Below are 57,671 nucleotides of genomic sequence, written 5' to 3' on the forward strand. Positions count from 1 at the left end.
GGCCGGTAATCAGCGTTAGCCGGTCTGTGGCCTTGCCGGTGGCTCCGAATTCTATGCCTTTGTGGTTTTGACGGCCATTCTGGCGATACGTGCTGATACCGTCGGCCACATCAATGTATTGGTAAGCCTTTTCGATTTCAAAAATAGCGGATGTCAGCAAGACCTTGCCCACACTGGCTTTCAGGCCGAACTCCTGCTGGCGGCTGACCATAGTCGGCATGATGGCATTGGCATTAGACACGCTAGTCGGCGCCCGTCCGCCTGCCTCCAGCCCTTCGATGTAGCTCAGGTAAGAGGTCAGCCATGGCATGGGTTTGTAAATCAGGGAAACCGCAGGTGAGGTACGGCTCTTGTCATAGGACGAGGTCTTGCTATTTGCCTCGTTGTAACTGAGGGACAGGATACGGCTACGGTTTACCCCGGCCAGCATGGACCATTGCTCGTTGAAGGTGATCAGATCGCCCAGCATTAGGTTTTCATTGAAATCGCGGCCCTGGGTGTAAAGCGATTTGGTATTGGCAGCAAACGTTGGCTGTGCAACATAGCTCGGGTTGCTGATGGAGAATGGACCAAGATAGGTGGAGGTGCTGTTGTAATCTGATCCGCGGTAGAGATCGGAATTCATGTAATAGCCGGTGGTGACCTTGTGCGAAATGCTGCCAGTATCAAAGCGAATGTCGGCAAATGCTTGGCCTGCATTGAATATATCCTCGGTGTCAGCGCTGGCCAGGGCGAGTTGTCGGTAGGTTGTTGACGATAGCGGATAGTTGTAGGTACCGGCCGTGCCTTCGCGGTTGATGTAGTCGCGCATATAGGCGCCGCGCAGGGTGACATGGTCATTCAGCTGGTAGGTGAGCTTGCCCATCAGCTTGGTGTTGTGGAACTCATCGCCACTCCATTTCTGGCCCCAGTATTTGCTGGTGTCGGGTGCGGATGGGCGCTGGACTCCACTTGCAGCATCCACATACCAGTAGGCCGAGGTGCCGTCGATTCGGTAGTGGTTGTAAGCCGCATTCAGCTCCAGCAAAAGCTTGTCGGTAATCTGCCAGTCAATGGCGCCGCTGATCAGCTCGCGCTGTATGCTTTGGTGATCAACCGCGGTGTCACCTTCCTGCTTGACCACATTCAGCCGGTAGCCAGCGCGGCCTTCGTCATCGATGCGGCCACCAAAATCGCCGTGGGCGTAATACTGGCTGCCGCCGTAATTCCCCAGCGTGACGCTGTTCAGGCGTTCCATGGTCGGGCGTTTGTAGACGAAATTGATCATGCCGCCGGGGCTGGCAGCGCCATATAAAAAGCCGGAAAGCCCGTTCAACACTTCCACCCGTTCTTTGTCTTCCATGGTGGCGGCGTGGTTGTAGGCGCGGCGCATGCCATCTTCCGCCGTGTTGTAACCGCCGAAGCCGCGAATATTCACATTGGGGCTGAAGCCAGTGATCTGCGGGGTGGTGGTGCGGGTCGATGGATTGAGCTTGTAAACATCATCTGGCGATTGCGCCTGGATATTCTGGATCAGCTCCTGCGGAATCACGCTCATGGCATAGGGCGTATCCTGCAGGCGCATGCTGCCGAGCGCTCCCACGGACGAGATGGTTTTTACCCGATAGCCATCCGCAGCCTTGCCTTCTTCCTGCAAGGCGCCATTGGATTCGTTGGCGGCCGACACGCTGACTTCAGGCAGGGTAGTGGGTTCGGCATGGCTTTGCGGTTTTTCCACATTGGCTGGATTGGGCTTGAGTGTGTAGCTGCCATTGCTGCCTTTCACCGCCTGCAACCCGCTCCCGGCCAGTAGCGCGGTCAAGGCGTCTTCTGGCTGGTATTGCCCATTGATCGGCTTGGCCTGCTTGTTGCGAACCAGATCGGCATTCACCCCGATCAGCATGCCGGTTTTGGCGGCCAGCTCGGTGAGGGCTTGCCCCAGTGGCTGGGCGGCGATCTGCAAATGGCTGCTTGGGCTGGCATCGGCGGCGTGGGCCTGTGTCATCTGGCACAGGCACGCCACAATGGCGAGATGTAAAAGTGAGGCACGGCCCCACGCTGGAGATGTTGTCATGGTTGACTCCCTGAGTTTGGTCATTGGAATTGAGAAGCTCTCAACTCCAATGACCGCGCCGAGGAAAAATCGGGCAGGTTGTATTGGCGGTTTTTTCTAAAAGTCAGTTATATAAAGCGCAAATCACCTTACTGATCAGGCGCGGGCTGGCGTGCGTCTGCGCCTGCCGTGTCCACCAGCACCACGAAGTTTGAATAGCGCTGAATGCGGATAGGCAATGCCTGTTGCAAGATGCTGAGTGCCTTGTCGCCGTCATCGGTGGGCAATACGCCGGTAAACCGCAGTGGCCGGGTATCGGTTCTCAGTTTGAGCAAGCCGGGGCGGTATTCCGCCAGCCGCGCAATCACGGCACTGAGCGGCGCATCTTCAAATACCAGCCGCTGCATGTGCCAGCTATCGGCGAGTGCTGGGGCGGGCATCAGGGTGTATGCCTGCTGGGCGTCAAAGCGCAGCTGTTCGCCTGCATATACCTTGCTGATGGTAGCTGAGTGTAGCGGCTTCACAGCTACCGTGGATTCCAGCACGGTGACGGTGCTGCTATCGACATCTTGTCGCACCAGGTAGCGCGTGCCGAGGGCGGTTGCCGTGCCATCGCGATTTTCCACTATAAAGGGGCGCTGCTGCGGATCGTGCGCCACTTCGGCCAGCACTTCGCCCTCGGTCAGGCGTATGGTGCGCGTGTGGGCATCAAAGCGGATATCCACGGCGCTGTGCGTGTTGAGGGTGATGCGGCTGCCGTCACTCAGGCTGATCTGGCGGATTTCGCCAGTTGATGTACGTTCATCCGCCAGCCAGTAGCGGGTGGTCGGCAGTTGCAGGCCGCCCAGCAGCAGCAAGGCGCTCAAGGCGCTGCCGATTAGCACCTTGCGTCCACCCTTGCCGCGTTTTGGTTTTGCTGTGCCGGCATGGTCTGCCAGGCTTTGCCACAGGGTTTCCATCTGGCGAAAAATCTCGGCATGGCGCGGGTGGCGCTGTTGCCATGCCTGGCAGGCCGCCTGCAATTGAATGCGCTGCGCTTCGGTATCTGCTTCCGTCAGCTGGATCAGCCATTCGGCGGCTTGCTGTCGTACCTCGGGCATTGTCGGCTCCGGCACGGCCGAGGTTGCTGAAGCAGATTGCGATGTGGGGGGCATGTCGTCGGGCATGGTCAGGGCGCGCCGGGGTAGAGCCGGGCATGGCAATGCACCAGTGCCCGTGATAGGTATTGCTTCACGCTGCTTTCCGAGACTTGCATGGTGGCGGCGATTTCGCGGTACCCCAGCCCATCGACACGGGCGAGCAGCAGGGCGCGCCGCGCTTTTTCATCCAGCTCTTCACTCAGCATCAGCAATACCTGCGCCAGCAATTGCCGCGCCGAGCAGATGGCTTCGGGGCTATGGCTGCTGTCATCGGCATTGAGCAGCGCGACTGCTTGCAGGGTTTCCTGCTCCACCTGGCGCTTGCGGAATTCATTGATCATCAGCCGGTTGGCGGTCACCAGCAGATAGGCCCTGGGTTCGCGTATTTCGGGGATAGTATCCAGCGCCAACAAGCGACTGAAGGTGTCGTGCGAAATATCCGCCGCATGGTGCGGGCAGCCCAGCTTCTTGCGCAGCCAGCCCATGAGCCAGCCCTGATGGTGGCGGTAGAGCAGGCTCAGCCATTGATTGCGCAGATGAATCTGGGGGCTCAGCATGGTTGGTGAGGCTGATTAATTCGCTGGGCTGGGCTTGGAGCCATCGCGCTGAGCCAGATGGCGCTTGCCGATGGCGTCTGCGGACGCGGCACGCTGACTTTGAAGCAGGCGTGACTTGCGCTTGCGTGCCCAGATAATGATGCCGGTGACGGAAAGCATGGTGACGATGACTCCCATCAGCGAGATCAGGATGCGCCCCGGCAAGCCGAGAATGCGGCCTGAATGTAGCGGAAACTGCGCCTGCATGAAGATATCGCCGGCACTGCCAGTGCCCGGCACAATGGCGCCCGCATATTCGCCCGTCTTGCCATCAAAATACAGCCAGGGATTGCCGAGCCCGCCATCGCCATGGTCGTTGTCCGCTTCAAAGAATCCCACGCCGTATACGCCATACTGCGGCGACCAGAAAATGGCACCGGGTGGCGCTTCCCAGCCGCGCATCCGCGCTTCGCTGGAGGCACGATCCAGCACGGCCTGACGCGAGATGACGGGCGTTAGCGGTTTATCCAGAGGGCTGGGGGTGATGGTGTCAAACGGGCTGGCAGTCAGCGGCGATATGCGATTCACCAGCGGGCGCATGACTTCCGTACCCAGGTTCATTGAGATGGAGGTCACCGCCATGATCAGCAGCAGCCCCCATACCCAGACGCCCCCTGAGCGGTGCAAATCAAAGTTGAGCGCATAGCCGCCTTTTTGCCAGCGAAACGCAAACGATTTGCGCCAGCTCGCGAAGTTGGGGAAGGAAATCCACAAGGCGATCAGGCTGTCGATCGTCCAGACGATGGCAATAATTCCCATGAACAGCACGCCCAATTCAAGATTGAAACCATCGGGGATATGCAGGCTGTAATGCAGCTTGTACAAAAACGGCAGCAGGTTTTCAGGAGCCAGCGAAATCTCGCCCCACATGCGCTTGCCCTGCACCTCGCCGGTGTAGGGGTTCACCGCCATCTGGTTGAAGTCCGGCGCATAGGGCTTGCCTGTGGCCGGGTTGAGCCGCGGCTGCACGAATAGCTGCAAGGCATGTCCGGCTTCTGTCGCCAGCGGCAGGTAAGTCACCATGATGGAAGGATTGGCTGCCTCGATCTCGTTAGCCAGCTGCAAGGAAGGCTGTGGGATGCCATGCGCCGGGGCTTGCAGCTCGAAGAGTTGCGGATTCAGCGCCGCATCCAGCTCATGATCCCAGGAAATGATGGCGCCGGTAAGACCGGCAATAAACAGAAAAATCGCGGTGGCAAGGCCAAACCAGCGATGTAACAGGGTAAGTGGTTTACGCATGACGCATCCAGCAGTAACGATAATTTAGGGGATATTATACATATCAAATACAAATCATTCTCATTTTGTACTCAGCCGTGATTCTGCATGAAAGTAGCGCTTGATCATGTGCTTGCACACTGGGACCTTATCCTGACTTTACGATTGAGCGGTTGTGGGATGCTGGCTTGTTTCATATAATGATAATTATTCTCAACTGTATGTGTAGGCCATGTCCCTGATTCTTTGTCCCCGTCGTCGCGATGTGGCAGAAATGCTTTATACCCAGCATCACAGCTGGCTACAGGGCTGGCTGCGCAAAAAGCTGGGCTGCGCGCATGGGGCGGCGGATATCGCGCAGGACACCTTCTTGCGCTTGATGGCTTCGCGCGATCTGCTGATGCTGCAGGAGCCGCGAGCATTTTTAACGCGCACGGCGACCCGCTTGCTGATCGATGATGCGCGACACAAGAAAATTGAAGCCCTGTATCTGGAAGAACTGGCGGCGCAGCTGGAGCATGCGCATGCGCCCGACCCGGCCAAGATGCTGGAGGCAGTGCGTGCGCTGGCGTATCTGGTCTCCGTGTTGGAAACCCTGCCTGAGAAGCCGCGTCAGGCCTTCCTGATGGCGCAGCTGGAGGAGTTGGGGCATGACGAAATCGCCAGCCGCCTGTCGGTTTCCAGCCGCATGGTGCGCAAGTATCTGGTGCAGGCGCTGGTGCATTGCCACGATGCGCTGGAACAGGTGCAGCCATGAGCGAGCTGGCACATCAACCTGCTCATGAGGCTGAAGCGCGGGCTGCGACAGTGCGGGCTACGATAGTCAGGCAGGCTGCGGAGTGGCTGGTGCTGCTGGCCAGCCGGGAGGCCAGTGCCGCGGATGAAGCGGCGTTCAATGCCTGGATGGCGGCGGACCCGGCACATGCACGCGCCGTGGGTGCCATGCGCGGCTTTGTCGGCAAGCTGAATTCAGCGGCGGGAGATGCCTCTCAGCGCGCCGTGCTCCGACAAGCCCTGCACAAGCCCTCCAACAGTCGTGGCTGGCGTGGCGCGGCCGCCGCGATGTTGCTGCTGGGTGCCATGATAGGCGGCTGGCAGTTGTTCAATCCGTGGTCGGCCATATTTGCCGATCTGCGCACCGATACCGCCGAGTGGAAAAACGAAGTGTTGCCAGATCAATCGCATCTGGCATTGGCCAGTGCCACGGCGGTGGATATCAAGTTCAGCGCGCACGAGCGCAAGGTGGCGCTGCTCAAGGGCGAGATTCTGGTGGATGTCGCGCCTGATCCGCAGCGCCCATTCGTTGTGCAAACCCCACATGGCACCATGCGTGCACTCGGCACCCGCTTTGTGGTTACGCTGACCGATAACGGGACCACGTTGACCATGCTGCACTCCAAGGTGGAAGCGCGCGCAGATGGGCAAGAGGATGCGCGCGTGGTGATGGCTGGCGAGCAGGTAGTGCTGTCCCCCGCGCATGTCAGCACCCCGGTGGCGATTGATGCTGAAGGCGTGGCCGCAGCGTGGAGTGCACATCAGCTGATGGTGCAGGATCAGCCTCTGAATCAGGTGCTGGATAGCCTGTGGCGCTATCGTCGTGGCATCGTCATGTATCGCAATACCGATATGGATGCCATGCACGTATCAGCCTTGCTGCCACTGGAGGATACGGACCGGGCGCTGCAATTGCTGGCGAGTAGCTTCCCACTGCGCATCCGCCATTTGACGCCATGGCTGACCTGGGTGGAGAAGGTGGAAAAGCCTGCCCCGGCCGACCAGGTTAGCAATGGGCCTGCGCAGGGTTCATAGCAAATAGCAGGCAAAAAAACTGGCAAGAAATGCAGCACATGCAGTTCCGCTTTTGCGGGTGACTACGTCATAGCTTGTGTAGACACCATCACAAAAGGGGAGCACATGAAGCAGTATCAGAAAAGTGGGAAGGGGCAGGCGCGATTGCTTGCGACAACGGCAGCGTGGACAAGATTGAAGCCCACCTGCCTGGCGGTACATCTGGCCCTGGGCACTATGCTTGCCATGTCGGCAAGCACGCAGGCAGCAGAGGTCGTGCAGAAGAGTTACCAGATTCCAGCGGGCAGTCTCGCCCAGGTATTGAACCGCTATGCGCAGCAGGCCGGTGTGCTGATTTCGTATGATGCCGGGCTGGTGAAAAACCTGAGTTCGCCTGGCCTGCAAGGGCAGTATGACGTGGACGCAGGCTTTGCCCGCTTGCTGGATGGCAGTGGCCTGCAGGTAAAACGCAATGCCGCCGGCTACGTGCTGGAAACTGCGCCAAAAACGGCAACGCCCGAGTCGACTGTAGTGCGTGATCAGACCCTGCCCGAGGTCGCCGTGGTTGCAAACGAGGAAAGAATGGCCGTCACCGAAAATACCGGTTCGTACACCACGGGCGAGACCAGCACCGCCACCCGGCTGGGTTTGTCCCTGCGCGAAACGCCGCAGTCGGTGAGCGTGATTACGCGCCAGCAAATGGACGACCGCGCCTTGCTGGGCTTGTCGGATGTGTTGCGCCAGACCACGGGCATCAGCGTCAACCAGAATGGCTCGGACGTCACCGATGGCGTGCAGTATTACTCGCGCGGCTTTGCGGTGGAAAACTACATGATAGACGGCATTCCGCTGTCGACCAGCGAAAGCTGGCAGTATCAGGTTTCCGACCTGGCATTTTATGATCGGGTTGAGGTGGTACGGGGCGCGACTGGCCTGATGAGTGGCGTGGGCACGCCTTCGGCTGCCATCAATCTGGTGCGTAAGCGCCCGACCAAGGAGTTTCAGGCCTCGGTCACCGGCATGGCGGGCTCTTGGGATAATTTCCGCGGTGAAGCGGATATCTCGGGATCTTTGAACGAAGATGGCAGCGTACGTGGCCGCATGGTGGGCGTGCGCCAGAGCAGCAACTCGTTTATCGATCGCATGAGCTCGGACAAGGAGATGTTCTACGGCATTCTGGAGGTTGACCTCACCCCCAGCCTGCTGTTTACCGCCGGCTTGGAATACCAGAAATACACCTCCAATAGCGCCAGCCGTGCCGGCCTGCCCTTGTTTTTCAGCAATGGCAGCCGTACCAACTGGTCGCGTTCGGCCAATTCATCGGCTTCGTGGGCCGACTTCAATCATGAGCAGCGCTCGTATTTTGCCTCGCTGGAAAAGCGGTTTGACAACGACTGGCTGGCCAAGGTCGTGGTCAACCAGCGGCGCAGCGATTACGACGCCCTGCTGGGCTATGCCATCTGGAAGACACCGAATACCGACGGCACCGGCATGGGCATGTACAAGGGCAGCTGGCTGGCCAAGCCCAAGCAGAACAGCATCGATGTTTATGCCACTGGGCCATTTAGCCTGTTCGGGCGCGAGCATGAGCTGGTGGTAGGTGTCACCGCCTCCAAAACCAGTTATCAGCGCACAACAAGCACTGGCTGGGCGCGTAGCGATATCGACAATATCTTTACGTGGAATGGCGCTACGCCTGGCTACGACGATATCCCGGTGACTGGCTCCGGTGCATTTGACAGCCACGAATCCGGTGCCTATACCACGGTGCGTCTCAAGCCCGTGGATGATCTTTCCATCATGATCGGCAGCCGTATCAGCAACTGGAGCACGCGCAACTTCTCCTGGACCACCAGTGGTACGCAGAATGCAACCGATGCCCGCAGTGAAAGCGGCGTGGTAACGCCGTATGCCGGTGTAGTGTATGACCTCAACCGTACCTGGTCCGTGTATGCAAGTTATACCGATATTTTCAAGCCGCAAACCAACCGTGGCTCTGACGGTACCTTTCTGGACCCCTTGACTGGCAACAGCAAGGAAGCGGGTGTCAAAAGCGAATTCTTCAATCGCAAACTCAACTTCAGCGCCGCTGTATTTGAGATTCAGCAGGACAATCTGGCACAGATCATTCCTGGCGTCACCATCGACGGCAATTCGGTGTATCGCGCCGTGTCCGGCACCAAGAGCCGTGGCTTCGAGGCCGAAGTCAGTGGCGAACTGCGCCCCGGCTGGCAAGTCGTGGCAGGTCTTTCGCATAGCCGCGCTAAGGATAAAGATGGCGAGCTACTGAATACCTATGTTCCGCAGAACACCATCAAGCTGTTCACCACCTATCGCATGAGCGGTGTGCTGAACAAGCTGACGGTGGGCGGTGGCACCAATTGGCAGAGCAAGACCTACACCGATGGGCTGGGGCCGAATGGCGACCAGCGCTTCACCCAGGATGCCTATGCCGTGGTGGACCTGATGGCGCGCTATCAGTTTGATAGCCATCTGTCGGCTGCGCTCAACATCAACAATGTGTTCGAAAAATCGTATTACAGCACGACCAGTTCGAGCTATTTCGGTACGCCGCGCAATGCCATGCTGACACTCAAGTATCAGTTCTGACGCGCGTCGTTTTGTGGCTTAACCGTGTCCGGTGCCTGAATTTTCAGGTACCGGCCTGTTTTTTTGTAAAGGATGGATGGATGCAGGTTTATGACGAAGGCAATGAGGTGAGCGACACCGAACTGGCGCAGCGCAACCCCAAGTCCGGCACATCCGGATCCAGCATGCGCTGGGCGGTGTTCTCACGCGTGATGGCGGCGATTGTTGGCGCCTATGTGCTGACGCTGCTGAGCATCGCCGTGCTGGCACTGGTATTGCCGATGTCGCGCGCGGAGTCGGTGTTGCTGTCCATGCTGTTGTCCTTCCTGATCTATGCCTGTGCCGTCCTTTGGGTGTTTGCCACGCGCAGTGCATGGCGGGCATGGTGTGGCATGTTGCTGCCTTCGCTGCTGATGGCAGCGGGGCTTGGTTTGTGGTGGAGTTTGAAATGAAAGACGCATTTAGAGCCTCCATGGCGTGGGTGCACACCTGGGCAGGCTTGCTGGTGTGCTGGGTGTTGCTGCTGATCTTTGCCGCAGGCACGGCCAGCTATTATCGCAACGAGATTACCTTGTGGATGCAGCCAGAGCTGCATGCCATTGCTCCCAGTCAGGATAGCCAGGCCCACATGGCCGAACGTGCGGTGATCGCCCTGCAACAGCGCGCGCCCGATGCCAAGCAATGGTTTATCGGTTTTCCCAATGAGCGCAGCCAGGGCCTGCAGATTTTCTGGGAAGACAAACTGCCGCCGGGGGTAGAGCCCACGCGCGAACGCTTTCACGATGTGATGCTGAATCCCGATACCGGCCTGCCGCTGGAGGTGCGCGAAACCAAGGGCGGCAATTTCTTCTACCGGCTGCATTTTGATCTGCATTATCTGCCGGTCACGCTGGCGCGCTGGATTGTCGGCTTTTGCGCCATGTTCATGCTGGTGGCGCTGGTCACGGGCGTGATCATTCATCGCCGCATTTTCAAGGATTTTTTTACCTTTAGGCCCGGCAAGGGGCAGCGCTCGTGGCTGGATGCCCATAACATCACCGGCGTGCTGGCTTTGCCTTATCACCTGATGATTACCTACACCGGCCTCATGCTGCTGATGTACCTCTATATGCCCACGCCGATCGTGGTTGCCTACCAAGGCAACAACCAGGCATTTTTCGGCGAGCTGTTCCGCGAAGAACCAGCGCCCGAGCCTAGCGGCCGTCCGGCCACGCTGACCTCCATCGCTGGTCTGGTGACCGAGGCGCAACGCATCTGGCAAGGGGCGGCGGGCGAAGTGAGCGTTGATCACATGCATATCAATAATCCCAACGATGCCGCCGCCAGCGTCAGCCTGGATAAAGCCGGGGATAACGGCCTGATTGAGAGCGGCATGTCGCTCACCTTTGATGGTGTCAGCGGCAAGCTGCTGCATGAGGTGGATGCCGAGCAGCGCGCCGTGGTGCAGACCGCCACCGCCATGCGCAGCCTGCACGAGGCGAATTTTGCCCAGCCCTTGCTGCGTGCCCTGTTTTTTATCAGCGGCCTGGGCGGCTGCCTGATGATTGCCAGTGGGGCGGTGCTGTGGACCGTGAAAAAGCGCCAGGCGCAGGCCAAGCGGCTGGCAAGCGGACTGCCGCCAACATGGGGATTGCGGCTGGTTGAAGCCCTGAATCTGGGGGCGATTGCGGGCCTGCCCATCGCCTTCGCCACGTTTTTCTGGGCGAACCGCATATTGCCGGTGGGGCTGGCAGCCCGTGATGAGTGGGAGATCCATAGCGTGTTTATTGCTTGGGCCGCTGTACTACTGCTGGCGCAGTGGCGCCCGGGGCGGCATATGTGGCAGCTGATGCTGTGGCTGGGCGGCCTGATGTGGCTGGCGCTGCCCGTGCTGAATGCCATGCTGACACCGCAATCGGCTTTGTTTACGACCGTGCTGCATGGCCCGGTTGCCGTGGCCGGGTTTGATATCACCGCCATGCTGCTGGGTGCGGCCATCTGTTTCGCGGCCTGGCGTACCGGTAAGGTGCGTAGCCCTAAGCTTTCTGCCCAGCCTAAACATCGCCGCGAACTGGCTGAAACGGAGGTGGCATGATGAAAAGCGCATGGCTTTATCTGGCGGCGTTTGCCTTGGCATATCTCGGCCTTGCCAGCCTGGCCTATGGCATGGAGCGCCATCACAAGCAGCTCACTCGCGCACATGCCTCTGCAGTCCTGAAGGCGCTAAAGCGCGTGACACCGCTGGCGGCATGGGGCTGGCTGTTGGCCGCCCTGTATCTGGCGATCAGCCTGGAAGGTGCTGGCCCCGGCAGTGTGCTGTGGTTGGGCAACCTCACGGCAGGGGCGATGTTGCTGGCCTTGATGCTGACCTATGCACCGGGCCTGGCGCGTGGCCTCGCCATGTTGAGTCTGCCGCTGATACTCCTCAGCATGGTGGGAGCGTATTGGGCTTAGGGCATGCTTGTCCTTAATATTCGGCCGCCGGACGTTGCATCTTGGCTGGCAGGTTTGATTTTTGAAATTTCATACGGAAGGTAATCCATCTTGACGCACTCTATTTTTTCGTGTTTTTTCGCTGTTGCCCGTGCGGGCGGTTTGCTGCTGGCGACCCTGCTGTTCAGCCTGTCGGCGCATGCCGATTATGTCTGGCTGGAGCGGGATGGCGCCACGGCCCATGCCTACCTGGGTGAGCTGCAGCCGGATCGTCCCGCTGCCAGCGTCGAATTGCTGGGCGATGCCCGCGCTTTCATGGCGGATAGCAAATCGCTGGCGACCACCATGCGTGACAGCCATTACACCGTTGCCAACCTGCGCGAAGGTGGCGACTTGCGCTTTACTGCCAAGCGCCAGTCATCCAACGGCGGCCTGCTGTTTTACCAGGCCAAGGCTGGCCGGGAAGACACCAAGCCAGTGAATGACCTGGAGCTGGTGCCGGACCAGGCGGGTGGCAATACGTTCCGCCTGTATTGGAAAAGCAAGCAGGTGCCTGCTGACCAGGTCAACGTGTACACCTCTGAAGGCTGGACGCGCAGCTTCAAGGCGGCAGCCGATGGTAGCGTGACTATCACCACGCCATTCCCCGGCCGCTATGTGCTGGAAGTGACGGCCAAGGTTAATGGCACGGTGGAATTGGAAGGCAAAAAATACGATGACGTACGCCATGTGGCGACTGTCAGTTTTGTCGTAGCAAAATAAACCCCTAAACGCAGTACCCATTTTGCCTGCTCAACCGTCATAGAAAGTAAGAGCCGAAAAAATCGGCAAAAAGGTGGATGACATGAAGAAGCAAACATATGGATGGGGACTGCTGGCCCTGGGCATCGTACTGACCGGCGCGCTGGTCTGGACCATGCGCGACACGGTGGAACGCGATACGCAAGCTGTGAGCAAAGGTGACATCGAGATCAATGTCAGCGCGCTGGGCACCTTGCAGCCACGCAGTTATGTCGATGTCGGCGCCCAGGTCTCGGGGCAGATACGGCGCATACACGTGGCCCCCGGCAGCCATGTGGAAAAAGGCGAGCTGCTGATCGAGATAGATCCCAGCATTCAGCAGGCGGTGGTCGATAGCGACCGAGCCACGCTGGCCGCACTCAAGGCGCAATTGATGGAAAGCCAGGCGCAAAGCGAGCTGGCCGGGCAGCAGCATCGCCGTCAGCAGCAGCTGGCAAAAGACGACGCCACGCGTGAAGAAGACGTGCAGACCGCTCTGGCCAGCTGGCGCGCCGCCGAGGCACGGGTGGACAATCTGCGTGCACAGATTGAGGGTGCTCAGTCCACGCTCAAGGGCCATGAAGCCCAGCTGGGCTACACCCGCATTTATGCGCCTATGGCAGGCACCGTGGTGTCGCTTGAGGCGCGTGAAGGGCAAACCCTGAATGCCACTTACCAGACCCCCATGATCCTGCGTATTGCCGACCTCAGCAGCATGACGGTATGGGCAGAAGTCTCCGAAGTCGATGTCACGCGCGTCAAGCCCGGCATGCCGGTGTATTTCACCCGCCTGGGTACCGAGCAGCGCCGCTGGCAGGGCAAGGTGCGGCAAGTGTTGCCAGCGCCACCTACGCCCGCCGGGCAGGGGCAGAGCAGTGAGACCAAGCCCGCCGCCTCATCCGTGGGCAAAGTGGTGACTTACACCGTGCTGTTTGATGTGACGAATGCCGATGGCGACCTGATGCCACAAATGACGGCGCAGGTGTTTTTTGTGGTGTCGCAGGCACTGGATGTGGTGATGGCGCCCATGCAGGCCCTGCATGTCAAGACGCCCGGCGAGTATGAAGCGCGCGTGCTGAACAAGGCGGGCAAGATCGAGGTGCGCGAGGTGCGCATCGGCCTGCAGGACCGCATTCACGGCGAAGTCTTGCAAGGCTTGCAGCCCGGCGATCAAGTCGTGACGGGGGAGCGCAATATCAGCCACTGGGCTGAGAGGTTTCAGTGGTGAGTGAGGCTATTCCGCTGATTGAGCTGCGTGCCATCCGCAAGTGCTATGGCGGTGGCGATACGCCCGAAGTGGAAGTGTTGCGCGGCATCTCACTCAGCATCCATGCGGGCGAATTCGTGGCCATCGTCGGCGCCTCTGGTTCCGGCAAATCCACCCTGATGAATCTGCTGGGTTGCCTGGACCGGCCGACCAGCGGTGAATACCTGTTCGCCGGGCTGGATGTTGCCGGGCTGGGGGCCGATGCCCTGGCCTGGTTGCGCCGCGAAGCCTTTGGCTTTGTGTTTCAGGGCTATCACCTGATCCCTACCGAATCCGCCCGCGAAAATGTGGAAATGCCCGCCATTTATGCGGGCCTGCCCGATGCCGAGCGCGCGGCGCGTGCCATCAGCCTGCTGCAGCGGCTGGGGCTGGGCGACCGTCTGGACCACAGGCCCAGCCAGCTTTCCGGCGGCCAGCAGCAGCGAGTGTCGATTGCGCGCGCGCTGATGAATGGCGGCCGCATCATTCTGGCGGATGAGCCCACTGGCGCGCTGGATAGCCGCAGCGGCGAAGAAGTCATGGCCTTGCTCAATGCCCTGGCCGATGCCGGGCATACCATCCTGCTGATCACCCATGATCGTGAAGTCGCCGCGCAGGCCAGACGCATCATCGAAGTGCGCGATGGGCAGGTGGTGGCGGATTCCCAAGCTTCTGGCCGTGACGAGAAATCTGTATCTCCTTCCATTGTGAACGCCACACCCGCTGCGGCTTCCTTGCTGGGCTCACCCCAGCAACTGGTGGCGGCCATGCAAGAGGGCAGCACCGCCCGCCCGGTATTCTGGAGCGATCTGCGCGAAGCGTGCCGCGCCGCCTGGCGCGTGATGACCATCAACCGGTTTCGCACTGCGCTCACCTTGCTCGGCATTGTGATAGGCGTGGCGGCAGTGATCGTCATGCTGGCGGTGGGCAATGGCGCCAAGCGCAATATCCTGTCGCAGATTTCGATGTTTGGTTCCAAGAATCTTTATCTGGAGCCGCAAGGCGAAAGTGCGCTGCAAAACGGCGGGCGCATCTCGCTGGATGACGTGGCTGCCGTGCGCGAGATTCCCAACGTGCTGGCCGCCATGCCATATCTGGAAGGCTTTTATACCGCGCGCTATGACAACCGGGATTTTCGGACCGAGATTGGCGGCGTCACAGTGGATTTTTCGCTCACTATCAACTGGAACGTGGCGCGTGGCACTTTTTTCAATACCACCGATGAAAACAGCATGGCAAAAGTCGTGCTGCTGGGCACCAGTGTGAAAAAAGCCTTGTTCCCCGATGAGGTGGACCCGCTCGGCAAATATGTGCTGTTGAACAATATTCCGTTTCAGGTGATCGGCCTGTTGGCTGAAAAGGGCGCGGGCCGCGGGCAACAGGACGAAGACAATCGCGTGGTGATTCCATACTCCACCGCCAGCAGCCAGATTTTCGGCAGTCCTTACCCTAACTGGGTCGCCATTACGCTGGACGATCCGGCTCTGATGCACGAAACCGAGCAAGCGGTGGATGCGCTTATGCTGGCGCGGCACCATATCAAGGATTACCGCCTGTTCAATGCCGCCTCGTTCATCAAGGGCCAGGCCAAAGCCAGCGATACCATGTCCCTGCTACTGGGGCTGATCGCGGTGGTTTCGCTGCTGGTGGGCGGCATAGGCATCATGAATATCATGCTGATGACGGTGCGTGAGCGCACCCGTGAAATCGGCATCCGCATGGCAACCGGCGCGCGTCAGCGAGACATCATGCGGCAGTTTCTCACCGAGGCCATGCTGGTTTCGCTGGTGGGCGGTGCAGTGGGCGTGGTGCTGGGCCTGTTGATCGGTGCGGTGCTGGTGGTGGCTGGTGTGCCTATCATATTTTCAATAAGTGCCATTCTGGGGGCCTTTGGCTCCGCCATGCTGGCGGGCCTGATCTTTGGCTACACGCCCGCCAAAAAGGCGGCGCAGCTGGACCCCGTAGTGGCATTGGCGAGCGAATGATGCAATTTCCTGATCTGGATGTACGTATGAATGCTGTTGGTGCGAAGGCAGTCCGCTTGGTTGGTGTCTTTAATCTGCTCGCAATCTCAAAGAAATGGCGCCTGCTTGGCGGCATGATGAGCATCGTGGCGGCCAGCTTGAGTGCATGTTCAAGCACGCCGCCGCAAGCCTTGCCTGCCACCTCGGTGCCCGGTCGCTGGCAATATGCCACGGCGAGTGTTGCCGCAGATGCCGTCTCGCAGCAATGGTGGCGGGGTTTTGGCAGTGATGAGCTGGATCAGCTGCTGACGCGTGCCCAGCGCGACAGTTTTGATGTGCAAGCGGCTGCCGCACGGGTGGAGCAGGCCGTGGCCCAGGCGCGGATTGCCGGTGCCCCCTTGTTGCCCGAGCTTAATCTCGGCGTCAACGCCAGTCGGCAGGATTATCTGGATAGCCATCGTAACGCAGATGGTTCCAGCCACACGGTGGCGTTGGCCGCGAGTTATGAAGTGGATTTCTGGGGCCGCAACCGGGCGCTGCGCGATCGTGCCCGCTATCTGCTGCAATCCAGCCGCCATGATCTGGATACCGTGCAACTGACACTGACAAGTGGCGTGGCGCGTCTTTACCTGCAGGTGCTGGGCTTGGCCGAGCGCTTGTCGATTGCCGAACTGAATGTGGCGAATGCCAGCCGGGTGCTGGATGTGGTGGAGGCGCGGTATCGTGCCGGAGCGGCGACTGCGCTGGAAGTGGCCCAGCAGCGCGGCTTGCTCGCCAGCCAGCAGCGGACGCTGGAAACCCTGCGCCAGCAGCTGGCCGATGGCAAAACCGCGCTGGCGGTGCTGATCGGACTGCCACCGGCGGAGCTGGTGATCGGCGGGCAGGGCTTGCAGGGCGTGCAAACCCCGCAGATTACGCCGGGCCTGCCTGCGCAACTGCTGGTGCGGCGACCGGATATTGCCCGCGCCGAAGCAGCATTGGCGGCGGCCGATGCCAATACCCTGGCCGCTCGCGCTGCCATGTTGCCGCGTGTGCAGCTCACCGGCAGCCTGGGGCTAGGCGGCGAGCAATGGAGTGACATGCTGGCGCACCCGATCTACAGCGTGGCTGCTGCGCTGACCGCGCCGGTGTTCAACGCCGGGCGGCTGGCGGCCGGGCGTGATCTGGCGCTGGCGCAGCGCACCGAGCTATTGCAAAACTACCGCGCGGCGATTGTGGCGGCATTTGGTGATGTCGAAACCGCGCTCAATGCCGTGCAGGCGATTGAGCAGCAGCGGCGCTGGCAAAGCGAAGAGCTGGCCCAGGCCGAGCGCGCGTTTCGCTTGGCTGAAACGCGCTACCGTGCGGGTGCCGATACCCTGCTGACCATGCTGGATGCCCAGCGCACTTGGTATAGCGCGCAGGATCAGGCCGTTCAACTTACCCTGGCCAACCTGCAAGGGCGCGTTGCCTTGTTCAAAGCCCTGGGCGGCGGCTGGCAACTCACACCGGCATCTGCCTCCTGATCCAGCTTGAATAAGGGCAGTATTCACGGCAAAGCCTTGGGATGACGGGCTGCCTGTGTCACAATTCCATCTGAAACAATTACCCTGCCTGTGTGGCAGATGATGGAGATGATGATGGTGGACGCATTGACGGATGCGGCGATCCAGCAGCTCAATCTGGGCTACAACGCCGAGGAAGACCGACTGCTGCTGAAGATAGGATTGGCGGACGATGTGGAGGTGCCAGTATGGCTGACCCGGCGCATCGTACGCTCCTTATGGAAACTGCTGCATCGCGATCTAGCGCCAACCGCCGCGGCCGCGGCTTCCGACATGGCCGCTACCCCGATTTACCCCACCGCCGCGGCGCAGGTCATGCAGGCCTTTGCCGAAGAAATGCGTGAGCTGACGCTGGCACAGCAAGTCAGCGAAAGCCTGGACATGACCGGAGCTTATGAAGAGCGCAGCCATCAGCTGGGCGACGAACCCTTGCTCGTCAGCGTATGCCGCATGATTACCGAGCAGCCGGATAAGCCGACACTGGAACTGGCGGCGGCCGATGGTCAGACCCTGCATTTCTCCCTGAGCCCCGAACTTGGCATGGCATTGGGCAGCATGCTGCAACTCGCCACCCGCGAAGCACAGTGGGATCTGGGCTTTGCCGATGGCCCGCTGCTGATCGATCAGCATGTGGTGCCCGCTGTTCTGCATTAATGAAAGCCACCTGTATTTTCAATGACTGAAGCGAGCCGTAATCAACAGCTGCTGGCGCGCAGCCTGCACGCGGTGTGGCATCCCTGCACCCAGATGAAACATCACGAACACCTGCCGCTGGTGCCCATCCAGCGCGGTGAGGGCGTATGGCTGTATGACATGGATGGCAAAGCCTATCTCGATGCCGTCAGTTCCTGGTGGGTCAATCTGTTCGGCCATAATCATCCCGGCATCAAGGCGGCCATCAGCCAACAAATGGATCAGCTGGAGCATGTTATTCTGGCGGGCTTTACCCACGAGCCCGTGGTGCAATTATCCGAGCGGCTGGCAGCGCTGACCGGGCTGGGGCATTGCTTTTATGCCTCGGATGGCGCCTCGGCGACCGAAATCGCGCTCAAGATGAGCTTTCATTACTGGCGCAACCTCGGCCTTAATCAAGGCAAGCCCAGCGCTAAAACCGGCTTTATCAGCCTGCAAAACAGCTATCACGGCGAGACGCTCGGCGCACTATCAGTGACCGATGTGGCTATTTTCAAGGATACCTACGCGTCCCTCCTGCGGCAGAGCATCCAGATTCCCAGCCCGGACTGGCGGCTGGCAGAAGCAGGCGAGAGCGCCGAAGCCTATGCCCTGCGCTGCGCCCAGGCGTTGGAAACCCATTTGCAGCAGCACCATGCCACCACCGCGGCTGTGATCGTCGAGCCTCTGGTGCAATGCGCTGCGGGCATGGGCATGTACCACGAGGCTTACCTGCAACGCTTGCGCGCCTTGTGCGATCAGTACGACGTGCATCTGATTGCCGATGAAATTGCCGTGGGCTTCGGCCGCACCGGCACGCTGTTTGCCTGCGAGCAGGCGGGCATACGCCCTGACTTTCTGTGTCTTTCCAAGGGCATCACCGGTGGCTATCTGCCTTTGTCGGTATGCCTGACGACCGATGCCATTTACCAGGCGTTTTATGATGACAGCACCGCGCGTGGCTTTTTGCATTCGCATAGCTATACCGGCAATGCGCTGGCCTGCAGCGCGGCCCTGGCCACACTGGATATTTTTGCCGAGGAAGACGTCATTGCGCGCAACCGCGACAAGGCGGCGGCGATGAATGTGCAATTGCAGGCCTTGCAGGATCTGCCCATCCATCACCTGCGGCAACGTGGCATGATCTGGGCATTTGATGTTGCGTCGGCCCACCCCGATTTCTCCCGCCAGTTTTACCTTGCTGCCTTGCAGCATGGGCTTATCCTGCGGCCGATCGGCAATACGGTGTATTTCATGCCGCCGTATTGCATTGCGCCGGATGAGATGTCCACCCTCGTTGACCATACCGCGCAGATACTGCGCAAGCTGGGTTAGCCGTGTTGCGCCGCCTGCTGCTTTGTTGTTTGCTGGGCCTGGCCGTGCCTGCGCACGCCATATTGCCCTTGCCCGTAAGCCAGGCGTTGCAACAGGCCGGGTTGGCCGATGATGATGTGGCGGTGTATGCCCAGCGGCTGGACCTTCCCCTGCCGGTGATTGCCCACCGTGCCGATGCCGCGCTTAACCCGGCATCTACCATGAAACTGCTCACAACCTATGCCGCGCTCGATATGCTGGGCCCGGCCTACCGGTGGCGTACCGAGATTTATCGCGATGGTCCGCTGGTGGATGGCGTGCTGCAGGGCAATCTGATTCTCCGTGGCGAGGGCGATCCGGCGCTAATGGCGGAAGATTTCTGGCGCTTGCTGAGCCGTTTGCGGCAGCTGGGAGTGCGCGATATCACCGGTGATCTGATCATCGATAACAGCTATTTCGCGCCGCAAGCGCAGGATGCCTCGGCGTTTGATGGCGATGGCTACCGTGCTTACAACGTCACCGCCTCGGCGCTGGTCATCAATCTGCAAGCCAGCAGCCTGCGGCTGGCGGTATCCGCCGATAGTCCGGCCAGGGTAGAGGTCAGCGCCGAGCCAGTATTGCCTGGGGTGGTGGTGCAAAACCGGCTGCAGGTCACGCGCGATAGTTGCGGAGACTGGCGCAGCCGCCTGCAATACAAGGTGCAACCTAAAGTTGAGCCGCAGGCGGCAAATGATCCGGTGCGTGGTGTGAGCATTGCATTGAGCGGGACATTTTCGGCCGACTGCGGTGAAAAGTATCTCGAACTCAGCGTGCTGGATGGCCCGCAATATACCTATCAGCTGTTCCAGAGCCTGTGGCAATCGCTCGGTGGTTCGCTGCATGGGGAGGTGCGCTTGCAGGCCTTGCCGCCTCAAGCGGTCAAACTGACCGAGCAGTTATCCCCGCTGCCACTGGCGGATGTGCTGCGGCGCCTGAACAAATACAGCAACAACCTGATGGCGCGGCAACTGCTGCTGACTATGGCCGCCCAACAGGGCTCTGTGCCCGCCACAGAAGAAGCCGGAGCGAGTGCCGTGCGGCAATGGCTGGCTAAAAAAGGCTACCGTTTTCCCGAACTGATGATAGAAAACGGCGCCGGACTTTCGCGCGTAGAGCGCATTAGTCCGCGTCATCTGGGGAACATTCTGGCCGATGCGTATGCCGGCCCATGGATGCCGGAACTGATGTCATCGCTACCGGTGCTGGGTGTGGATGGCACCCTACTCAAGCGCATGCAGGGCCAGTCGGTGCAGGGACGGGCGCATCTAAAGACCGGGTCGCTGAATGGAGTGAGCGCGGTGGCAGGCTATGTGCTCGACCAGCACGGCCAGCGCTGGTTGATGGTGTTCATGGTTAACCATCCCCGGGCGGCAGCCAGCCGGGCGGCGCAGGATGCCTTGATTGGCTGGATATACCGGCATGATGAATAGGCAGGATTCAGGCATGGTTCGCCCTGCATTTGCGTTGCCTCCGGTGCCAGGCTACGGAACCGAAGTCGAATTCGGGTATCATAATCCCCTCAGAAACGGGCGGAGAGGCTGCAAAGCAGCTGTCTGTTTCTGCGGCACTTGATCCAATAATAGCAATATCCCGTAACAGCGATGCCGTAAAAAGGTCCCATCAAACGGGCCTTGGTAACATTAGCCCCTAAATTTTGGAGTACGCAATGAAACATGTAAGTATTTTTGCCAGCGCCTTGTTGCTGGCGATGTTTGCGACCAGCGGATGCAGTGCTGACAATAACGGAACATCTTCAACACAGGAAAAACCCGCCATGAGCAAAACCATTACCGAACTGGTCAAGATCGACCAGGTAGTCGGCACCGGCCGTGAAGCCGAACCCGGCCTCAATGTTACCGTGCATTACACCGGCTGGCTGTATGACCCCAGCAAGCCAGAAGGCCATGGCGCCAAGTTTGATAGCTCGGTGGATCGTCGCGATCCATTCATTTTTTACCTTGGTGGCGCGCAAGTGATCCGTGGCTGGGATGAAGGTGTCGCCGGGATGAAGGTGGGCGGCAAGCGTACCCTGATCATTCCATCACACATGGCCTACGGCGAGCGCGGTGCAGGCGGGGTGATTCCTCCGTATGCCACGCTGGTATTCGATGTAGAACTACTGAACGTCAAGTAATCCATCTGGGCCGACTTATGTCGGCCCCGTATAAGCCCGTAAGCGGGCGGGAGCAAGTATGAAAGCAAGAATCAAGTGGGTGGAAAATGTCTGCTTCATGGGCGAGTCCGAGACCGGGCATGCCGTGATTCTGGATGGCGCACCGGATGCAGGTGGCCGTAACCTTGGCATGCGCCCGATGGAAATGCTGCTGATCGGCATGGGTGCCTGCACCTCGTTTGATGTCGTCACCATCCTCAAAAAAGCCCGGCAGCCGGTGACGGATTGCGTCGCTGACATCAGCGCCGAACGTGCCGACGAAGTGCCAAAAGTGTTCACCAAGATTCACGTGCATTTTGTGGTGACGGGCAAAGGCCTGAATCCGACGCAGGTTGAGCGCGCCGTGAAACTGTCTGCGGAAAAATACTGCTCGGCATCCATCATGCTCGGCAAGGCGGCAGAGATCACCCACGACTTTGAAGTGGTAGAGGCTTCGCTGTGAGTACACGCCCTGGCGGCATGCTGGGCATGCATCATGTCGCGCTATTCGTGCATGATCTTGAAGCCTGCCTGCATTTTTACCGCGATGTGGTCGGCATGGTCGAAGAGTGGCAACCCGACCCGGACAATATCTACCTGACCTCCGGCAATGACAATGTCGCCCTGCACCGGCTGGCGGCAGAAAAAACGCTGGATGGTGCGCAACGGCTCGATCACATTGGATTTATCCTCCGTGCTCCAGAAGATGTGGATGCCTGGCATACACATCTGACGGCAAATGCCGTACGCATCGCGCAGGCGCCAAAAACCCACCGCGATGGTGCGCGCAGTCTTTACTGCTTTGACCCTTGTGGCAATCTGGTGCAGTTTATTTATCATCCGCCGATTTCGGGACTTATTCACTCCGCTCTGTGATCATTTTCTTTCCGGAGCCAAATAGAAAAAGCCCCGCATAGCGGGGCTTTTTTTTCAGGAAGACGTTAATACTTCCAGGTCAATGTCATCATGCCGCTACGCGGTGCGGCGTAGTAGCTTTGTGTCCAGTAAAGACTGGTCAGGTATTTTTCATCTGTAACGTTGTAGAGATTCAATGCAGCGCTCCAGTGTTTGTCGATCTCATAGTTGGCTGTGAGATTCACTACGGCGTAGCTATCTTGTCGTACACGCACATTATTGACGTCGGTGTGAATATCGCTTTGCCAGTTCACACTGGCACCTACTTTCAACTTTTCAAGCTGAGGTATCTTGTAGACTGCAGCGAGTTTAACCATGCGACGAGGCGTATAAGGCTTGACGTTATTATTATCCCCATCTTCAAGGCTAAGTATGTTGGTGAAACCACCGTTAACGCGCAAGTTGTCATTAACCTCGCCTGCAATATCCAGCTCATAGCCTTTGGCGTTGGCCTCTATGCCACTGTAGGTGGTGATACCGTTGACCATGTCTGCATTCTGTTGGGCCACATTTTTTTGCTCGCTGCGAAATAAAGCTACTGACGTGTTTATCGCTTTATTCAACCATTCGCTCTTCAAGCCAAGTTCATAGTTTTTACCTTCAACGGGGTCCAATGGCTGGAGATTGTTGTTCAGTACGACTTGTGGATTGAAAATGCCGGTGTAGCTGGCATATATCGAGTGCTGATTGGTCAGATTGTAGACAGCACCAAGGTATGGGGTGATCTTGTCTGAGCGCTTGGTATTGTATTGCTCGCCATAGTTGAGGCCGGTACTTTCGTAGCTCAACATATTGGCGCCGGTCGTGAGTTTCAATGCATCGCTGATGTTGAATTTGGCAGCGACGTAATTGTTAAGGCGCTTAATGTCAAAATTGGCTCCAGATACGTCCCCATTAAAGTTAGGCTCAGGGAAGGTCGAGCTGCTGCTGAAATTGTCCAGTGCAATAAAACGGGAGCCGCCATAAGACGCAAATAATGAACGCTCATCAGCCGTTGCGCGGGACCAGCTGCTGCCGACTACGAGTTCATGTTCGCGGCCAGCAAAAGTGAATGGGCCGCTGGCATAAGCATCGGCGAGCAACTCTTTGTAGGTACCATCAAATTTGCTTGGGTAGCCAAATAGCCCGCTACCTGTCGTCGTATTTTCATTTCCGAAAATATAGAACAGTTTTGTATCAACGGTCGACTCCTTTCGCGTAACCACTAGTTTACCTTGCCAGCCGTTGCTGAATGAATGGGCAAGTTCTGCAAAGGTGATGTTGGTCAGGACATTGCCATACGCCCAGTCAGCGGCTGTGCTGGCAGAGCGGGAGTAGGAGCGGCGTGTTCCATCGGCGTAAACTAGCGGCAAAGCTCCCCACATGGGGCTGTTTGCATTGTTTTGCTGATATGTGTGCCCGACAGTCACCCGGGTCTGATCCGTGACGTCGGCTTCTATGATGCCGTAGGCGACATTCTTGTTGACACTATAGCGATCAAGATAGGAGTCTCTGTCTTGCGTGGCCAGAACCAAGCGCCCACGCACATTGCCTGCTTCATTGAGCGGCCCGGAGACGTCAATATCCAGTCGCCGGTTATTCCATGATCCTGCACTCAGGTCTACTCGTGCCTGAAACTCTTGCGTAGGGCGTTTGCGAACAAAGTTAATGGTGGCGGATGGATTGCCTGTCCCCGAAAGCAAGCCGTTAGCGCCGCGTAATATCTCAACGCGGTCATAAACGGCAGAGTCAATATCTCCCCAGACATTGCCATTCAGGAATGGCATGCCGACTCCATCAATCTGGAAGTTAGTGATATCGGCACCGCGGGCAGTGTAATAGGTGCGGTCGGTTTCCACACGTTCCACTTTCACGCCAGTGGCATAGTCCAACACATCGTTGACAGTTTTAAGGCCGAAATCATCCATTTGCGCACGGGTGATAACAGAGATGGATTGCGGAGTTTCCCGCAAACTCGTATTCAAACGGGTCGCAGTTTCTGTAGATTTCACCGTATAAGATTTTGTTTTTTCAGAAGCCTGTGGGGCCGAGTCTTCGGCTTGGGCACTTACTTTAACTTCAGGCAGCGTGCTTGTGTTTTCAGCGGTTTGTTCGGCAGCGAAACTATTGGCTGCCCAGATGGCGGAGAGCGCCAGCGCAAGAGCTTTTTGTTGCATGGGTGTCCTCATGGGGCTTGTTGTGAGGCACGGGCGGGCTACTTGTTGCTGGCTGGTGCAGATGGTTAATTTATCAAATGATAATTGTTTTCATCTGCATTTGGAATGAGGCTGATGTAGAAGTGTTGGATTTTTACATCTGTAAAGGAACTTTAAGGTGGCTATACACCCATGGATTATGGGTAATGTTGCGGTTGTGCAACATTACCCAGGGCTGAAAAACTATTCGGTGACGGTGGCGCTCAGGGTTTGCTGGCGTGAAATTACATCCAGCAAACGATCAATATTGGGATGTTTGCCGGGGTTGGCATGTGCGTCCTGCGTATGTTCTGCATAAAGCTCCAGACCCTCTTGCGCAGCGGCAGGGGTGATCGCACCATGCTTTTTCAAAAGGTGCTGATATACCTTGAGCGAGCCTTGGCTGCCGGGTTTGTTTTCAATCAGGCCTGCGGCTTGCTGGTCAGGGGTGAATAGGGCAATGGATTTAATGTGGTCTGCACTGGCAAGTGAGCCAAGAATTTCGCTAAAAAGTTTCATGTCTGTTCTAACAATACGCTTAAAGATAATAGGTAGTGGAGGTCATCACTTTGGAGGCGGCTTGCATGGCTGACTTGATCGGGGCCGGCAGTTCTGCACCCCCTTGCGCCACAGCGGTTTCGGCATGCTTGGCTTCGTCTTCCTGCATCTGGGTGACGACAGCGCGACTTTTGGCATCCTGCTCAGGCAGTGTTTGCAAATGCGATTGCAAATGCCGACCGACTTGGCGTTCGGTTTCTGCTAAAAAGCCGAGATTCCATTTGTCGCCCAGGGCGCCTGCCAATGCACCAAGTGCAAACGATCCGCCATACCAGAGTGGGTTGAGCAGGCTTTTGCGGCCCCCCAGTTCACGGATGCGTTTTTCGCACCAGGCCAGGTGCTCGGTCTCTTCCTCCGAGGCTTCCTGTAACGCAGCCACGGTTTGCGGATTGCGTGCTGTCAGGGCTTGGCCATTGTAGAGTGCTTGCGCACAGACTTCGCCCACATGGTTGATGCGCATCAGGGATGCAGAATGGCGCTTCTCAGTCGCACTGAGGGGCGCTTCGGGAATTGCTTGATCGGGGAAGGGGCGTTGGCTGTGGGCTTCGGCAAATACCGTGCGCAGGCCTTTGTCTAACTCGATGATCAGTTTGTCCAGCATGATGATTTCCCAATGAAAACCGCCGCCATATTGCATGGCGGCGGGTTCGGTATTACTTGCGTTGCAGGATTTGCAGGCCCTTGAGCAGATTCAATGCTTGAGTGAACTGGTAGTCACTCTTGGAGCCAGGCTCCATTGGTGCTTTATCGGTGGCTTTATCCTTGCCATCCTTGTCGGTTGGCTTGGCATCATCCTGACTGTTGGCTGGTGTTTTTGGTGTCTCTATCGTCACTGGTGCCTCGCCGTCCTTCGGGTTGGACAGGTGGTGTGACAGATCAGCCTCGCGCAGATTCATGCCTTGCTCGACGGTGTTGATCGTACCTTCTTCCACGGCGATGTCGGGCACGATGCCTTTGGCCTGGATAGAGCGGCCATTCGGTGTGAAGTAGCGAGCAGTCGTCAGCTTGATGGCAGTGCCGTTATTCATCGGCAGGATGGTTTGAACAGAGCCTTTACCAAAGCTTTGAGTGCCCATGATGACGGCGCGCTTGTGATCTTGCAGAGCGCCGGACACAATTTCAGACGCTGATGCAGAGCCGCCATTCACCAATACCGCCATGGGTACGGTCTTGATATCCGCTGGCAGGTTGCGCAGGTAATCACCACCGCCGCGCACGTAGTTTTCAGGTTGTGCGGTCAGGCGCATCTTGGCATCTTCCGTGCGGCCTTCGGTGTATACCACGAGGTCACCCTTGGGCAGGAATGCAGCCGATACACCAACGGCGGCGTTCAGCAGGCCACCTGGGTTATTGCGCAAATCCAGAATCAGGCCCTTGAATGGCTCCTTGTTTTCATCGCGCATGGTCTTGAGCGCCTTGGCCAAGTCTTCCCCGGTATGCTCCTGGAACTGCGTGATACGCACATAGGCGTAGCCAGGTTCGGTCAGTTTGAATTTCACGCTTTGCGTTTTGATCACGGCCCGGTTCAGGGTGACGATGATGGGTTTGGCTTCGCCCTTGCGCAGAATGGTCAGCGTGATTGGTGTATCTGGCTTGCCGCGCATGCGCTTGACCGCATCATTCAACGTCATGCCTTTTACTGGGGTTTCATCCAGCTTTACGATCAGATCGCCGCTCTTGAGGCCAGCCTTGTAGGCCGGCGTGTCTTCAATCGGGGAAACAACCTTGACGAAGCCATCTTCCATGCCAACCTCAATACCCAGGCCGCCGAACTCGCCTTGCGTACCGGCTTGAAGATCCTTGAAGCCGTCAGCATCAAGGTATGCGGAGTGGGGGTCCAGCCCAGACAACATGCCATTTATGGCTTCGGTCAGGAGCTTTTTGTCTTCTACCGGCTCTACGTAGTCACTTTTGATCTTGCCGAAAATTTCAGCGAAGGTGCGCAAATCGTCGATAGGCAGTTGTGGTTTGGTTTCCTTATCGGCGACGGCGGAGTAGTTGAGGCTGAGCATGATGCCCAGAACAGCACCCGCAGTGATGAGGCCGAATTTTTCGAATTTTGCGCGCATGTGACACGATTCCTTCATGGGAAAAGTAATGGGAAGTACTTAATGATTAATCAGATTAAAATTGAGCTTAACGCAAAGCTCGCATATTTTCCGCTATTTAACGGGAGCTTGCAAAGCCGCCGAGTACTTTTGGGCGGTTTTTTACGCTATTTGTCAAAATCTTGCATACCTAACATCTTGCTAACTTGAGGCTGTCATGAAATCACATCATATCGAACTCGAATACTGTACCCAATGCCGCTGGTTGCTGAGAGCGGCCTGGATGGCACAAGAGTTGTTGACGACCTTCGAATCGGACATCGAACGCGTGTCGCTGGTTCCGGGCACGGGCGGCATTTTTGAGGTGCGCCTGAATGGCGAAACCATTTTTTCGCGAAAACAGACCGAGCGCTTCCCTGAATCCAAAGAATTAAAACAGCTGATTCGGGACCGCATTGATCCTGAACGATCTCTTGGCCATAGCGATCGTCCAGCATAGCTTGATTCAGGGTCGATAAAAAATAAGATAAATAAGAGCAGACAATCTTTACAAATTTGTCTTTAAATAATAATCATTCTCAAATAGAATTGGGTGGTATGTCATTCTGATTGAGGTGAAAAAATGAATGCGATTAACCGACTTGAGTTAAAAGCGCTGTTTGCCAGCCAGGCTTTGGACCCCCATGAGTTGCCTGCTCACGAGATGCTGGATGTCGTGATGTCGCGGCGTTTCGGGGTGGAGTATCAGCCTATTGTCGAAGTCCAGGCTTGTGAAGTGATGGGCTATCAGGCATCTGCCAGATTCTGGAATGCCGAGCAGCAAACGCTGGATGCAGGGCGCATGTTTGCCAGCTTGCATCGCAATCCCTTGCTGCTGTTTTATACCGAGCTGGAGATGAAGCGCCTGCAAATCGCACAGGCACCCGGTAAGGGCTGGTTGATGCTGGATCTGGATATCGACAGTTTTTTTGAAGGCGGTGATCATCTCGATAATCCGTTTTTGCAGCTATTCAAGACGCATGCGTGGACGGAACGCGAGCTACTGGTCAATATTGTCGAAAATCATAATCTGGCGGATGCCCAGCGCTCGCAACGCATGATCGAGCTTTTGCAGCAGAGTGGCACCTCGGTAGCGCTGGAGGATGTGGGCGTGCGTTGGGGCATGTTTTCGCTAAGTGCGTTTATGGATGCGACTGTGATCAAATTTAATGGTCAGCTGCTGCGCAACATGAATGAAAATGCTGCGCAGGCCATGGTGGATTGGCTGGTGAGCGCCGCCCGTCGTATCGGCGTGCATGTGATCATGAGCGGCATTGATAGCTGCGAAGAGTTTGAATGGGCGAAGCGCTTTGGCGTGGATTACGTGCAAGGTGGACTGTTTGCCAAGCAGGAAATTACGGCCAAGCTGTAAACGGTAAGGTATTAAGCAAGGGCAGTTGAAGCAGAGATTTGCAGCGGCGGGATTTGCAGCAGTGTTACTTGAGGGAGGGCTGGCTGGCCTGGATGGATTCGGTTTCACCTGGTTCAATACGTCGGGCACCATTGAAACGCTTGGCCCAGTATGCGTCTTTCATATCCACCACTTGAATTCCGCCACCTGTGCTGGGCGCGTGGATAAAACGGTTGTCACCCAGATAAATGCCCACATGAGAGAACGCCGATTTCAACGTATTGAAAAATACCAGATCCCCGGGTTGTAGCTCATCTTTTGATACTGATTGGCCCAACTGGCTAATGGCGCGCGCATTGTGCGGAAGCGTCAAGCTGGCTGCCTGCTTGAACACATAACGGACAAAGCCACTGCAATCAAACCCCGTGTCAGGTGAGTTGCCGCCATATTTGTATTGAATGCCAGTAAGACTGAGAGCGTTGAGCAGGACTTCTTGTGCAGTGTCAGACCAGCCCGCTGTGTCAGCAGCAAATCCTGATTTGGCATTACTGTTGTCCACACGTGTCTCAGCGGCATGGCAAAAACTGCTGAAGAGAAGGCTCAGAAAAATGAATAGGCTGGCGGAACGCATGCCTCGATTCTAAAAGCAAAAGACGCGCGTTGTAAACCCTTGACGCAATGTGAAATTATTTTCGGTGTTCGGTGGCCAAGGAACCATAGTGTAGAATCAGGCTCAAGACATCACCAACGCCGGAGCCTGGTATGCGCAATCACTCCCTGATGAAATTCCGCAATATTCGCTATTCCTCACCTCAGCCGGCGCCTGATTCGCAGCGACCGCACGAGGGCTTGCAGGGTACGTTGGCGGACTATGCCCATCATATGGGTGTGAGTACCCGGCAACGTTTACGCCTGATTGCCAAAGGCGTCGTCAATGAAATTCGAAGCACTGCGCGGGAAGGCGGCATGATGGCAGGTCGTGCGGTTGGTCGAGTAAAAGCCAGGCTGGCTCATGGGGCTGCCCGTCGTTTGATCAAGCTGGCGGACAGGCTTGAACGCAAGGTCTCCCGCAGCAAGTAGCCATATTTAAGTAGCGCTAATTTCACACACCTAACAGGATATTAAGTTAACGCCCATGATTCGTGCCACCCTCTTCGTTATTCGAGACTTTCGCCGTATTCGGGCCATAGCCGGGATTTTGATGCGCTATGGCTGGGGCGATGTCGCCAAGCGTCTTGGGCGAGGCAGCTTTATCCGCCGGGCAGGCAATGCACTGAATTCAGAAGCTTCGCGCGAGGTCATGAGCCTGCCATCCGAGGTGCGCGCACGTCTTGCCATTCAGGAACTGGGGCCCACCTTCGTGAAGCTGGGGCAAGTGCTGGCAACCCGGCCAGATATTTTTCCGCCCAATTGGATCGCCGAATTTGCCAAGCTGCAGGATCAAGTGCCGCCAGTCGCTTTTGAGGAACTGCTACCCGAGCTGGAAAAAGCCTTGGGTCGCTCGCCGTTTGATGTGTTTCGTGATTTTCAGGTGGAGCCGATTGCAGGCGCCTCCATTGCCCAGGTGCATCTTGCCAAGTTGCAGGATGGCACGCCGGTCGTACTCAAGATTCGCCGTCCGAATGTGCAGCACAGCATTGATGCCGACCTGCGTTTGCTGATGCACTTGGGCAAACTGGTAGAGGCCGAGTTTGAGCAGGCGCGCCGTTTTCAGCCTGAGGAAATCATCAGCCAATTTTCCAAATCGCTCAAGCGAGAGCTGGATCTGGCCTTGGAAGGGCGCAACACTGAGCGCTTTGCCCAGAACTTTGCCAAGGATAAAAACGTCAAGTTCGCCAAGATATTCTGGGAGTTCAGCAGCGAAAGCGTGCTGGTCATGGAACATATTGATGGCATCGCCGGCAATGCGCTGCAAGAGGCACGTGAAGCTGGGCTTGATCTGAAATTGCTGGCTGAGCGTGGTGCCAATGCCGTACTGAAAATGGTGCTTATTGATGGCTTTTTTCATGCCGATCCGCATCCTGGCAATATCTTTTACCTCGAAAACAACCGCGTTGCCATTATTGATTGCGGCATGGTGGGGCGTATTTCGTTTGAGCGCCGCGGCGAAATTGCCGATTTGCTGGCAGCGCTGGTGTCGCGCGATATTGAAACCCTGCGCGATATCCTCATCATCTGGGCAGGCGATGCCGAGGTGGACGAAACCAAGCTGAGTGCCGATGTCGACGAGTTCATCTGCAATTATGACAATGCGCCGCTCAAGCATCTCAAATTCAGTGCCTTGCTGAATGACCTGACGACCATCATGCGCGAGAATCATCTGTCAGTGCCACCTGACCTCACCATGCTGTTCAAGGCATTGGTGACACTGGAAGGCCTGGGACGGCAGCTGGACCCGGATTTCCAGATAGTCAGCCACCTCACGCCGTTCGTGAAGAAAATCATTATTGATCGTTACATGCCGAGCACTTTGTTCAAGCGCGGGCGGCGCGGCATCAGCAGTATTGCCAACGCGATTACCGAGTTGCCAGGCGATGTTTCGCAGGTCCTGAAAGAGGCTGGACGCGGCAAGCTGAAGATCAACCTGGATCTCAAGCGGCTGGATCACTTTGGCCATCAGCTGGATCACAGTACCAACCGTCTCACTATGGCCATGATTACCGCGGCGCTTATTGTGGGCTCGTCTATCGTCATGACCGTGCGGGGTGGGCCCACATTATTTGGCTTGCCAGCTTTCGGCTTTATCGGCTTTTTCCTGGCCTTCGTGATCGGTGTCATGCTGGTGATTTCCATCTGGCGATCTGGGCGGGATTGAGTAAAACATGCGGTAGCTCTACGGCGGGGCGTGCTGTTTCATGCTGCGCCCCAAATTGGTGCAAAAACTCATATGTTGTTAGGGGTTGCTCTTCAAGATGATGATTTCTATCGACATTATGCGCTGGCACGCGGTTTGCGTAAGCTAAGACATGGATACTACCCTTCAAACTGCATTCGACGAGATGCAACTGCCAGCGGGGGCGGTACGCGATATCTACACCGCCTACGCTGATTGGTTGCGCGATGTTCCCCACCAACAGCTGGAAAGCAAGCGGCAAGAAGCCGAGCTGCTGTTTCGCCGCGTAGGTATTACGTTCAATGTCTACGGTGAAACAGCGGGTGCCGAGCGCCTGATTCCGTTTGACGTGATTCCTCGCCTGCTGGCCGCCAAGGAGTGGAAGGTATTGTCCGATGGCGCGATTCAGCGGGTGCGCGCGCTGAATATGTTCCTGAATGACATTTACCACAACAAGGACATCATCAAGGCGGGCATCGTCCCGGCCAGCATCCTCGCCAATACGCAATACCGCCCGGAGATGCATGGGGTCGATGTGCCCAATGGCATTTATGCCCATATCGCCGGTGTCGATATCGTGCGTACCAGCGAAAGCCAGTTTTACGTGCTGGAAGACAATCTGCGCACCCCATCGGGGGTTTCTTACATGCTGGAAGACCGCAAGATGATGATGCGGCTTTTCCCCGAACTGTTCCGTCGTTATTCCATCGCCCCGGTCGAGCATTACCCGCAGGTGTTGTTGAACAATCTGCGTGCGGTGGCCCAGCCCGGTGTGCAAGAGCCGACCGTGGTATTGCTGACGCCAGGCGCCTATAACAGCGCCTATTTTGAACATGCCTTTATTGCGCAGCAGATGGGTATCGAGCTGGTGGAAGGGCAGGATCTGTTTGTGCGCAACAATGCGGTCTATATGCGCACGACCGAAGGCCCCAAGCGCGTGGATGTGATCTACCGGCGCATAGACGATGATTTCATTGACCCTCTCAGCTTCCGCGCGGATTCCATGTTGGGCGTTCCCGGTTTGCTGACGGTATACCGCAATGGCGGCGTTACTTTGGCGAATGCGGTAGGCACCGGCGTTGCGGATGACAAGGCAACCTATACTTATGTACCCGAGATGATCCGTTTCTATCTCGGTGAAGAACCCATACTCTCCAATGTGCCTACCTATGAGCTGAGCAAAGAGGACGACCTCAAATATGTGCTGGATCATCTGCCCGAGCTGGTGGTGAAAGAAGTGCAGGGGTCTGGCGGTTACGGCATGCTGGTGGGGCCTAGCGCCAGTAAAAAAGAGATTGAGGAATTCCGCTTGCGTATTCTTTCCAATCCGGCCAATTACATTGCCCAGCCAACGCTGGCGCTTTCCACCTGCCCAACACTGGTTGAGCAAGGCATTGCGCCCCGGCACGTGGATTTGCGACCATTCGTGCTTTCCGGCAAGACGGTTACCTTGGTGCCAGGGGCCTTGTGCCGTGTGGCATTGCGAGAGGGGTCGCTGGTGGTTAATTCATCCCAGGGTGGCGGTACCAAAGACACCTGGGTGCTGAATGACACCGGCATGTAAGCGCGGGCTTGAAGCTAAAGCAGTTGCAGGCCGCTACGATAATGTAAAAAAAGAGAGAATTCCGGCAACGCAACGCCGGACCTCTCGGAAAAGGGTTCAAAGTGTTAAGCAGAACGGCGGATCACCTCTACTGGATGGCGCGTTACATTGAGCGTGCCGAGAACATGGCACGTGTGCTGGATGTGACTTACAACATGTCACTGGTTCCCAATGCGGCTCAGAGTGAAGCGGCATTGTGGCAACCCGCGGTGGAGATCGCCGGCAATACCGAACTGTTTGAAAAAAATTACGGCGAGTACACGGCGGCAAATGTCATCCAGTACATGTCCATGGACGATGCCAATCCCTCCAGCATTTACAACTCATTGCGCAGTGCGCGCGAGAATGCACGGGCGGTGCGGGTGGCCATGTCTTCCGAAACCTGGGAAAACATCAATACCCTATGGCTGGAATTCAGCCAGTTTATCGGGATCCGGCTGGTGGAGAGCGGTCTTAGCGTATTTTGTGACTGGGTCAAATCCCGCTCGCACCTGTTTCGCGGGGTGAGTTTTGGCACCATGCTGCGTGATGATGCGTTCCGCTTTGTGCGGCTGGGGACGTTTATCGAGCGGGCAGACAATACTGCCCGGCTGCTCGATGTGAAATACCATTTGTTGTTGCCCGAAGGCGAAGAAGTGGGCGGCGCGGTGGATTACTACGAGTGGAGTGCGGTACTGCATTCGGTGTCCGCCTTTCAGGCCTACCAGAAAGTATTTAGCGACACCATCGTGCCTTGGCGGGTAGCGGAGCTGCTGGTGTTGCGGGGCGATATGCCGCGCTCGCTGCTGGCTTGCTACGATGAAATCACCATTATTCTGGGGCAGCTGTCCGGCCGCCAGAATAATGAATGTCGCCGACTGGCAGGAGAGCTGCATGCCAAGCTGCGCTATGCGCGCATGCGCGATATTTTCCAGGATGGGCTGCACGAATTCCTCGAAGATTTTATTGTCAGCAATAACAAGCTGGGTGGCGAAATTCAGCGTACCTATCTCAATGTGCACGGCGGATAAGGCGAACTAACGGGTTACGGCAATGCTACTTAATATTGAACACCGCACGACCTACCAATACAGCGAGGTGGTGAATTACACCATCCAGCTTTTGCGTCTGACGCCGCAAAATGGCTTCGGCCAGCAGGTGTTGCGCTGGGAGATTCGCGTCAATGGCCACCTGCAGCCGCACAAGGATACCTACGGCAATCATGCCCATACCCTGGTGGTAGATGCGCCGCATGAAGAGATCAGTATCGTGGCGTCGGGCGAGGTAGAAACTGGCCTGAATGTATTGCCTATCAATGATGGCTTGCCCACGCCGATTTATCTGCGCCCCACGCCGTTGACCGAGATGGACGAAAACCTGACGGCATTTGTTGAAGAATTCAAGGTAACGCATCCTAGGTTGCAGGAGCCCGCAGCGCTACAGGCATTGATGGATGCCATTATTGACCGTGTGCCCTATGTGAAAGGCCAGACGGTGGTGGACACCTCTGCGGCCAAGGCGTTTGCCCTAGGGTCGGGTGTTTGTCAGGATCACGCCCATATTTTTATTGCCTGCTGCCGCTATCTTGGCGTGCCGGCACGCTATGTCAGCGGTTATCTTTTCACGCCCGATGGCAGCCTTATGGAAAGTCATGCCTGGGCAGATGCCTGGCTGGAAGACATAGGCTGGATCAGTTTCGATGTCACCAACCGCTGCCGTACCAACGGCGTGCATGTCAGGCTGGCAACCGGGCTGGACTATCGTGATGCCTGCCCCATCAGCGGCGTGCGCAACGGTGGCGGTGTGGAAACCATGTCGGTCAAGGTCGTTGTCCATCAAATGCAGCAGCAAGCCCAGCAATAAGCGCCACCGTCATACCCAAGGAATCAGCACATGAACTCTCTCGGCTTTGCCCGTCACGGCGATAAGGAAAACTCGCCTTTCTTTGAAGAATACCTGGTGCGCCTGCTGGAAGAGCGTGACCGCGTCGGCCTGACTGACATGATTCACGAAATAGATGCACTGATGATTACGGTGGATCCTGGGCATTCCATCCAGTACATCGCCGAGCTGGCGCTGATGACGCCGTATCATTACCTGGTCACTCTGGAGAGCGAGAGTCACTGGACGCATATCTTGCGCATTGATCTGGATTCGCCGGATATTCTGGTGCGTGAGGTCAAGGACCCCAACTTGCGCGGGATTTTTCGCGCACTGAACGAGGTGTACCCCGTGGGCGCCCGCAAGCCCAACAGCCGCTACATGGGTGAGGTTCTGCGCGTCAGCAATCTGCACGAGGTCAGCCGCCTGCAGCAGGCCCGCGAGTTCCGTTTTTTCAGCCAGGATGAAGTGCGCAAGCTGGAGCTGCCCGGGAACCTTGCCGTGAGCAAACCGTCACCCTATACGCACAATATTATTGCCTATCTGGAGCGCGAGCCGCAGGAGCTACGGGTGTATGCCCTCGGTGTCAGCCGCATTGATAATGAAGTACAGGCCGTTTACGAGCAGGCGAAGAATACCCAAGCCAAGCTCGGCATTGATCAGTTGCTGCTGCCGCTGGACCATCTGGCGACGCGCGTCTACAGCCAGAACCGCGAACTGGCGATTCTGGAATACCTGTCATGGTCGAGCTACTATTTCTGGGGCGCCTACAACATCCATGACCAGAACTCCTCGACCAATGTCACCAAGAGCGTGCACGGCATCCCCGAATCCAAGAGTCCGGCCAAGGTATTTACTGCCAATAACACGCCTTATTTCGTCAATCATCTGGAAAAGCTGCCATCGCCGACCGAGACCTTTGTACGCAACTACGGGCCGCGCCTGCACCACATGGCGATCGCCGTGCGCGATGGCGAAACGCAGGGGCTGGAGAACATCGATTACGTGGTGAATTCCATCGCCGAGCAAGGCAAAGGCTTCCTGCTGGATGTGATCGGCTCCAAGAGTGAAGGGCTGAAGCAGATTTTCTCGAACGCATCGGAACACTCCTCGCTCATTATTGAGTACGTGCAGCGCTTCGGCAGCTTTGATGGCTTCTTCACCAAGGATAATGTGGCTGTGCTCACCGAAGCCGCAGGGCGGGAAGAGGGAGTGCAGGCCGTCGTCTGACGACGCTTCCCATCCGCGCGCAGACGCTAGGGGCGCTTTGCGGTAAAATGCGGGCTTCCCCAGCCTAGCCCTTCGCCATGACCGCTCACCGTCGCCAACTTGAACTGCTCGCCCCTGCCCGTAATGCTGACTTTGGCATTGAGGCCGTAAGACATGGGGCGGATGCGGTATATATCGGCGGCCCGGCGTTTGGTGCTCGCGCCAAGGCTGAAAACTCCGTCGCCGACATTGCGCGCCTAGTGCAATACGCTCACCGCTTCCGCGCCGAAGTCTTTGTCGCGTTCAATACCATTTTTCACGATAACGAGATTGAAGCTGCCCGGGACATGACATGGCAGCTTTACGAAGCGGGCGTTGACGCCTTGATCGTGCAGGATATGGGGCTGCTGGAAATGGATATTCCGCCCATTCAGTTGCACGCCAGTACGCAAACCGATATCCGCACCGTGGAAAAGGTGGTGTTTCTTGATCAGGTAGGGTTTAGCCAGATCGTGCTGGCGCGTGAGATGGATATCCAGACCATCCGCAAAGTCGCCGATGCGACTCAATGCAATCTCGAATTCTTTATCCATGGCGCGCTGTGTGTCGCCTTCAGCGGCCAGTGCTATATCAGTCATGCCCATACCGGCCGCAGTGCCAATCGCGGCGAATGCTCCCAGGAATGCCGCCTGCCATACACGCTGGAAGACAGCAAAGGCCGCATCCTCGCCAAAGACAAGCACCTGCTTTCCATGAAAGACAACGACCAGAGTGCCAACCTGCGCGCGCTGATCGATGCTGGCGTCAGCTCATTCAAGATCGAGGGACGCTACAAAGACCTGGCCTACGTCAAGAATGCCACCGCGCATTATCGCCAGCTGCTGGATGAGATTCTGCTGGACTTGCCCGAATACGCGCGTGCCTCTTCCGGGCTCTGCAGCTATAGCTTTACCCCGCAACCGGAAAAAACCTTCAACCGCAGTACCACGGAATATTTCATTCATGGGCGGGGCGAAGATGTGGGTGCGTTTGATACCCCCAAGTTTGCCGGAGAGGAAATCGGCAAGGTGACCAAGGTGGGGCCGGATTATTTTGAAGTGGAAAGCCAGCTCGAATTGCACAACGGCGATGGCGTGTGCTTTTTTGATGTGCATAAAGAGCTGGTCGGCATGCGCATCAATACTGTCAACGATAAACGCCTGTACCCGAATGAAATGCCCGCGGACATACGCCGCAATATGACCGTATATCGCAATCGCGATCAGGCCTATATGCGCCTCTTGGAAAAAGACTCTGCCACTCGCCGCATCGGTGTCGATATGGTGTTTTACGAAACGCGTGATGGTTTTGCGCTGGATCTGGTGGATGAAGATGGCGTAACGGCTCATGCGCAATGCATGGCGGAGAAGCAGCCTGCCCAGCAGGCCGAGAAAGCCTATGCCAGCTTGCGCGATAACCTGACCAAGCTGGGCGCTACCGATTTTGTGGCACGCGACATCCGGCTTGAGCTTGCTCAGCCCTGGTTCCTGTCGGCATCCGTTATCAATGGCTTGCGCCGCGATGCGGTGTCCGCGCTGGAAGAAGCGCGTGTGCAAACATATCCCCGCCCGCAACCGGCTATCCCCGCCGAGCCGCCCGCTGTTTATCCGGAAGATACCCTGAGTTATCTCGCCAACGTCTACAACAAGCATGCGCGGGCGTTTTATGAAAAGCATGGTGTCAGCGCGATTGCGGCTGCCTATGAAGCCAATGAAGAGCTGGGCGAAGTGCCGGTGATGATTACCAAACACTGCCTGCGCTACAGCTATGCCATGTGCCCGAAAGAGGCCAAGGGCGTCATCGGTGTGCAGGGGACGATTACCGCCGAGCCGATGACGCTGATAAGCGGCAAGGACAGAATCACCCTCAAATTTGACTGCAAGCGGTGTGAAATGCATGTGATGGGCAAGGTACGCAAACCTGTACTTGCCATGCCGCCGCCACAACCTGTGCAGTTCTTTGCCAAGCGGCCATGAGCCCGTTTCCGGCTCACGTGCCGGAAAATCTGTAAAAACCAGTAAAGCCAGCTGATTGCATTGTGGACTCTGCTTATACTCGATGCTCCTTGTCTGGGAGTTTTGTATGCGTTCCATCAACATGATTATTGCTGCTGTCTTGCTCTTCTCGGCCTCTCTCGTATTGGCTGACGCATCGCCGCCCCCACCACCACAAGATTTTGCCACGGCCAAACAGGCTGCCATTCAGCGCTTATCTACCGAGCTTGCTTGCGTGCAGGCGGCTAAAACGCCGCAGGCCTTGCAACAATGCCATCCACGTCCCCCGGCAGGTCCTGACGGACGGCAGCAGAATGCGCCGCCCGGGCCGCCACCATCTTCCTGGTAAGACAAGTCAGCCCGGAATCTCATGCACGCCCATGTTAGAATGCGGGCGGAAGTTGGCTGGACAGTCGCCGCCCGCGCAAGCGGGGGGAGGAAAGTCCGGGCTCCGCAGAGCAGGATGACGGCTAACAGCCGTACGCCGTGAGGCGAGGAACAGGGCCACAGAGACGAGCGTATTTAGTTACGGTGAAACGCGGTAACCTCCATCCGGAGCAAGACCAAATAGGGTAGCAAGGGCGTGGCTCGCGCTGCTACCGGGTAGGTTGCTTGAGCGTACGAGCAATTGTGCGCCTAGATGAATGACTGTCACGCATCGCAAGGTGCGACAGAACCCGGCTTATCGGCCAACTTCCTTTTCTTTTTTCAGCGATTCCCTTCCGTTTCTGACCAGAATTGTGGCACTTTTTCCCATCTGATTATCAAGCGCCTCACGATTCAGTCACATCAAAGATTGTTCTCACAAAGCACTTTCAGTTAATTAGCTATCCCCTTATTTTTAAACAACTAATTTTTTGTAAGAAAAATCCGCTAAGTCATTGTCCCGTAAAGGAAAAATAGCAAAAAACCGCTTGCGTGCCCTTATTTTTTTAACTATAGTGGGCGTAAGTGGAGAAATGTGGGTTTTTGTGGGAGATTGCTGGCCGAGGCTAAGGGCGGTCAGCAATTTTTCTAACCCGACAATTGGCAAAGGGGTGTGTGTTTTAAATGTTTCGCGGTGCTACATCATTGAATCTGGATGCCAAGGGCAGATTGGCCGTGCCGGCCAAGCACCGCGATGCCCTGCTGTCCCAGTGCGCCGGTCATCTGGTGCTGACTGCGCATCCACACCGCTGCCTCCTGTTATACCCCCAGCCCGCCTGGGAGCCCATTCAGGCCAAAATGATGGCCCTCTCCAGTTTTGATCGTCAGTCCAGCAGCTTACAACGCTTGCTGGTGGGCTTTGCCGAAGATATCGACATGGATAGCGCGGGTCGCCTGCTAGTTTCTCCCGTGTTGCGCGAGTTTGCTGGTCTGGAAAAACAAGCCATGCTGGTTGGCCAGGGTAGCCATTTTGAGCTTTGGAATATGGATGCCTGGCGAGCTCAGCTGGAACAGGTGATGGCGGCTGATGAAATGGTGCTGCCTGCCGAGCTGGAAGGTTTCTCTCTGTGAGCGCGCGCTCACAAACCCCCTCCGAAGTCGTTGTGTCTCCACATGTTTCGGTATTGCTTGAAGAGGCCGTTGCTGCCTTGGCAATCAAGCCTCATGGCATATATATAGACGGCACCTTTGGCCGTGGCGGCCATAGCCGCAGAATTCTCGAGCAATTGGGCGCCGATGGTCGCCTGCTGGGTCTGGATCGTGATCTGGCTGCCGTTGCTGCAGCCCAGTCCATTCAGGATTCACGTTTTTCCATACACCATCATCACTTTTCCGAGCTGGGCGAGGTATTGCGCGCTCAGGGCATTCAGCAGGTCGACGGGGTCTTGCTGGATCTTGGAATTTCATCGCCGCAAATCGACGAAGGCGAGCGCGGTTTCAGTTTCAGATTTGACGGTCCGCTGGACATGCGCATGGATCAAAGCCGTGGGCAAACAGCCGCTGAGTTTCTGGCGGAAGCGTCCGAGCAACAACTTACGGGGGTAATTAAAGAATATGGTGAAGAACGGTTTGCTAAACAGGTTGCAAGGGCGATTGTTGCGGCACGCACAGGGGGGAATGCCCTCACCACTACAGGACAGCTTGCCAAGGTCGTGGCTGGGGCGATCCCCAAAATCGAGCCTGGGCAAGACCCGGCGACGCGCACCTTTCAAGCTTTACGGATTTTCCTCAATCAGGAGCTTGAGGAGTTGTCGCTAGTTTTACCGCAATGCCTGGATGCTTTGGCACCGGGCGGTCGTCTTGCCGTCATCAGCTTTCACTCGCTGGAAGACCGCATCGTGAAACGCTTTGTGCGTAGCGAGCAGGACCGCGACGACTTGCCTGCCAATTTTCCGGTACTGGCGAAAGATCTGCCGCAGCCACGCATGATGGCGGTGGGCAAGCCCATCAAGCCAGGTGCTGCTGAAATCAAACGTAACCCGCGCTCACGCAGCGCGGTATTGCGGGTGGCCGAGCGCACGGCGGTGGCATAACGATCATGACACGACTCAACCTCATCCTCTTCATGGTACTGATAGTGACGGCACTAGGCGTGATCACGTCCCAGCACAAGTCGCGCAAGCTCTATATCGAGTTGCAGCAGCAAGAAGATGCGGCCAAACAGTACGACGTGGAATGGGGGCAGTTGCAGCTGGAGCAAAGTACCTGGGCCATGCATGCCCGGATTGAGCAGATCGCCAACCAGCGTCTGCATATGCAGGTGCCGGATGCCAAGCGGGTGCAGGTGGTGACGCGAGGTGCCCAGCCATGAGGTCGCGCGTGATACAGCCCGCCGTGATCAAGCTGCCAGCATGGCGCCGTCGCGTATTGTTGATCGTGGTGATGGCCGGGTTTGCCGCATTGCTGGGTCGCAGTATTTATCTGCAAAGCATGCACAAAGGCTTTCTGCAGAAAGAGGGCGATGCACGTTATAGCCGCTCGATGAAACTGCCAGCCCATCGCGGCATGATTACCGATCGCTTCGGCGAGCCCCTTGCCATCAGTACGCCAGTCGAGTCGATCTGGGCGAGCCCGCCTGATGTGCAGGCAACGCCCCAGCAGATCAGCAAAATGGCGACGCTGCTGAAGATGAAGCCCGCTGAGCTCAACAAAAAACTCGCCAATAATCCGCGCGAGTTTGTCTACATCAAACGCCGCATTCCGCCTGAGCTGGCCAAGCAAGTCATGCAGGTTGGCGTGCCGGGTGTCTTCATGCAGCGCGAATACCGTCGCTATTATCCTGCTGGCGAAGTCATGGCGCATCTGGTCGGGTTTACCGGCATCGATGAAAATGGCCAGGAAGGCTTTGAGCTGCGCTATCAGGATTGGCTCTCCGGCAAGTCCGGCAGCCGTCGCGTGATCAAGGACCGGCAAGGCCATATTGTCGAGGATCTGGAAGCAGTCAAGGTCCCGCAGGATGGCCATGATCTGGTGCTGTCGATAGATCGCAAGATCCAGTATCTGGCCTACCGCGAACTGGCGCATGCCGTCGAGCAGTTCAAGGCCAAGGCCGGAGCGGCCATTGTGCTGGATGCACGCACTGGTGAAGTGCTGGCCATGGCCAACCTGCCAACTTACAACCCCAATAACCCGGTCAATATGGCCGGGCGTTCGCGCAATCGCGCCATCGTCGATACCTTTGAGCCTGGCTCCACCCTCAAGCCATTTACCGCCGCGGCAGCACTGGAGTCTGGGCATTTCACGCCAGACACCCATATCCAGACCGCCCCTGGCATTTTGCGTATTGGCCCGGCCACCATTCACGATGCCCATCCGCAAGGCATGCTGACCGTAGCGCAGGTGATCCAGAAATCCTCCAACGTGGGTTCGGCCAAGATGGCACTGACGCTTGAGCCACAATACCTTTGGGGTATCTATAACCACATGGGCTTTGGCAGCCCCACGCACATCGGTTTCCCCGGTGAGGCCTCCGGCCGCCTGCGTAACTACAAAAATTGGCGGCCTATCGAGCAGGCCACCATGTCGTTTGGTCACGGTATCAGCCTCACGCTCTTGCAGCTGGCACGGGCGTATACCGTGTTTGCCAATGATGGCGAGCTGAAACCCGTTTCATTGCTGAAGTTGAAGGAAACTCCGGTTGGCCAGCAAGTGTTTTCCGCTAAAACGGCGCTCGCGGTGCGCGATATGCTGGAGCTGGTGGTGCAGCCGGGCGGCACTGCACCGCGTGCGCAGATATCGGGTTACCGCGTGGCCGGCAAGACCGGCACCGCACACAAGCTGGGGCCGGGCGGCTATCTTGCTGACAAATATGTTTCCTCATTTGTAGGCTTGGCGCCTGCTTCTAACCCGCGACTGATTATTGCAGTGATGGTGGATGAACCGAGCAGCGGCCAATATTACGGTGGCACAGTGGCTGCCCCCGTGTTCAGCGCCATCATGGCAGGTGCATTGCGCATGCTGGCTGTACCGCAGGATGCACCCAACGACAATATCGTGATTCCGCCGGAAGATGCGCCTGAAATCAAGGAGGTGGTGTAATGACCATTCTTGCCTCCCTGCATGATCTTGGCATACGCCCCGGCAGTCTGACCTCTGATAGTCGCAAGGTCACCGCAGGCAGTCTTTTTGTCGCTTATCCTGGCGATGCCGCTGATGGGCGAGCCTATATTCCGCAGGCCATCGCCAATGGCGCGGGTGCCGTACTGTGGGAGGCCGAAGGCTTTAGCTGGCCTGCCGATCTGCAGGCCGTCAATCTGCCAGTCAAAGGCTTGCGCAAGCAGGCTGGCGAAATCGCGGACGAATTTTATGGTCACCCCTCGCGCGAGTTGTGGATGGTGGGCGTTACCGGTACCAATGGCAAAACCTCCTGCACCCAGTGGCTGGCGCATTGCCTGAATAGCCTGCAGCGCAAAACCGCTGTCATTGGCACACTGGGTAATGGTTTCCCCGGTCAACTGGCTACCGCCATCAATACCACCCCTGATCCTGTCGTGCTGCATGGCCTGCTGGCCGAATACCTGACGCAGGGTGCTGTTGCCACCACTATGGAAGTCTCCTCGCATGGGCTGGACCAAGGGCGCGTCAATGGCGTGCATTTTGATATAGCCGTGTTTACCAATCTCACTCGCGACCATCTGGATTATCACGGCGACATGGATAGCTATGCTGCAGCCAAGCGCCGCTTGATGGAATGGCCTGGCCTCAAGCTTTCCGTGTTGAACGCAGAGGATGCCTATGGCCTCACCCTCCTGCAGGCGCTACGTGCCGAAGGCCGGCCGGTGCTGAGCTACGGCATGCAAAGCGGCGATGTGCATTGCACAAGCCTGCATCTGCATGAAACCGGCATGCAATTGTCGGTGGCTACGCCATGGGGGGAAGTCACGCTGGAAGCATCCGTCATGGGGCGTTTTAACGCTTATAACCTGCTTGCCGTGCTTGCCACCCTGCTGGCGATGGATGTGCCGCTGGAGGCTGCCGCTCAGGCCATCGCCACATTAAAGCCAGTGCCGGGCCGCATGGAACAATACGGTGGCAATGCCAAGCCGGTGGTGGTGATTGATTACGCCCATACGCCGGATGCCCTGGAAAATGCATTGCAGGCCCTGCGCGAGCAAACACGCGGCAAGCTCTGGTGCGTATTTGGTTGCGGCGGTGACCGCGATGCAGGCAAGCGGCCGATGATGGGTGCCATTGCCGATCGACTGTCGGATCAGGTGGTGGTGACGACCGATAATCCACGCAGCGAAAATCCGGACAGCATCATTGCCGACATTACCGCCAGCATGGGTGGAAATCACCAAATCATTGTGGACCGCCGTGCTGCGATTACCCACGCCATTGAACACGCAGCACCCGGCGACATGGTGCTGGTGGCTGGCAAGGGACACGAAACTTATCAGGAAATTCAAGGCATTCGACATGTGTATAGCGATGTCGATGTTGTCACAACATTATTGGGAGCCGTCGCATGATGCGTTTGTCGGAGTTGGCGGCTGCAGTAGGCGGCGAGCTGGTGGGGGAAGACGTACTGTTTACCAGCGTCGGAACCGATAGCCGCAATATTGTGCCAGGCCAGCTGTTTATTGCCCTGCGTGGAGAACGGTTTGATGGTCACGCCTACGTGCTGCAGGCGTTGCAGTCGGGTGCCGCCGCCGCGCTGGTGGCCGAAGCTCAGCCGGGCATGGCGGCTGGTGTCGTGGTCAAGAATACGCGCCTTGCACTGGGCCAGCTGGCTGCCGTCTGGCGCAATCGTTTCTCCATTCCGGTGGCGGCGATTACCGGTAGCAATGGCAAAACCACGGTCAAGGAAATGGTGGCTTCCATTCTGCGTGCCGAAGCAAGTGACAGCAATGCGGTGCTGGCAACACGTGGCAATCTTAATAATGACATTGGTCTGCCTCTGACTTTGCTGCGCTTGCGCCCCGCACACAAATACACCGTGGCTGAAATGGGAATGAACCATTTCGGCGAAATCCGCTACCTGAGCCAGCTGGCGCGCCCTACCGTGGCGCTGGTCAACAATGCTACCAGTGCGCACCTGGGTGGCCTGGGGTCGGTGGAGGGCATTGCCCGCGCCAAGGGCGAAATCTTTGAAGGGCTGGCGCTGGAAGGTGTCGCCGTCATCAATGCCGACGATCTTTATGCGCCACTGTGGACCGAGCTCGCAGGCGAGCATGACATCCTGACCTTTGGCCTCGCCAAGATGGCGGATGTCAGTGCCAATTACGAGCTGCGCGCCGATAGCAGCTATGTCTACATGAAATCGCCAATAGGCGGCATTGCGTTCAATCTGCAAGTGGCGGGTTTGCATAATGTGCGCAATGCGCTGGCTGCCAGCACCGTGGCGATTGCCATGGGGGCAAGGCCAGAGTCGATTGCCCAGGGGCTGGAGGCTTTTGATGGCGTCGATGGCCGCCTGCAGCACCGTGCCGGCATTGGTCAGGCGCTGGTGATTGATGATACCTACAACGCCAACCCGGCCTCCATGAAGGCCGCGATTGACGTGCTCGCCGTCCGTCCGGGCAAGCGCCTGCTAGTGCTGGGTGACATGGGGGAGCTGGGCGAAACCGCCGCCGCCATGCATACCGAGATCGGCCAATATGCCCGCGAAGCTGGCATCAATGGGCTGTATACCCTGGGGGATTTATCCCTGGAAATGAGCAAGGCCTTTGGCGATCCCGCCCATCATTACAAAACACCTGAGCAGCTGGTGGCGGGGTTATGCCACGAGATGGATGCCAATGCCGTGGTGCTGGTAAAAGGCTCACGCTTCATGCGCATGGAGCGCGTGGTACAGCTGATCGTCAGTGAACAGAATAATACGAAAGAGGAGGCGCACTAAATGTTACTGGAACTTGCCCGTTGGCTGGCTCAGGATGTTCGAGGATTTAATGTCGTCAACTACATTACCCTGCGCGCCGTACTAGCGACGCTGACCGCACTGGCCATCTCGTTTATCGTTGGCCCCGGCCTGATTCGCAAACTCACCCACTACAAGGTGGGGCAATCCGTGCGTGACGATGGCCCGCAGACCCACTTGGTCAAGGCGGGCACGCCTACCATGGGCGGGGCCTTGATTCTGGTGGCGATTGGTATCTCCACCCTGCTGTGGGCAGACCTGACCAATCGCTTCGTCTGGGTGGTGCTGATCGTCACCATGGGCTTTGGCATCGTCGGCATGGTGGATGACTGGCGCAAAGTCGTGCACCGCAATCCCAAAGGCCTGTCGGCCAAGGAAAAATACTTCTGGCAGAGTCTGCTGGGGTTTGGTGCAGCGTTCTATTTGTGGCACACGGCGACTATTCCCGCCGAAACCACGCTGATTCTGCCTTTCTTTAAAACCGTGACCGTGCCTTTGGGTGCTGCCAGTTTTATTGTGCTGACATATCTGGTTATCGTCGGCAGCAGCAATGCCGTTAATCTCACCGATGGCCTGGATGGCCTGGCTATCCTGCCTACCGTGCTGGTAGCGGGTGCCTTGGCGATCTTTGCCTATGCCGCAGGTCACCTCTATTTTTCCAAGTATCTGGGTATTCCCTATATTCCCGGCGCCGGCGAGCTGGCTGTGTTTTGCACCGCCATGGCGGGCGCAGGCCTGGGTTTTCTCTGGTTTAACGCCTACCCGGCCGAAGTCTTCATGGGCGATGTGGGTGCGCTGGCGCTTGGCGCCGCACTCGGCGTGGTGGCGGTGATTGTGCGCCAGGAAATCGTGCTGTTCATCATGGGCGGCGTGTTTGTGATGGAAACCCTGTCTGTCGCTGCCCAGGTCACGTACTTCAAATATACGAAAAAACGGTATGGCACTGGCCGCCGCATCTTCCTCATGGCGCCATTGCATCACCACTATGAACAAAAGGGTTGGAAAGAGACGCAAGTCGTCGTCCGCTTCTGGATCATCACCATGATGCTGGTGCTGGTTGGCTTATCCACATTGAAACTGCGTTAAGGAAAACGAAGAACATCATGCGGGATCTTGCAGGTAAACAGGTGCTGGTGCTGGGGCTGGGTGATACCGGCCTTTCGGCCTTGCGCTGGCTGCGCGGCCAGGGCGCCGTGCTGTCTGTTGCCGACTCCCGTACGACGCCACCCAATCTGGATACGCTCAAGGCGGAGTTTCCGCAGCTCACGGTGTATACCGGGCCGTTCCGTTCGGCCATGTTCAACGCGGCCGACCTGGTGGTGATCAGCCCCGGCGTGGCGCTGGCCGAGCCGGAAGTGCAACAGGCACTGGCCAATGGTATTCAGGTGGTGGGCGATGTTGAGCTGTTTGCCCAGTTCCGTCCGCGCAGCAGCAAGGTGATCGCGATTACCGGTGCCAATGGCAAAACTACCGTCACCACGCTGGTAGGTGAAATGTGCAAGGCCGCTGGTCTCAAGACTGTGGTGGCAGGCAATATCGGCCTGCCCGTGCTCGATGCCCTGCGTCAGGTAGAAACTGACGGCGCGCCCGATGTGTATGTACTTGAGCTTTCCAGCTTTCAGCTCGAAACCACGAGCAGTCTTGCCGCCGATGCCGCCGCCGTGCTGAACGTGACCGAAGATCATATGGATCGCTACCCCGGCATGCCGGAATATGCCGCCGCCAAGGCGCGCATACTCAAGGGTGCTGGCGTGCAGGTGCTCAATCGCGAAGATGCCTGGTGCCGCGACATGGCCTTGCCGGATCAGTCGGTGGTGACGTTTGGCCTGAATCTGCCTGTCGAATCCGATGCCTATGGCTTGTTGGCATTGCACGATCAACTCTGGCTGGCACAAGGCGCACACCCCATTCTGCATGTGGAAGAACTGCGTATCCCCGGCTTGCACAATGCGGCCAATGCGCTGGCAGCGCTGGCCCTGTGCCGCGCCATCGGGCTGGATTGGACACCTCTGCAGCATGTGTTGCGTGAGTTCAAGGGCTTGCCACACCGGGTGGAGTGGGTGGCCGATCTGCATGACATTGCCTTTTATGATGATTCCAAGGGCACCAATGTTGGCGCTACCTGCGCCGCGCTGGCTGGCCTGCCCCGCAAAGTGGTGCTGATTGCCGGTGGCGATGGCAAGGGGCAGGATTTCAGTCCGCTGCGTGAGCCGGTCGATCAGAATGCGCGCGCTGTGGTGCTGATGGGGCGCGATGCCGCGCTGATAGAGGCTGCCCTGCAAGGCAGTCCGGTGCCACGCCTGCATGCCGAAAGCATGGAAGATGCCGTGCAGCTGGCCTATGCCGCGGCTACGCCAGGCGATGCCGTTCTGCTGTCACCCGCTTGCGCCAGCTTCGATATGTTCCGCAACTACGCCCACCGTGCCGAAGTCTTTATCGCTGCTGTGGCTGATCTGGTGACGCGTCACGAGGAGGTCCAGTCATGATGATCACCCTGGGCAGCCGCGAGCGCTTCAATAGCGCCACCTATGATCAGGGTCTGGTGTGGGTGACGCTGATCTTGCTGGGCATCGGCCTCGTGATGGTGTATTCCGCCTCCATCGCCTTGGCCGAAGCTGACAAGGCCACCGGCCATCAAACGACCTATTTCCTGATTCGCCAAGCCGTGTTCATCGCCATCAGCCTGGGAGCAGGGCTAATGGCCTTCCAGATACCCACGGCCATGTGGCAGAAATTGGCGCCTTATCTTTTCCTGACCGGCATTGCGCTGTTGGTGCTGGTGCTGATTCCCGGAGTGGGCCGTAATGTGAATGGCAGTCAGCGCTGGCTGTCGCTGTTCATCATTAATCTGCAGCCATCGGAGTTCATGAAGCTGTTTGCTGCCATCTACGTGGCGGATTACACCATCCGCAAATCAGCCGTGATGGATAGCTTTACCAAAGGCTTCCTGCCCATGGTGTTTGTCATGCTGCTGGTCGGCTGGCTGCTGCTGCGTGAGCCTGATTTCGGTGCGTTTGCCGTCATCGCCGCTATCTCCATCTCCATCCTCTGGCTGGGGGGCATTAACGGCCGTATTTTTGCCGGTCTGCTGACGCTGTTGCCGATCGCCATCGTCGGCCTGATCTGGAGCTCACCATACCGCCTGCAACGCGTGATTGGCTTCATGGACCCATGGGCAGACCCGTTCGGCAAGGGGTATCAACTCTCGCATGCGTTGATTGCGTTTGGCCGTGGTGAGTGGTTTGGCGTTGGCCTGGGTGCCAGCGTGGAAAAACTGCTCTACCTGCCAGAAGCGCATACCGACTTCCTACTCGCCGTGATCGCCGAAGAGCTGGGCTTTGTCGGTGTCATGGTCGTGATAGGTCTCTTTGCCTGGCTGATTCTGCGCGCCTTTGGTATTGCCAAAGAAGCTATCGGCAACGAGCGTTACTTCTCCGCCCTGCTGGCGCAAGGCATAGGCGTATGGATGGGCGTGCAGGGCATCATCAACATGGGCGTGAACATGGGGCTTCTGCCTACCAAAGGCCTGACCCTGCCTCTGCTCTCATTCGGCGGCAGCGGCATCCTCGCCAACTGCATTGCCCTGGCCGTGCTGCTAAGAATCGACTGGGAGAATAGACGTTTGCAGAAGGGATTGCCAGCATGAGCAAGACGCTCCTGATCATGGCGGCTGGCACGGGCGGGCATGTGATGCCTGGCCTGGCGATTGCTGATGTGATGCAGCGTCGCGGCTGGCAGGTGCACTGGCTGGGCACGACGCACGGCATGGAAAACCGCCTGGTGCCACCCAGCGGCATTGCCATGACGCGGCTGGATTTTTCCGGGCTGCGCGGCAAGGGCTTGCTGCATACCGCCAAGGGTGTATTCAAACTGCTGGCCGCCACGTGGGAAGCCTGCAAGCTGATCAAGCAATTGCAGCCTGCGGCTGTGCTGGGCATGGGCGGCTACGTGACCGTGCCGGGTGGATGGGCTGCCCGTTTGTGCAAGGTGCCACTGGCGCTGGTGAATGCCGATGCTGCGCTGCTGATGTCGAACCGCGCCCTAGCCAAGTCAGCCAACCGCATCCTGTTTGGTTTTGAAGGTGGTGAAGGCGGCCTGGGTGGCATGGCTGTTAAGGCGCGTGTGACGGGCAACCCGGTGCGGGCCGCGATTGTGGCGATTGCTGCGCCGGAAGAGCGTTATGCCAAACGCCAGGGGCCGCTGCATCTACTGGTGGTGGGCGGCAGTCTGGGCGCGCAAGTGCTGAATGTGAACCTGCCGCGTGCACTGGCGCTGATTCCCATGGAGCAGCGGCCGGTGGTGACCCATCAGTCTGGGGCAGATCAAGTGGATATGTTGCGTGCCGCTTATGCAGCAGCAGGCGTAGTGGCTCAAGTGCTGCCCTTTATTGAAGACATGGCGAAGGCTTATAGCGAAGCGGATGTGCTGGTGTGCCGCGCTGGAGCGATTACGGTGAGTGAGCTGGCAGTGGCGGGTGTGCCCTCCATATTGGTGCCGCTGGTGGTGTCGACCACTTCGCACCAGCGCGATAACGCGGCCTGGATGGCAGCGCAAAGAGCTGCCGTGCATCTGCCGCAGCAGGAAATGACACCGCAACGTCTGGCAAATTTGTTGCAGGAATTGAATCGCACGCGGCTGCTGGAAATGGCGCTGGCAGCGCGCAGTCTGGGTCGCCCTCAGGCGACCCAGACCATCGCCAATGAACTGGAAAGTATGGCCCTGGCATCCCGGGGCGGAGCTGCGATATGAAACATAAAGTGAAAAACGTGCATTTTGTCGGCATAGGCGGCTCGGGTATGAGCGGCATTGCCGAGGTGCTGCTCAATCTGGGCTTTGGCGTCAGCGGGTCTGACCTGGCGAGCAACGCCACCACCCAGCGTCTGAACAGCCTGGGTGCCAAGGTGTACCAGGGCCATGAGGCTGCGCATCTTAGCGATGCCGATGTCGTGGTGGTGTCGAGTGCGGTGAACGAAAGTAACCCGGAAATCATCGCCGCGCGTGCCAGCAATACGCCGGTGATTCCAAGGGCGCTGATGCTGGCCGAGCTGATGCGCTTCCGGCAGGGCATCGCCGTGGCTGGCACGCACGGCAAGACCACGACTACCAGCCTGATCGCCAGCATTCTGGCCGAAGCGGGCATGGACCCGACCTTTGTTATCGGTGGCCGGCTTGAGGCTGCCAGCGCCAATGCGCGCCTGGGCACCGGTGAATTCATTGTGGCCGAGGCGGATGAATCCGATGCCTCCTTCCTGCACCTGTCGCCGGTGATTTCGGTGGTCACCAATATTGATGCTGACCACATGGATACCTACGGGCACGATTTTGAAAAGCTCAAGGGCGCGTTTGTCGAGTTCCTGCAGCAACTGCCGTTCTGGGGCATGGCGGTACTGTGCATTGATGACCCCAACATCCGGGCTATTTTGCCCAGTGTGACCAAGCCGATCATGCCGTATGGCTTTTCGGAGGATGCGCGCATTCGTGGCAAAAACGTGCGTGCGGACAACGGCACCATGCACTTCACGGTGCAACGCATTAACGGTGTGACCACCGAGTTTGATGTCACGCTCAACTTGCCTGGCAACCACTATGTGCTGAATGCCCTGGCGGCGATTGCCGTGGCGAGCGAATTGAATGTCCCCGATGCCGCCATCATCAAGGCGCTGCGCGAGTTCAAGGGCGTGGGGCGCCGCTTTGAGCGCTATGGCGAAGTGCCAGCGCGCAATGGCGGCCAATTTACCCTGATTGATGATTACGGCCATCACCCGGTGGAGATGCAGGCAGTGATTGCCGCCGCGCGTGGCGCATTCCCTGATCGCCGTCTGGTGCTGGCCTTTCAGCCGCACCGCTACACGCGCACCCGGGATTGCTTTGAGGATTTTGTAAAGGTGCTGTCGAGCGCCGATGCCGTATTGCTGAGCGATGTATACCCGGCGGGTGAAGCGCCTATCGTCGCCGCCGATGGTCGTGCCCTAGTCCGTGCCATTCGCGTGGCAGGCAAGGTGGAACCGTTATTTGTCGAGACGACGGCTGAGTTGCCAGAAGCCATTCTGGGCGTGGCGCAGGATGGCGATGTGGTGATCGTGATGGGCGCAGGCTCGATTGGGCAAGTCGCCGCCAAGACGCGGGAGGCCGCGACGGCATGATGGCCCAGCAGACCCCCATGCAAGGTGAACTGATGCTGCATGCCTCATTGGCACGCTACACCAGCTGGCGCGTGGGTGGTCTGGCGGATCGTTTGTATATTCCGGCTGGGCTGGAAGATTTGCGGCAGTTCATGCGCGCGCTGGACAAGACCGAGCCTGTGCATTTCATTGGCCTCGGCTCCAATCTGCTGGTGCGCGATGGCGGTGTGCGTGGCACGGTAATCGTGATGCATAACGTGCTGACCGGGCTGGAGATGGTGAATGGCGAACTTTATGCCGAAGCGGGCGTGACCTGCGCCAAGCTGGCCCGCTTCAGCGCACGGCAAGGTTTGCAGGGTGGCGAATTCATGGCGGGCATTCCCGGCACCGTGGGCGGCGCGCTGGCGATGAATGCAGGCTGCCATGGCGGTGAAACCTGGGACATCGTGCAGCGTGTGCTGACTATGGACCGTCAGGGCGAATTGCATGAGCGCAGCCGTGCCGGGTTTGATGCCAGCTATCGGCATGTGGCGCTGGCTGGCCAACCTGAGCATTGGCTGGGCGAGCAGGAATGGTTTATCGCAGCGTGGTTCAGCCTGCCACCGGGCGATGCGGAAGAGGCTGAGCAGAAGATCAAGCAATTGCTGGCAAGGCGGCTCGCGACGCAGCCCCTTAACCAGCCGAATGCAGGTTCGACTTTTCGCAATCCGCCGGGCGATTATGCCGCGCGGCTGATTGAAGAATGCGGGCTCAAGGGCTATCAGGTGGGTGGGGCGCAGGTATCGGAAAAGCATGCCAACTTCATCGTCAACCTGGGTGGGGCAAGGGCGGCGGAAATTGAACAATTGATTGCGCATATGCGCGATTCGGTAAAAGCCAAGTTTGGCATTGAGTTGCAGCAAGAAGTAAGAGTGATAGGCGAGACGGAAACAGGAGAGCGGGAAGTGTAAATGCGCAGGATAGCCAGCAAGGCTTACCTGCAAACACATGAACCAGCGGATGTGATGATGAAAAATTTTGGAAAAGTGGCGGTATTGATGGGCGGGCGCTCCGGCGAACGCGAGGTCTCCCTGAAGAGCGGCGGCGCGGTGCTGGCTGCCCTGTTGCGTCAGGGCGTGGAGGCTGCTGCCTTTGATCCTGCCGAGCGCGACTTGCATGAGCTGCTGGCGTTTGACCGCGTGTTTATCTCGCTGCATGGCCGCTTTGGTGAAGACGGCACGGTGCAAGGCGCCCTGGAGCTGATGGAAGTTCCCTACACCGGCAGCGGTGTGCTGGCCTCCAGCGTGGGCATGGATAAATGGCGTACCAAACTCTTGTGGCGCTCGGCGGGGATTGCGACGCCGGACTTTGAGCTGCTGGATGCCAGCAGTGACTTTGCCGCCGTGGAGCAGCGCCTGGGGCTGCCACTGTTCGTCAAGCCAGCCAATGAAGGCTCCAGCATCGGCATCAGCAAGGTCAAGCAGTCCGGCGCACTGAAAGCGGCATACGAGCTTGCTGCCAAGTCCGATCCACTGGTGATTGCCGAGCGCTTTGTCGGCGGGGGTGAATATACCGTGGGCATTCTGGGGGATGAGGCATTGCCGATCATCCGTATCGTGCCTGCCAACGAATTTTATGACTTTGAAGCCAAGTACCTGCGCGATGACACGCAGTACCTGTGCCCATGCGGTTTGCCTGCCGAGCAGGAAGCCCGCATCCGCGCTGAGGCGCTGCAAGCTTTCCGAGCCATTGGTGGCCGCGGCTGGGGGCGGGTGGATTTTCTGATGGATGAGCAAGGCCGCCATTATTTCCTGGAGGTGAATACTTCTCCCGGGATGACCGACCACAGCCTGGTGCCGATGGCCGCCAAAGCCAGTGGCATTAGTTTTGACGAATTGGTGTTACGCATATTGGAGTTGGCGCGTGTGGGATAAACCCCAGGTCCTGAACTGGATCGCTAACTTCCTGTTTGCACTGGCTGCAGTGCTCATGTTGTATGGCGCGCTGTTTGTGGTGGTACACCTGCCGATTTTTCCTATCCGCCAGGTGCGGGTAGATGGGTCGCTGGATCATGTGACGCGCGAGCAGATCAAGCTGATTGTCAGCCGCCACTTGCAGGGGAATTTTTTTACGCTGGACTTGGAGCAGGCGCGCAGCTCGTTTGAAAAGCTGCCATGGGCAAGGTCGGTGAGTGTGCGGCGCCGCTGGCCTGACCGGTTGGAAGTGACGGTAGAAGAGCATCGTGAGCTGGCACGCTGGGGCAACATCGCGCTGGTGAATACCTATGGGGAGTTGTTTCATGCGGCATCAGATAGCGATCTGCCCGTGTTTTATGGCCCCGGTGACGGAGTGCATGAGGTTGCCGAGCACTACGGTAAATACAGCCAGGTACTGGCAACAGCGGGCATGCGAGTGAGCGAGCTGGTACTGACACCGCGTCGCGCCTGGCAGATACGTACTGACAAGGGCATGGTGATTGAGCTGGGGCGCGAGCAGATGGATGCGCGGCTGGAAAAGTTTGCGGATGTGTATCAAGGCACGCTTTCCAAGCTGGGCGTGAATGTGCGCTACGCCGATTTAAGGTATCCGAACGGGTTTGCGGTACGCAAGCCCGAGACAGGCAAGGCCGGAAAACCGGCCACGAACGAGCCGATAACAGCCAAAGCGCGGGCGGCATGAGCAACACAATGAATGAAATGAATACTGGAGAAATCAATGAGCAGGGTTAGAGATGATAAGAATCTTATCGTCGGACTGGATGTCGGCACATCGAAGATCGTCGCCATTGTGGCGGAGTTGCAGCCAGATGGTGGACTAAAGGTCATCGGGCTCGGTCAGCATGCCTCGCGGGGGTTGAAAAAAGGCGTCGTGGTCAACATCGACTCCACCGTGCAGGCCATACAGCGCGCGCTGGAAGAAGCTGAGCTGATGGCGGATTGCAAGATCAGTACGGTATTCACCGGTATAGCGGGCAGCCATATCAAGAGCCTGAATTCGCATGGCATGGTGAAGATCAAGGATGCCGAAGTTACGCAGATGGATGTGGACCGCGTGATTGAAACGGCAAGGGCGATTGCCTTGCCTTCCGATCAGCAGATTCTGCATATCCTCACGCAGGAATTCATCATCGACGGCCAGGAAGATGTGCGTGAACCGCACGGCATGAGCGGCATGAAGCTGGAGGTTAAGGTGCATATCGTCACCGGCGCCGTGGCGGCTGCGCAAAACATCGTCAAGTGCATCAAGCGCTGCGGCCTGGAAGTGACTGACCTCATTTTGCAACCGCTGGCTTCCAGCATGGCGGTGCTGACCGAAGACGAAAAAGAGCTGGGCGTATGCCTGGTGGATATTGGTGGCGGCACGACAGATATCGCCGTGTTCAAGCAGGGCGCGATTCGCCATACCGCCGTGGTGCCGATTGCGGGTGACCAGATTACCAATGATGTGGCCGTGGCGTTCCGCACCCCCACCCAATCCGCCGAGGAAATCAAGATCAAGCATGGCTGCGCCTTGCGCCAGCTGGCGGATCCGCGCGAAGTGGTGGAAGTGCCGGGGGTGGATAACCGTGATCCACGTGAATTGTCGGTGCAGACCCTGGCTGAAGTCATCGAGCCGCGCGTGGTTGAGCTTTATGAGTTTGTACTGGGCGAGCTGCGCCGCAGTGGCATGGAAGAAATGATTGCTTCCGGCATCGTCATCACCGGCGGTTCCGCCATGATGCGCGGCATGGTCGAGCTGGGGGAAGAGATCTTCCACATGCCGGTTCGCCTGGGCATGCCGCGCTATGTGGGCGGTTTGTCAGAAGTGGTCGGCAATCCACGCTATGCCACGGGTGTGGGCCTGGTATTGATGGGCAAGCAGCAGATCGAGCGTCAGTTGCAAGGGCAAATGGAATCCACGTCCTTGAGCCAGATTTTCAGCAGGATGAAAAGCTGGTTCCAGGGCAATTTTTAGTAGCAGCAAGTAGCAGCTTCAGTAGTAGATCGTGATTGACAGGCAGATTTTGTTAGGCAGACAACAAGGAGGACGTACAGATGTTTGAAATTATGGATAGAGATTCGCAAGAAGCGGTCATCAAGGTTATCGGCGTAGGTGGTTGCGGTGGTAATGCCGTTGCTCACATGATCGAAAAAGCGGTAGGCGGCGTGGAATTCATTTGCGCCAACACCGACATGCAGGCATTGAAGAAAAGCAATGCCAAAACCGTGCTGCAAATTGGTACGGACATCACCAAGGGTCTGGGCGCTGGCGCCCGTCCTGAAATCGGCCGCGAAGCCGCACTGGAAGATCGCGATCGCATCGCTGAAGTGATTGATGGCGCTGACATGCTGTTCATCGCCGCTGGCATGGGCGGTGGTACCGGTACTGGCGCTGCGCCTATCATCGCTGAAGTGGCCAAGGAAATGGGCATTCTGACCGTCGCTGTCGTGACCAAGCCATTTGCCTTTGAAGGCAAGCGTACCAAGGTCGCACAAGAAGGCCTGGAGGAACTTTCCAAGCACGTCGATTCTCTGATCATCATCCCGAACGAGAAGCTGATGCAGGTATTGGGTGAAGATGTACCTTTCCTCGAAGCATTCCAGGCCGCCAACGACGTGTTGCATAACGCCGTTGCTGGTATTGCCGAAATCATCAATTGCCCCGGTCTGGTCAACGTCGACTTTGCTGACGTACGCACCGTGATGTCCGAAATGGGCATGGCGATGATGGGTTCTGCGCTGGCCACTGGTCCAGACCGCGCTCGCATTGCCGCTGAGCAGGCTGTTGCCAGCCCATTGCTGGAAGATGTAAACCTGGCTAATGCTCGTGGCGTTCTGGTGAATATCACTGCCAGCACCTCGTTCAAGATGAAGGAATACTACGACGTGATGAACACCATCAAGGCGTTCACTGCAGAAGATGCAACCGTCATCGTGGGCAATGTGGTGGATGAAAGCATAGGTGATGGCCTGCGCGTGACCATGGTAGCTACTGGCCTGAATGGCATTGTGGGTCGCCGTCAGCAAAAACCTGAATTGCGTGTCATGACCCAGGTGCGCGATGGTACGACCAACCAGCCGATGTTTGTGGGTGGAGGCGTTGTTGAAGACGAAAGCCCTGCGGTATTCAGCAGCAACGGCCGCCGTGCTCAGGTTGAAGCCATGAAGCTGTCTGGAGTAGAGGAATACGATATTCCTGCTTTCCTGCGCAAACAGGCTGACTAACCAATCAGCCATCTTCGTTCTGGCTTCCGCCTTGAGAATTTCATGGCGAATGTCAGCGCGGATGTGGGGGTGAGCCCGATGTGTAAAAGCCCGTAAAACAGGCGAAAACCGTGTGGTTGTCGCCTGAGGAAAGCTGCCGGCTATGGCGGTGCATGTGCTATGATGTTGAAATAATTGAGGTTAATGCCGCAGTGGTAAAAGCTGCGGCCCAAGTGTTAACGGGGTTTTAGAACCCAGGGTGTAGAAATCATGTTAAAGCAACGCACACTGAAAACCGTGATCCGCGCCACCGGCGTCGGTCTGCATACAGGCGACAAGGTCGAGATGACCTTGCGCCCGGCTGCGCCCGATACCGGAATTGTGTTCCGTCGTGTCGATCTGCCCGATACGGCGGCATTCAAGGTGCAACCTCAATTCGTTACCGATACCCGTTTGTGCTCAGCCTTGGAGCATGGCGGCAGTCGTATAGCCACCGTCGAGCATTTGATGTCTGCCTTGGCCGGCCTTGGTGTAGATAATGTACAGGTGGACCTGACCGCCGGCGAAGTGCCCATCATGGATGGCAGCGCCGGTCCGTTTGTCTTCCTGCTGCAGCAGGCGGGGATTGTTGAGCAGCCTGCGCTCAAGAAATTCATTCGTATCAAGAAAACGGTGGAAGTCCGGGATGGCGACAAATGGGTGCGTTTTGATCCCTATTTCGGCTTCAAACTGGACTTCACCATTGATTTCAATCATCCGGTGTTTGAACACAGCGGCAAGCGGGTCGTGATTGATTTTGCCGATAACTCCTATATCAAGGAGATCAGCCGTGCGCGCACTTTTGGCTTCATGCATGAAGTCGAGTACTTGCGTTCCAACGGTCTGGCCCGTGGCGGTAGTCTGGATAACGCCATCGTGCTGGATGAATATCGTGTGCTGAACAACGACGGTTTGCGTTATGACGACGAGTTCGCCAAGCACAAGGTGCTGGATG

Annotated in this window: 52 protein-coding genes and 1 other RNA gene (2 of these 53 only partly in view); 44 read left to right on the forward strand and 9 right to left on the reverse strand. The window is 57.5% G+C overall.

Going from position 1 to position 57,671, the window contains the following annotated elements; translation table 11 throughout:
• From LG204_RS03125 to LG204_RS03140, 4 genes are all read right to left on the reverse strand, one after another.
• Positions 1–2,053: the 5' portion of a TonB-dependent receptor gene (locus tag LG204_RS03125; protein WP_230335897.1), read on the reverse strand. It extends 356 nt beyond the left edge of the window; the window shows 2,053 of its 2,409 coding nt (coding positions 1–2,053); its start codon is at positions 2,051–2,053; its stop codon lies beyond the left edge, outside the window.
• Between the two features lie 128 nt (positions 2,054–2,181).
• On the reverse strand, positions 2,182–3,132 hold the full coding sequence (locus tag LG204_RS03130; protein WP_230335898.1) for a FecR family protein: 951 nt from the start codon (positions 3,130–3,132) through the stop codon (positions 2,182–2,184).
• Between the two features lie 68 nt (positions 3,133–3,200).
• Entirely contained in the window at positions 3,201–3,728 is a 528-nt protein-coding gene (locus tag LG204_RS03135; protein ID WP_230335899.1) for a sigma-70 family RNA polymerase sigma factor, read from the reverse strand.
• Positions 3,729–3,743: 15 nt separating this feature from the next.
• Positions 3,744–5,006: a PepSY-associated TM helix domain-containing protein gene (locus LG204_RS03140; RefSeq protein WP_230335900.1), complete on the reverse strand. Its 1,263-nt coding sequence runs from the start codon at positions 5,004–5,006 to the stop codon at positions 3,744–3,746.
• 211 nt (positions 5,007–5,217) lie between these two features.
• Between LG204_RS03140 and LG204_RS03145 the strand changes: the two genes are divergently transcribed.
• The 16 genes from LG204_RS03145 (at position 5,218) to LG204_RS03220 (ending at position 22,361) form a co-directional block, all read left to right on the forward strand.
• Positions 5,218–5,742: a sigma-70 family RNA polymerase sigma factor gene (locus LG204_RS03145; RefSeq protein ID WP_230335901.1), complete on the forward strand. Its 525-nt coding sequence runs from the start codon at positions 5,218–5,220 to the stop codon at positions 5,740–5,742.
• Positions 5,739–6,794: a FecR family protein gene (locus tag LG204_RS03150; RefSeq protein WP_230335902.1), complete on the forward strand. Its 1,056-nt coding sequence runs from the start codon at positions 5,739–5,741 to the stop codon at positions 6,792–6,794. Before LG204_RS03145 ends, LG204_RS03150 begins: the two co-directional genes overlap by 4 nt.
• Positions 6,795–6,899: 105 nt before the next feature.
• On the forward strand, positions 6,900–9,383 hold the full coding sequence (locus LG204_RS03155) for a TonB-dependent siderophore receptor (RefSeq protein WP_230335903.1): 2,484 nt from the start codon (positions 6,900–6,902) through the stop codon (positions 9,381–9,383).
• Positions 9,384–9,463: 80 nt separating this feature from the next.
• Positions 9,464–9,814, forward strand: a complete 351-nt coding sequence (locus tag LG204_RS03160; protein WP_230335904.1) for a DUF3649 domain-containing protein — start codon at positions 9,464–9,466, stop codon at positions 9,812–9,814.
• Positions 9,811–11,436 (forward strand): PepSY-associated TM helix domain-containing protein, encoded by a 1,626-nt coding sequence (locus LG204_RS03165; RefSeq protein WP_230335905.1) that lies wholly within the window; start codon positions 9,811–9,813, stop codon positions 11,434–11,436. The genes LG204_RS03160 and LG204_RS03165 overlap by 4 nt, the downstream gene beginning before the upstream one ends.
• Positions 11,433–11,795, forward strand: coding sequence for a DUF3325 domain-containing protein (locus tag LG204_RS03170; RefSeq protein WP_230335906.1), 363 nt, complete (start codon positions 11,433–11,435; stop codon positions 11,793–11,795). Before LG204_RS03165 ends, LG204_RS03170 begins: the two co-directional genes overlap by 4 nt.
• 90 nt (positions 11,796–11,885) lie before the next feature.
• A complete protein-coding gene (locus tag LG204_RS03175; protein WP_230335907.1) occupies positions 11,886–12,536 on the forward strand; it encodes a hypothetical protein in 651 nt (216 codons plus the stop codon).
• An 82-nt stretch (positions 12,537–12,618) separates the two neighbouring features.
• Positions 12,619–13,782, forward strand: a complete 1,164-nt coding sequence (locus LG204_RS03180; RefSeq protein ID WP_230335908.1) for an efflux RND transporter periplasmic adaptor subunit — start codon at positions 12,619–12,621, stop codon at positions 13,780–13,782.
• Positions 13,779–15,785, forward strand: coding sequence for a MacB family efflux pump subunit (locus LG204_RS03185; protein WP_230335909.1), 2,007 nt, complete (start codon positions 13,779–13,781; stop codon positions 15,783–15,785). The genes LG204_RS03180 and LG204_RS03185 overlap by 4 nt, the downstream gene beginning before the upstream one ends.
• Positions 15,782–17,269 (forward strand): efflux transporter outer membrane subunit, encoded by a 1,488-nt coding sequence (locus LG204_RS03190; protein ID WP_230335910.1) that lies wholly within the window; start codon positions 15,782–15,784, stop codon positions 17,267–17,269. The genes LG204_RS03185 and LG204_RS03190 overlap by 4 nt, the downstream gene beginning before the upstream one ends.
• Positions 17,270–17,383: 114 nt before the next feature.
• Positions 17,384–17,962 carry a hypothetical protein gene (locus LG204_RS03195; RefSeq protein WP_230335911.1) on the forward strand — a complete coding sequence of 193 codons (579 nt, stop codon included), beginning with the start codon at positions 17,384–17,386 and terminating at the stop codon, positions 17,960–17,962.
• Between the two features lie 21 nt (positions 17,963–17,983).
• Positions 17,984–19,315 (forward strand): adenosylmethionine--8-amino-7-oxononanoate transaminase, encoded by a 1,332-nt coding sequence (locus LG204_RS03200; protein ID WP_230335912.1) that lies wholly within the window; start codon positions 17,984–17,986, stop codon positions 19,313–19,315.
• A gap of 2 nt (positions 19,316–19,317) precedes the next feature.
• Positions 19,318–20,763: a D-alanyl-D-alanine carboxypeptidase/D-alanyl-D-alanine endopeptidase gene (gene dacB, locus LG204_RS03205; RefSeq protein ID WP_230335913.1), complete on the forward strand. Its 1,446-nt coding sequence runs from the start codon at positions 19,318–19,320 to the stop codon at positions 20,761–20,763.
• A 236-nt stretch (positions 20,764–20,999) separates the two neighbouring features.
• Positions 21,000–21,467 (forward strand): FKBP-type peptidyl-prolyl cis-trans isomerase, encoded by a 468-nt coding sequence (locus LG204_RS03210; RefSeq protein ID WP_230335914.1) that lies wholly within the window; start codon positions 21,000–21,002, stop codon positions 21,465–21,467.
• Between the two features lie 58 nt (positions 21,468–21,525).
• Positions 21,526–21,948, forward strand: coding sequence for an OsmC family protein (locus LG204_RS03215; protein ID WP_230335915.1), 423 nt, complete (start codon positions 21,526–21,528; stop codon positions 21,946–21,948).
• Between the two features lie 17 nt (positions 21,949–21,965).
• On the forward strand, positions 21,966–22,361 hold the full coding sequence (locus tag LG204_RS03220) for a VOC family protein (protein WP_230336106.1): 396 nt from the start codon (positions 21,966–21,968) through the stop codon (positions 22,359–22,361).
• Between the two features lie 65 nt (positions 22,362–22,426).
• Here LG204_RS03220 and LG204_RS03225 read toward each other — a convergent pair whose 3' ends face one another.
• From LG204_RS03225 to LG204_RS03240, 4 genes are all read right to left on the reverse strand, one after another.
• Positions 22,427–24,556 (reverse strand): TonB-dependent siderophore receptor, encoded by a 2,130-nt coding sequence (locus tag LG204_RS03225; protein WP_230335916.1) that lies wholly within the window; start codon positions 24,554–24,556, stop codon positions 22,427–22,429.
• Between the two features lie 222 nt (positions 24,557–24,778).
• The gene (locus tag LG204_RS03230; protein ID WP_230335917.1) at positions 24,779–25,093 is read right to left on the reverse strand and encodes a DUF2322 family protein; all 315 of its coding nucleotides are present in this window, start codon (positions 25,091–25,093) and stop codon (positions 24,779–24,781) included.
• A 19-nt stretch (positions 25,094–25,112) separates the two neighbouring features.
• On the reverse strand, positions 25,113–25,739 hold the full coding sequence (coq7, locus tag LG204_RS03235) for a 2-polyprenyl-3-methyl-6-methoxy-1,4-benzoquinone monooxygenase (protein WP_230336107.1): 627 nt from the start codon (positions 25,737–25,739) through the stop codon (positions 25,113–25,115).
• A 46-nt stretch (positions 25,740–25,785) separates the two neighbouring features.
• On the reverse strand, positions 25,786–27,201 hold the full coding sequence (locus LG204_RS03240) for a S41 family peptidase (RefSeq protein ID WP_230335918.1): 1,416 nt from the start codon (positions 27,199–27,201) through the stop codon (positions 25,786–25,788).
• A gap of 196 nt (positions 27,202–27,397) precedes the next feature.
• On the opposite strand from LG204_RS03240, the gene LG204_RS03245 reads away from it, so the two are divergent.
• Positions 27,398–27,679, forward strand: a complete 282-nt coding sequence (locus LG204_RS03245) for a SelT/SelW/SelH family protein (RefSeq protein ID WP_230335919.1) — start codon at positions 27,398–27,400, stop codon at positions 27,677–27,679.
• Between the two features lie 123 nt (positions 27,680–27,802).
• A complete protein-coding gene (locus LG204_RS03250) occupies positions 27,803–28,591 on the forward strand; it encodes an EAL domain-containing protein (RefSeq protein WP_230335920.1) in 789 nt (262 codons plus the stop codon).
• 64 nt (positions 28,592–28,655) lie between these two features.
• Here the strand turns inward: LG204_RS03250 and LG204_RS03255 are convergent, their stop codons facing one another.
• On the reverse strand, positions 28,656–29,201 hold the full coding sequence (locus LG204_RS03255) for a C40 family peptidase (protein WP_230335921.1): 546 nt from the start codon (positions 29,199–29,201) through the stop codon (positions 28,656–28,658).
• A 131-nt stretch (positions 29,202–29,332) separates the two neighbouring features.
• Between LG204_RS03255 and LG204_RS03260 the strand changes: the two genes are divergently transcribed.
• From LG204_RS03260 to lpxC, 26 genes are all read left to right on the forward strand, one after another.
• Positions 29,333–29,650, forward strand: coding sequence for a hypothetical protein (locus tag LG204_RS03260; RefSeq protein ID WP_230335922.1), 318 nt, complete (start codon positions 29,333–29,335; stop codon positions 29,648–29,650).
• A gap of 55 nt (positions 29,651–29,705) precedes the next feature.
• A complete protein-coding gene (locus LG204_RS03265; protein WP_230335923.1) occupies positions 29,706–31,385 on the forward strand; it encodes an ABC1 kinase family protein in 1,680 nt (559 codons plus the stop codon).
• A gap of 151 nt (positions 31,386–31,536) precedes the next feature.
• Positions 31,537–32,967 (forward strand): circularly permuted type 2 ATP-grasp protein, encoded by a 1,431-nt coding sequence (locus LG204_RS03270; protein WP_230335924.1) that lies wholly within the window; start codon positions 31,537–31,539, stop codon positions 32,965–32,967.
• A gap of 101 nt (positions 32,968–33,068) precedes the next feature.
• Positions 33,069–34,016, forward strand: coding sequence for an alpha-E domain-containing protein (locus LG204_RS03275; protein ID WP_230335925.1), 948 nt, complete (start codon positions 33,069–33,071; stop codon positions 34,014–34,016).
• Between the two features lie 22 nt (positions 34,017–34,038).
• Positions 34,039–34,848 carry a transglutaminase family protein gene (locus LG204_RS03280; RefSeq protein WP_230335926.1) on the forward strand — a complete coding sequence of 270 codons (810 nt, stop codon included), beginning with the start codon at positions 34,039–34,041 and terminating at the stop codon, positions 34,846–34,848.
• Between the two features lie 30 nt (positions 34,849–34,878).
• Entirely contained in the window at positions 34,879–36,096 is a 1,218-nt protein-coding gene (locus LG204_RS03285; protein WP_230335927.1) for a hypothetical protein, read from the forward strand.
• Between the two features lie 77 nt (positions 36,097–36,173).
• Positions 36,174–38,090, forward strand: coding sequence for a peptidase U32 family protein (locus LG204_RS03290; RefSeq protein WP_230335928.1), 1,917 nt, complete (start codon positions 36,174–36,176; stop codon positions 38,088–38,090).
• A 106-nt stretch (positions 38,091–38,196) separates the two neighbouring features.
• Positions 38,197–38,457 carry a hypothetical protein gene (locus LG204_RS03295; protein WP_230335929.1) on the forward strand — a complete coding sequence of 87 codons (261 nt, stop codon included), beginning with the start codon at positions 38,197–38,199 and terminating at the stop codon, positions 38,455–38,457.
• Between the two features lie 48 nt (positions 38,458–38,505).
• An RNA gene (gene rnpB, locus LG204_RS03300) (RNase P RNA component class A) lies at positions 38,506–38,809 on the forward strand.
• Positions 38,810–39,158: 349 nt separating this feature from the next.
• The gene (mraZ, locus tag LG204_RS03305; RefSeq protein WP_230335930.1) at positions 39,159–39,605 is read left to right on the forward strand and encodes a division/cell wall cluster transcriptional repressor MraZ; all 447 of its coding nucleotides are present in this window, start codon (positions 39,159–39,161) and stop codon (positions 39,603–39,605) included.
• Positions 39,602–40,567, forward strand: coding sequence for a 16S rRNA (cytosine(1402)-N(4))-methyltransferase RsmH (gene rsmH / locus LG204_RS03310; protein ID WP_230335931.1), 966 nt, complete (start codon positions 39,602–39,604; stop codon positions 40,565–40,567). The genes mraZ and rsmH overlap by 4 nt, the downstream gene beginning before the upstream one ends.
• Before the next feature lie 5 nt (positions 40,568–40,572).
• Positions 40,573–40,845, forward strand: a complete 273-nt coding sequence (gene ftsL, locus LG204_RS03315) for a cell division protein FtsL (RefSeq protein ID WP_013441280.1) — start codon at positions 40,573–40,575, stop codon at positions 40,843–40,845.
• Positions 40,842–42,572 (forward strand): peptidoglycan D,D-transpeptidase FtsI family protein, encoded by a 1,731-nt coding sequence (locus LG204_RS03320; RefSeq protein ID WP_230335932.1) that lies wholly within the window; start codon positions 40,842–40,844, stop codon positions 42,570–42,572. Before ftsL ends, LG204_RS03320 begins: the two co-directional genes overlap by 4 nt.
• A complete protein-coding gene (locus LG204_RS03325) occupies positions 42,572–44,005 on the forward strand; it encodes a UDP-N-acetylmuramoyl-L-alanyl-D-glutamate--2,6-diaminopimelate ligase (RefSeq protein ID WP_230335933.1) in 1,434 nt (477 codons plus the stop codon). Before LG204_RS03320 ends, LG204_RS03325 begins: the two co-directional genes overlap by 1 nt.
• Positions 44,002–45,375, forward strand: coding sequence for a UDP-N-acetylmuramoyl-tripeptide--D-alanyl-D-alanine ligase (locus tag LG204_RS03330; protein ID WP_230335934.1), 1,374 nt, complete (start codon positions 44,002–44,004; stop codon positions 45,373–45,375). The genes LG204_RS03325 and LG204_RS03330 overlap by 4 nt, the downstream gene beginning before the upstream one ends.
• Complete coding sequence (gene mraY / locus LG204_RS03335; protein WP_230335935.1) at positions 45,376–46,479, forward strand: phospho-N-acetylmuramoyl-pentapeptide-transferase; 1,104 nt, start codon at positions 45,376–45,378, stop codon at positions 46,477–46,479.
• 17 nt (positions 46,480–46,496) lie between these two features.
• A complete protein-coding gene (gene murD, locus LG204_RS03340; protein ID WP_230335936.1) occupies positions 46,497–47,879 on the forward strand; it encodes a UDP-N-acetylmuramoyl-L-alanine--D-glutamate ligase in 1,383 nt (460 codons plus the stop codon).
• Complete coding sequence (gene ftsW / locus LG204_RS03345) at positions 47,876–49,039, forward strand: putative lipid II flippase FtsW (protein WP_230335937.1); 1,164 nt, start codon at positions 47,876–47,878, stop codon at positions 49,037–49,039. The genes murD and ftsW overlap by 4 nt, the downstream gene beginning before the upstream one ends.
• Positions 49,036–50,142: an undecaprenyldiphospho-muramoylpentapeptide beta-N-acetylglucosaminyltransferase gene (murG, locus tag LG204_RS03350; protein ID WP_230335938.1), complete on the forward strand. Its 1,107-nt coding sequence runs from the start codon at positions 49,036–49,038 to the stop codon at positions 50,140–50,142. The genes ftsW and murG overlap by 4 nt, the downstream gene beginning before the upstream one ends.
• Positions 50,139–51,536, forward strand: coding sequence for a UDP-N-acetylmuramate--L-alanine ligase (gene murC / locus LG204_RS03355; RefSeq protein WP_230335939.1), 1,398 nt, complete (start codon positions 50,139–50,141; stop codon positions 51,534–51,536). The genes murG and murC overlap by 4 nt, the downstream gene beginning before the upstream one ends.
• The gene (gene murB, locus LG204_RS03360) at positions 51,533–52,465 is read left to right on the forward strand and encodes a UDP-N-acetylmuramate dehydrogenase (RefSeq protein WP_230335940.1); all 933 of its coding nucleotides are present in this window, start codon (positions 51,533–51,535) and stop codon (positions 52,463–52,465) included. The genes murC and murB overlap by 4 nt, the downstream gene beginning before the upstream one ends.
• Positions 52,466–53,428: a D-alanine--D-alanine ligase gene (locus LG204_RS03365; RefSeq protein WP_328441002.1), complete on the forward strand. Its 963-nt coding sequence runs from the start codon at positions 52,466–52,468 to the stop codon at positions 53,426–53,428.
• Positions 53,418–54,173, forward strand: coding sequence for a cell division protein FtsQ/DivIB (locus LG204_RS03370; protein WP_230335941.1), 756 nt, complete (start codon positions 53,418–53,420; stop codon positions 54,171–54,173). Before LG204_RS03365 ends, LG204_RS03370 begins: the two co-directional genes overlap by 11 nt.
• A gap of 36 nt (positions 54,174–54,209) precedes the next feature.
• On the forward strand, positions 54,210–55,448 hold the full coding sequence (gene ftsA, locus LG204_RS03375) for a cell division protein FtsA (protein ID WP_013441291.1): 1,239 nt from the start codon (positions 54,210–54,212) through the stop codon (positions 55,446–55,448).
• Positions 55,449–55,528: 80 nt separating this feature from the next.
• Positions 55,529–56,698: a cell division protein FtsZ gene (gene ftsZ / locus LG204_RS03380; protein ID WP_013441293.1), complete on the forward strand. Its 1,170-nt coding sequence runs from the start codon at positions 55,529–55,531 to the stop codon at positions 56,696–56,698.
• Between the two features lie 249 nt (positions 56,699–56,947).
• On the forward strand, positions 56,948–57,671 hold the 5' portion of the coding sequence (lpxC, locus tag LG204_RS03385) for a UDP-3-O-acyl-N-acetylglucosamine deacetylase (RefSeq protein ID WP_230335942.1). Its footprint extends 206 nt past the window's final position; 724 of the gene's 930 nt are visible here — the first part of the coding sequence; its start codon is at positions 56,948–56,950; its stop codon lies off the right edge, out of view.

Source organism: Methylovorus menthalis, assembly GCF_020523625.1.
GTDB lineage: Bacteria > Pseudomonadota > Gammaproteobacteria > Burkholderiales > Methylophilaceae > Methylovorus > Methylovorus menthalis.

Coding starts and splice junctions, on each gene's coding strand:
- LG204_RS03255 (WP_230335921.1), bottom strand. CDS start 29,201: ATGCGTTCCGCCAGCCTATTCATTTTTCTGAGCCTTCTCTTCAGCAGT.
- murG (WP_230335938.1), top strand. CDS start 49,036: ATGAGCAAGACGCTCCTGATCATGGCGGCTGGCACGGGCGGGCATGTG.
- LG204_RS03170 (WP_230335906.1), top strand. CDS start 11,433: ATGATGAAAAGCGCATGGCTTTATCTGGCGGCGTTTGCCTTGGCATAT.
- LG204_RS03180 (WP_230335908.1), top strand. CDS start 12,619: ATGAAGAAGCAAACATATGGATGGGGACTGCTGGCCCTGGGCATCGTA.
- LG204_RS03160 (WP_230335904.1), top strand. CDS start 9,464: ATGCAGGTTTATGACGAAGGCAATGAGGTGAGCGACACCGAACTGGCG.
- LG204_RS03200 (WP_230335912.1), top strand. CDS start 17,984: ATGACTGAAGCGAGCCGTAATCAACAGCTGCTGGCGCGCAGCCTGCAC.
- murD (WP_230335936.1), top strand. CDS start 46,497: ATGCGGGATCTTGCAGGTAAACAGGTGCTGGTGCTGGGGCTGGGTGAT.
- LG204_RS03270 (WP_230335924.1), top strand. CDS start 31,537: ATGGATACTACCCTTCAAACTGCATTCGACGAGATGCAACTGCCAGCG.
- LG204_RS03145 (WP_230335901.1), top strand. CDS start 5,218: ATGTCCCTGATTCTTTGTCCCCGTCGTCGCGATGTGGCAGAAATGCTT.
- LG204_RS03280 (WP_230335926.1), top strand. CDS start 34,039: ATGCTACTTAATATTGAACACCGCACGACCTACCAATACAGCGAGGTG.
- LG204_RS03290 (WP_230335928.1), top strand. CDS start 36,174: ATGACCGCTCACCGTCGCCAACTTGAACTGCTCGCCCCTGCCCGTAAT.
- mraY (WP_230335935.1), top strand. CDS start 45,376: ATGTTACTGGAACTTGCCCGTTGGCTGGCTCAGGATGTTCGAGGATTT.
- LG204_RS03320 (WP_230335932.1), top strand. CDS start 40,842: ATGAGGTCGCGCGTGATACAGCCCGCCGTGATCAAGCTGCCAGCATGG.
- LG204_RS03225 (WP_230335916.1), bottom strand. CDS start 24,556: ATGCAACAAAAAGCTCTTGCGCTGGCGCTCTCCGCCATCTGGGCAGCC.
- ftsW (WP_230335937.1), top strand. CDS start 47,876: ATGATGATCACCCTGGGCAGCCGCGAGCGCTTCAATAGCGCCACCTAT.
- LG204_RS03245 (WP_230335919.1), top strand. CDS start 27,398: ATGAAATCACATCATATCGAACTCGAATACTGTACCCAATGCCGCTGG.
- LG204_RS03215 (WP_230335915.1), top strand. CDS start 21,526: ATGAAAGCAAGAATCAAGTGGGTGGAAAATGTCTGCTTCATGGGCGAG.
- LG204_RS03285 (WP_230335927.1), top strand. CDS start 34,879: ATGAACTCTCTCGGCTTTGCCCGTCACGGCGATAAGGAAAACTCGCCT.
- LG204_RS03250 (WP_230335920.1), top strand. CDS start 27,803: ATGAATGCGATTAACCGACTTGAGTTAAAAGCGCTGTTTGCCAGCCAG.
- LG204_RS03240 (WP_230335918.1), bottom strand. CDS start 27,201: ATGCGCGCAAAATTCGAAAAATTCGGCCTCATCACTGCGGGTGCTGTT.
- LG204_RS03365 (WP_328441002.1), top strand. CDS start 52,466: ATGCGCAGGATAGCCAGCAAGGCTTACCTGCAAACACATGAACCAGCG.
- murB (WP_230335940.1), top strand. CDS start 51,533: ATGATGGCCCAGCAGACCCCCATGCAAGGTGAACTGATGCTGCATGCC.
- LG204_RS03150 (WP_230335902.1), top strand. CDS start 5,739: ATGAGCGAGCTGGCACATCAACCTGCTCATGAGGCTGAAGCGCGGGCT.
- LG204_RS03330 (WP_230335934.1), top strand. CDS start 44,002: ATGATGCGTTTGTCGGAGTTGGCGGCTGCAGTAGGCGGCGAGCTGGTG.
- LG204_RS03135 (WP_230335899.1), bottom strand. CDS start 3,728: ATGCTGAGCCCCCAGATTCATCTGCGCAATCAATGGCTGAGCCTGCTC.
- LG204_RS03265 (WP_230335923.1), top strand. CDS start 29,706: ATGATTCGTGCCACCCTCTTCGTTATTCGAGACTTTCGCCGTATTCGG.
- LG204_RS03165 (WP_230335905.1), top strand. CDS start 9,811: ATGAAAGACGCATTTAGAGCCTCCATGGCGTGGGTGCACACCTGGGCA.
- ftsA (WP_013441291.1), top strand. CDS start 54,210: ATGAGCAGGGTTAGAGATGATAAGAATCTTATCGTCGGACTGGATGTC.
- ftsZ (WP_013441293.1), top strand. CDS start 55,529: ATGTTTGAAATTATGGATAGAGATTCGCAAGAAGCGGTCATCAAGGTT.
- LG204_RS03220 (WP_230336106.1), top strand. CDS start 21,966: ATGCTGGGCATGCATCATGTCGCGCTATTCGTGCATGATCTTGAAGCC.
- murC (WP_230335939.1), top strand. CDS start 50,139: ATGAAACATAAAGTGAAAAACGTGCATTTTGTCGGCATAGGCGGCTCG.
- LG204_RS03210 (WP_230335914.1), top strand. CDS start 21,000: ATGAAACATGTAAGTATTTTTGCCAGCGCCTTGTTGCTGGCGATGTTT.
- ftsL (WP_013441280.1), top strand. CDS start 40,573: ATGACACGACTCAACCTCATCCTCTTCATGGTACTGATAGTGACGGCA.
- LG204_RS03325 (WP_230335933.1), top strand. CDS start 42,572: ATGACCATTCTTGCCTCCCTGCATGATCTTGGCATACGCCCCGGCAGT.
- LG204_RS03140 (WP_230335900.1), bottom strand. CDS start 5,006: ATGCGTAAACCACTTACCCTGTTACATCGCTGGTTTGGCCTTGCCACC.
- LG204_RS03230 (WP_230335917.1), bottom strand. CDS start 25,093: ATGAAACTTTTTAGCGAAATTCTTGGCTCACTTGCCAGTGCAGACCAC.
- LG204_RS03130 (WP_230335898.1), bottom strand. CDS start 3,132: ATGCCCGAGGTACGACAGCAAGCCGCCGAATGGCTGATCCAGCTGACG.
- LG204_RS03190 (WP_230335910.1), top strand. CDS start 15,782: ATGATGCAATTTCCTGATCTGGATGTACGTATGAATGCTGTTGGTGCG.
- LG204_RS03155 (WP_230335903.1), top strand. CDS start 6,900: ATGAAGCAGTATCAGAAAAGTGGGAAGGGGCAGGCGCGATTGCTTGCG.
- LG204_RS03260 (WP_230335922.1), top strand. CDS start 29,333: ATGCGCAATCACTCCCTGATGAAATTCCGCAATATTCGCTATTCCTCA.
- mraZ (WP_230335930.1), top strand. CDS start 39,159: ATGTTTCGCGGTGCTACATCATTGAATCTGGATGCCAAGGGCAGATTG.
- LG204_RS03195 (WP_230335911.1), top strand. CDS start 17,384: ATGGTGGACGCATTGACGGATGCGGCGATCCAGCAGCTCAATCTGGGC.
- LG204_RS03295 (WP_230335929.1), top strand. CDS start 38,197: ATGCGTTCCATCAACATGATTATTGCTGCTGTCTTGCTCTTCTCGGCC.